Source organism: Dactylosporangium sp. NPDC049140, from assembly GCF_040648435.1.
Genome location: NZ_JBEZDS010000011.1, coordinates 138,352 through 192,765, shown reverse-complemented (window position 1 = coordinate 192,765; position 54,414 = coordinate 138,352). Strand labels below are relative to the sequence as shown.

The following is a 54,414-nucleotide window of genomic DNA, read 5'->3' as shown; positions in this document are numbered from 1 at the left end:
CGTCATGCGATTGACGAAGTACGCCCACGCCTGCGTCGCCCTGCACAAGGACGGGCGCACGATCGTGCTCGACCCGGGAACGTTCACGCCCGAGGCCCGGCCGGTCGTCGCCACCGCGGACGCCGTGCTCATCACCCACGAGCACTTCGACCACGTCGACGAGGAGCTGCTGCGGGCGCACCCCGACCTGCCCGTGTACGGCCCGGCGGCGGTCCGGGCGAAGCTCGGCGAGCGCGTCACGGTCATCGCACCCGGCGACGAGCTGGACGTGGCCGGCTTCACCGTGAGCGGCCACGGCGGCCGGCACGCCCCGATCCACGCCGACATCCCCCGGGTCGACAACGTCGGGCTGCTGGTCGACGGCACGGTCTACCACCCGGGCGACTCGTACCACGCGCCGGCCGCGCCCGTGCGCGTGCTCCTGCTGCCGACGAGCGGCCCGTGGACGAAGCTGGGCGAGGCCGCCGACTTCGTGCGCGCGGTCAAGCCGGAGCGGGTACTGCAGATCCACGAGCTGATGCTGAGCGACCTCGGCCAGGCCTCGACCGCGAACATCCTCGGCGAGCACGGCCTCACCGGCGTGCCGATCGAGCGCCTGAGCCCCGGCGAGAGCACAGCGGTCATCTGAACGTCGTGCGGTAGGCCTGCGGCGTCACACCGGTCGCGCGCTTGAACTGGGCGCGGAAGTTCGTCGGCGACGCGAAGCCGGCCAGGTGGGCGATGCGCTCCACCCCGTGCTCGGTCGTCTCCAGCAGCTCCTGCGCCCGCCGCACGCGCGCCGCGGCCAGCCACTGCATCGGGCTGCGCCCGGTCTCCTCGTGGAAGCGGCGGTTCAGCGTGCGCACGCTCAGCCCGGCGTGCGCGGCAATCCCGGCCAGGCTCAGGTCCCGGTGCGCGTGCTCCTCCAGCCAGGCGAGCACCGGGCCGATCCCGACGCCGTCCGGCGGGGCGGACGGGCGGGCGATGTACTGCGCCTGGCCCCCGTCCCGGTGCAGCGGCGCGACCGCGAGCCGGGACGCGTGCGCGGCGGCCGCGGCGCCGTGATCCCGGCGCACCAGGTGCAGGCACATGTCGACGCCGGCGGTCGCCCCGGCCGAGGTGATGAACTGTCCACTGTCGACGTAGAGCACGTCGGGGTCGAGGTCGACGGCCGGGTACCGGCGGCGGAACTCCCCGGCGGCGGCCCAGTGCGTGGTGGCGCGCCGGCCGTCGAGGAGCCCGGCCTCGGCCAGGGTGAACGCCCCGACGCAGATGGACGCGATCCGGATCCCGGCCGCCGCGGCCGACCGCAGCGCGTCGAGGGTCACGCGGTCGAGCGGCTCGTCGACGTTGCGCCCGGGCACGACGATCGTGCCGGCCCGCGCGAGCGCGTCGAGCCCGTGCGGCACCTCGAGCCGCAGCGGGCCCGCGGCCACCGAGGGGGTGGCCGCGCAGACCTCGACTCGGTACCCGGGCACCCGCCCGAGCGTCTCGATCGGCGTCGCGAGGTCGAACGCGATCGTGTCGGGCAGCGCAAGCACCATCACCGTGTGCACGAGACCCCCTGGCAGGAAACAGCCGGACAACGGCAATCCTGCCACTGGGCGCGCGCGTCGCGCACGGCGAGCATCGTTCGTGTGCTGATGCAGATCGTGTTGTTCGACGGGTTCGACCCGCTCGACGTCGTCGCCCCGTTCGAGGTCCTCGCCGAGGGCGCCGCCCGGGCCGGCCAGCCCGACGAAGTCCGGCTGGTCGCCGTGGGCGGGCCGCGGGAGGTGGTCGGCGGCACCCGGGGGCTGGCCCTGCGCGCGGCGGCCGCCCTCGACCCCGACGCCCCCGGGTACGTCGTCGTCCCCGGCGCCTCCGGCCGGTTGGACGAGATCCCGGCGCTGCTCGCCGGGGTCGCGCGGTCACCGGTGATACCGGCGGTCCGGGCCGCCCTGGCCAACCCGGACGTGACGGTGGCGACCGTGTGCGGCGGCTCCCTCATCCTGGCGATGGCGGGGTTGCTGGACGGCCGGCCCGCGGTCACCAACGCGCAGGGCATGGACGCGCTCGCGGCGACCGGCGCCCGGCCCGTCCGCGCCCGCGTGGTCGACGACGGCGACCTGGTCACCGCGGCCGGGGTCACCTCCGGGCTGGACCTGGGCCTGCACCTCGTCGAGCGCGAGTACGGGCCGCCGGTCGCGCTGGCCGTCGAGGAGATGTTCCAGTACGAGCGCCGAGGGATCGTCTGGCGCTGATCTAACAGATGTTGCGTCGATACTTGCGTCGCTAGCGTTTGAGGGGTATCACTCGGGGAAACCTTTCCATCATCGAAAGATTTTCTCGAGAGGGTACGCGATGCGGATTGCGACGGCGATCACCGGCCGGCTCGGTGCGATCATCGTCCTGCTGGTCGCGGCGGGCCTGACGGCGCTGGCGTTCGTCACCTCGCCCGAGCAGCCGGCCGCCCGGGCCACCGACGGGCTCCCCGCCGGCAAGCAGTCGACGCGCGTCACCGAGCTCGAGGACCGCTTCCCCAGCGGCCGCACCCAGACCGCGCTGGTGGTCTTCGAGCGGGCGGGCGGGCCGCTGACCGAGGACGACCGCAAGGCCGTCGACCGGGCCCGCGAGGCCGTGCACGCCCAGGCGCCCGCGGCACCGTCCGGCGACAAGCAGGCGCTGCTCGTCGCCGTGCCGCTGAAGGCGGGCGGCATCGAGCAGGTCGCCGACGAGGTGGAGCAGCTGCGGGCCACGGTGGCCGCCGTGCAACGACCCGAGGGCCTCACCGTCCTCGTCACCGGCGGCCCCGCGTTCGCCCGGGACATCTCGGCCGCGTTCGAGGGCGCCGACTTCACGCTGCTGGCCGCGACCGCGATCGTCGTGGCGGTGCTGCTGCTCGTGACGTACCGCAGCCCGATCCTCTGGCTCGTCCCCCTGGCGGTGATCGGCACCGCCGACCAGGTCGTCGCGAAGCTGCTGCCCTGGGTCGCGAAGGTCGCCGGCCAGCCCACCGAGGGACAGGTCAGCGGCATCGTGTCCGTGCTGGTCTTCGGGGCCGGCACGGACTACGCGCTGCTGCTGATCGCACGGTACCGCGAGGAGCTGCGCCGCACCGAGAGCCGCCGCGGGGCGATGGCGGCCGCCCTGCGCGGGGCCGCCCCGGCCGTCGTCGGCAGCGCCACCACCGTGGTCCTCGCCCTGCTCACCCTGCTCTTCGCCGTGCTGACCACCAACCGCACCCTCGGCGCGGCCGCCGCGCTCGGCGTCGTCGTCGCGCTCGCCTTCGGCCTCGTGGTGCTCCCGGCCGCCCTGGTCTGCCTGCCTCGCGGCGTGTTCTGGCCGTTCGTGCCGCACGTCGGCTCGGACGAGCCGGCCCACTCGGGGCTGTGGGCCCGGGTCGCGGCCGGGGTCCAGCGCCGCCCGCGCATCGTGCTCGCCGCCGCCGTGCTGCTCCTCGCCGGCCTGGCCGCGGGGCTCGCCGGCACGAAGATCGGGCTGTCGCAGACCGAGCAGTTCCGCACCCAGGTCGAGTCCGTCACGGGCGCCGAGACCCTGGCCCGGCACTACCCGGCCGGCGCCGCCCAGCCGGTCACGGTCATCGTGAACGCTCCCAGCGCCGACCGGGCCGTCGCCGTCGCGCACGGCGTCGCGGGCGTGGCGAAGGTCGGCGAGCCGGAGCGCTCCGACGACGGCACCCTGGTCACCTTCGACGTCGACCTGACCAGCGGCTCCGGCACCGCCGCGGCGGACCGCACGGTCAAGGACCTGCGCACGGGCCTGGCCGGCCTCCCGGGCGCGCTCGTGGGCGGGGACCCCGCGGCGGACCTCGACGAGCGCGACGCCAACCTTCGCGATGATTTCGTGGTGGTACCGCTGGTGCTCGCGGTCGTCCTGCTGGTCCTCGTGCTCCTGCTGCGCTCGCTGGTCGCCCCGCTGCTGCTGCTGTTCACGGTCGTCGTGAGCTTCGCGGCGAGCCTCGGCGCCGCCAGCCTCGTGCTGCGCCATCTCCTGGACATCCCGGCGCTCGGCACCGCCGTGCCGCTGCTGGCGTTCCTGTTCCTGGTCGCGCTGGGCGTCGACTACAACATCTTCCTGGCCACCCGGGCCCGGGAGGAGGCGGCGCACCTCGGCACCCGGGAGGGCATGGTCCGGGCCCTGGCCACGACCGGCGGCGTGATCACGTCGGCGGGCATCCTGCTGGCCGCGGTGTTCGCGGTGCTCGGCGTGCTCCCGGTCATCGTGCTCACCCAGATCGGCGTCATCGTCGGCATCGGCGTGGTCGTCGACACGCTGATCGTGCGCACGATCGTGGTGCCGGCCCTGGCCCTCCTGCTGGGCGACGCGTTCTGGTGGCCGGCCAAGGCCGCGGCACCTCAGTCGGTGGAGAGCCGGGACCAGATCTCGGTGTCATAGCGCACGCCCTGGTACAGGTACGGCTCCCGGATGACGCCGTCGAGGCGCATCCCGAGACGCTTCGCCACCGCGGAGCTGGCGGTGTTGTCGGTGCGACACTTCCACTCGACGCGGTGCAGGCCCCGGGTCTTCAGTGCCCAGTCGATGAGGACCCGGGCCGCCGCGGTGACCAGGCCCCGCCCCTGCCCGGCGGGCTCGAGCCACACGCCGATCTCGCAGTTGCCGGACTCGGCGCTGAAGTTCACGTACATCGTGCCGCCGACCAGGGTCCCGTCGAGCCAGATGCCGAACAGCCGCCCGGCGTCGCGGGCCTGCAGGTCGGCGTACCGCTGGAGGGTGGCCCGGGTCGAGTCGAGGTCGGTGCTGACCGAAGCCCAGGGAATCCACGGGTCGACGACGGCGCGGGCCCGGTCCATGTGCGCGAGGAACTCCGCGGCTTGCCAGGGCTCGAGCGGGCGCAGTTCGGCCCCGCCCTCGATTGAGACGCTGAACATGATCCTCACCGTACGCGGAGCCACTCCCCGAGTCGACGGCGCGCCCGTGCGCGGCACCGCCGCACGCCGGCCTCGACTCACGGCGAGCCGGCCACCGCCATGCCCAGCCACGGCATCGCCGCACAGTTCGCACGGCCGCAACAGTTCGCACGGCCGCACCGCTGCACGGCCGCACAATTCGCACGGTCGCACGGTCGATACGGCTGCACAGGCCGCACGGTCGCACAGCTGCACAGGTCGCTCGGCTGCACAACTGCACGGTTCGCACAGCGCACATCGCACAGCGCACATCGCACAGCGCACATCGCGCAGCGCACATCGCACAGCGCACGGGTCGGACCGGCTCAGGCGTCGACGGTCACCGTTACGGTGTGCCAGCCCGTGGCGCCGTCGGGGAATGGAGTGGCCCGCTGCTCGGGCTGGACCGCTCCGGTACGGTCGGTCGCCCGCACCCGCAGCGTGTGCGACCCCGGGGGCGCCGCCCAGGTCATCCGCCACTGCACCCATGTGTAGTCCGACGGCACCGGCAGCAGCTCCGCCCGGCGCCACGGCTCCTCGTCGACCTGCACCTCGACCTCGGCGATCCCGCGCCCCTGGGCCCAGGCGACCCCGGCCACCGGGTACCGGCCCGGCCCGCAAACGCCCGAACGACTCCGGCCGGTCGATCCGCGAGGCCGTCTTGACCGGCCCGCGGGGCGCCCAGCCGCGCGCGACCCAGTACGCGTCGACGGCCGCGAACGTGGTCAGCTCGATGCTGGTGAGCCACTTGCACGCCCCCGCGTACCCGTAAACGCCCGGGGTCAGCATCCGCACCGGGAAACCGTGCTCCAGCGGCAACGGCTCCCCGTTCATGCCCAGGCACAGGAGCACATCGGGGGTTTCGAGCACCGTGCGTACCGGTGTGCCGATACTCATCCCGTCGACCGACCGTGCAACCACCTGGTCGGCCGCAGGGTCGATCCCGGCCTCGCGCAGCAGCGGCGCGAGCGGCACCCCGAGCCAGCGGGCGGTGCCGATGTACGGGCCGCCGACCTCGTTCGAAACACAGTTGAGCGTGATGTGCCGTTCGACGAGGGCCCGCTGCAACAGTTCCGCAAAGGTGTACGTACGCGGCCGCTCGACCTGGCCATGGATTCGCAGCCGCCAGCCACCGAGGTCGACCCGCGGCACGGTCAGTGCGGTGTCGACCCGATAGAAGTCCCGATTCGCGCTCACAAACCCCGGCTCCGTCCCCATCGGCAATGCCGGCGCCGGGTCAGCCGGCGCGGGCAACCGCACAGCATCCCGATCCCGGGCCGCAGCACCGCCCCGGACCCGCCGCGTGACGACCACTCCCCCACCGGCGACGACGGTTACGGCCGACACCGCCGCGACCGCCTGCAGAAACGCCCGCCGGTCGAACCCCACCGGCGCCACCTCCGACTCCGACTGCGGCCCCAACCCTGGCCCCGGCCCCGGCTCGGGCTCGAGCTCCAACCTTGACGTTGGCGCCGGCTCCGGCCGCGGCCCCGAATCCCGCCCCAACTCCAGCCGCGGCCCCGAATCCCGCCCCGACTCCGGCCGCGGCCCCGAATCTGGCACCAACCCCGTCGGCGGCCCCGAATCCTGCACCCACCTCGCTGGCGTCCCCGAATCTGGCACCAACCCCAACTGCGGCTCTGACGCTGATGTCGGCTGCACCTCTGGCGCCGACGTCGACTGCCGCGCTGGCACCGATTTCGGCTCTGGCGTTGGCTTTCGAATCAGTTTCTGAAGGCCGACAACCTTTCGCGCCGGCTTTCGAAGGAGTTTTTGGGTCAGCGTCCGCGGGCCGAAAGCTTTTCCTATCGTTTTCGGCGTTGGGTTTCGGTGCAGCGACCACAGGGCGATCGCGGTGACGACGCCGCCCACCAAGGACGGCAGCGCCGCCAGCGGGCCGGTGGTCGGGCGGCTCACGGCGGCGGCCGCCCCGGCGATCGCGAACAGCGCCGCGCCGGCCGTTCCGAACCAGCGGCGGCGGGCCGCCAGCACGCCGACCGCCACGGCGACGGCGACGAGCGCCAACGCGATGCCGCTCAACAGGACCGGCTTGTCGGCGGTGCCGAAGGTGCGCACCGCGAACTCCTTGACCGGCGTCGGGGCCGCGTCGACGAGTACGCCGCCGACCGCGACCGCCGGGCCGGTCGCGGGGTCGGTCAGGGAGGCAACCAGCTCGGCGACGGCGATCCCGGCCGCCGCGGCGAGCAGGCCCGAGAGGCCGGCCCGGCGACGAGTGACCACTGTGGACATCAGCTCTTGGGCATGAGGACGGTGTCGATGAGGTACACGGTGGCGTTGGCGGTCTGGACATTGCCGCACACGACCATCGCGTTGCCGTTGACCGTGAAGCTGGTGCCGGAGCCGGACACGGTCAGCTCGCCGCCCTGCAGGGTCTTGTGCGTGCCGGCGAGGTCCGACGGGCTGAGCTTGCCGGGCACGACGTGGTAGGTGAGCACCGACTTCAGCGTGGCCGGGTCCGCGAGGACCTTGTCGAGGTCGGCCTTCGCGATCTTGCCGAACGCGTCGTTGGTCGGGGCGAAGACGGTGACGTCCTTGGCATTGTTGAGCGAGTCCACGAGGCCCGCGAACTTGACCGCGCCGACCAATGTGGACAGCAGCGGGTTGCCGGAGGCGGCCGAGGCGACCGGGACCTTCGCCATCGCGTCGAAGCTGCCCGGGTTGGCGGGGTCGGACGGCACCGCCGCACAGCCCGCACCGAACTGCGCGCCCATCATCGGGGCGGCGCTGGACGGGGCGGCGCCCGTCGTCATCGTTGCACCGGTGGTCATCGTCGAGGCGGGGGCCGCCGTGTCGTCCGAGCTGTCGCCGCACGCGGCGAGCGACAGGACGAGGGCGGAGGCGGCGGCCACGGCGGCGAGCTTGGTACGAAACATCAGTAATCCCCTTGAATCGGTACGTTCATTGATGATTCGCGGCCGAAGTCGTCCCGGACGGGCCGAAGATCCGCCGAAGATTCCACCGCTGCACCGCCCGGGTGAACCGAGAGCGCTCTCACCATGTATCAGCAGCTCAAAGCAACAGCGGAGAGCGCTCTCTGCAAACCGGTCATTGACACTCGTCGCATTTCGCGCGCATGCTTCGCAAGGACCCCATCCGAAGCCGCCACTTCGACACCCCACGGAGTCCACTCCATGCGCCTGAGAAAAGGCCGGCCCATCGCGGTCGGCGCCCTCGCCGTTGCCGTCGTCGCGACCGCACTGACCTTCCTCGCCCTGCCGAACGCCGAGGCCGCCACGCTCGGCTCCGGCAGCTACGCCACCACCAACCCGGCCGGCACCACCGGCCCGACCGGCTGCGGCAGCATCGCCACCAACCCCCGCCAGTACGTCACGGCCAACGCCCCCGCCGGCGCCGTGCCCACCAACGACTGGTGGTCCTCGCTGCTGTTCAAGCGCACGGACTGCAACTACGCCCTGCCGCTGGAGGCCCACCCGATGGCCTTCAAGCCCGCCGCCGACGGACTGGGCGTGTCGTACACCACCGACGCCGCCATCTCCGGGACGGCGACCGGCGTCGGTGAGTACCACTTCCCGTACACCACCGAGTTCACCCTGGGCGTGACCGGCCTCAACGCGCCGAACACCCTGGTGGACGGCTGGACCGACTGGACCGTCACCCCCTCGTGGTCCGACGGCGCCCGCACGCTGAAGACGACTATCGGTCACGGGCTGCCGTTCGTGTACGCCCGGACCTCCGGCGGCAACGCCCAGCTCACCTTCGGCGGCGCGCCCGCCGTGTGGTCCAACAGCGGCGCGCGCGTCGGGTTCACCGTGCGCGGCCACGACTACATGGCGTACGCCCCCACCGGCGCGACGTGGACCGTCAGCGGCTCGGCCATCACCTCGACCCTGGCCGGCAAGGACTACTACTCCGTCGCGCTGCTGCCGACCACCACGTCGACACCGGCGGCGGACCGTACCGCGCTGGCGAACACGTACGGCCAGTACGCGCACAACCACGTCACCGGCACCCGCGTCGCCTGGAGCTACGACCAGGCGGGCAGCGCCGTGAACGCCACGTACACCGTCACCACCACCGCCCGTGAAGGCACGGGCTCCGGCACGGTGCTGGCCCTCTACCCGCACCAGTGGAAGAGCCTCGCCGCGGGCAGCCCCATCGCGCAGACCTATGTCTCCGCGCGCGGGCCGATGAAGGTGCTCACCGGACTGGGAGCGTTCACGACGACGACGCGCTACCAAGGTGTACTGCCGGAGATTCCCGCCGTCGCCGACTCCTCCGGCGCCGATCTGTCCACAGTGGGCGGCTACCTCGACCAGGTGGCCACCGGCGACCCGCTCGCCGGGTTCGGCGACGACACCTACTGGACCGGCAAGGGCCTCGGCCGCGCCGCCCGGGCCGCCGAGCTGGCCGACCAGCTCGGCCGCACGGCCCAGCGCGACGCCCTGCTCGGCGCGATCCGCACGCGCCTGACGGACTGGTTCACCGCGGGCTCGGGCGAGGCCGGGCGGCTGTTCGTGTACAACCAGGCCTGGGGCACGCTGATCGGCTACCCGGCCTCGTACGGCTCGGACCAGGAGCTCAACGACCACCACTTCCACTACGGCTACTACATCGCCGCGGCCGCGACCCTGGCCAAGTTCGACAAGGCGTGGGCGGCGACGAGCGCGTACGGCGGGATGGTGAACCTGCTCATCCGCGACGCCAACAACCCGGACCGGGCCGACACCATGTTCCCGTTCCTGCGCGACTTCGACATCTACGCCGGGCACGACTGGGCCTCCGGGCACGCCTCCTTCGGGGCCGGCAACAACCAGGAGTCGTCCTCGGAGGGCATGAACTTCGCCAACGCGCTCATCCAGTGGGGCATCGCGACCGGGAACACCGCCGTGCGCGACGCCGGGCTGTACATCTACACGACCCAGGCCCAGGCGATCCAGGAGTACTGGTTCGACTCGGCGAACCAGAACTTCCCGGCGACCTTCGCCCACAACACGGTCGGGATGGTCTGGGGCGACGGCGGGGCGTACGCCACCTGGTTCAGCGCCGAGCCGGAGATGATCCAGGGCATCAACATGCTGCCGGTGACCGGCGGCTCCCTGTACCTGGGGTACAAGCCGGCGTACATCGCGACGAACTACAACGAGATGACGACGAACAACGGCGGTCCGCCCACGGTGTGGCAGGACGTGCTGTGGTCGTTCCAGGCGCTGGGCAACGGCGACCAGGCGCTGGCGAACCTGCGGGCGAACTCCGGGTACACCCCGGAAGAAGGCGAGAGCAGGGCCCACACCTTCCACTGGATCCGCAACCTCGCCGCCCTGGGCACGGTAGACACGTCGGTGACCGCGAACACGCCGTTGTACGCGGTGTTCACGAAGAACGGCCAGCGCACGTACGCCGCGACGAACCTGACGACGGGAGCGCTCACGGTCACGTTCTCCGACGGCCACACGCTGACCGTCGGGGCCGGGAAGACGGCGACGAACGGGGCGTACACCTGGAGCGGCGGGAACGGCACCAGCAACCCGCCCTCGTCCCCGCCGCCGACGTCGACCTCCCCGTCGCCGTCGCCGTCGGTCTCCAGCTCGCCGCCGCCGGCGGGCTCGAACAAGTTCTTCCTGCGCTCCGGGCCCGCGCTCAGCACCACCGCCGGCAGTGCCGCCACGACGCAGACGGTCACCGCCGCGAACGGGAACTGGGACGGTAACCCGCACAATCCCGTGACGTACACGGCCTGCGGCATCACCGGAGGAACGAACGGCACGGCGACCCAGTTCACGTTCCACGTCGACGCCGGCGGCACGGTCGGGCAGGGGATCCAGGCCCGCGTCTCGTACGACTTCACCGGCGGCGGCAGCTACGGCCGGGTCGAGACGTACCGGTACTTCGCCACCGACCCGGTCGCGGGCACGGAGCAGTACACCCAGGCCGTGGGCCTCTCCTCGGCGACCGGCACGCTGTCGGCGATGAACCACGGCTGTGTGCGGCTCGAGCTGTGGAACGCCATCGGCAACGCGGACACGACGGTGCGGGTCGACGCCAGCGCCGCCAACGGCAACCAGTCGGCGCTCACCATCCCGTACACGGTGGCCTGACCACGCGCGGCCGGGTCAGTCGTCCAGGGTGACGGTGACGCTGACCCGGCCCCGCTCGTCGCGGCGGGACACGGCGTGGCCCGGCCGGTCCTCGCCGTCCAGGTGCAGGCTGATCGGGCCGCCGGCGCCCAGGAAGTTGCGCCACCACGCCTTGGCGTCCGGGAACTGCACACCGATGAGCACGGTGTCGCCGGTACGCCGGTACGCCACCGGCGTGCTGAAGGTGTTCCCGGAACGGCGACCCGTGTACGTGACGACGGTCAGGCGGCGCCGTACGACACGGCCGAGGCGGGGCGAGTCCCGCAGCCGCAGCACACAGGCGTTGACGCGGCGCACGGCGCCCCGAGGCAGCTCCACGGTGTCGTCCTCTCGGTCGGATTCGCTTGCGCGGCAACGGTACCGCCGAAGTGGAGCCCCCTGTCCAGTTGCCGCTAAAGTGAGCAACATGGGTCACGGGGCTTCTCAGTTGCGGTCCGACGCACGGCAGAACCGGGACCGGATCGTCGAGGTCGCCGGCACCCTCTTCGCCGAGCGCGGGATCGACGTCCCGATGGCGGCCGTCGCACGGCACGCGGGCGTCGGGGTGGCAACCCTCTACCGGCGGTTCCCGACCCGGGAGGCGCTGGTCACCGAGGTGTTCGCCGACCAGTTCGCCGCGTGCGAGGCCGTGCTCGACGACGCGCTCGCCGACCCGGACCCATGGCACGGTTTCCGCACGGTCGTAGAGCGGGTGTGCGCCATGCAGGCCGCCGACCGGGGGTTCGCCGCCGCCGCGCTCGCCGCGTTCCCGGGCGTGTTCGACCTGGAACGCGAGAAGGCCCGGGGCGTGGCGGCGTTCGCCGAGCTGGCCGGCCGGGCCCAGGCCGCCGGGCGGCTGCGTGCGGACTTCGTACCGGATGATCTGCTGCTCATCCTGCAGGCCAACTGCGGGGTCACGGACTCGGGGCGCCTCGTGGCGTACCTGCTGGACGGGTTCGCCGCCCGATGAAAGAGGGTTCCTTGCGCATTCGCGAGTTCGGCTGGGCCGACTACGACGCCGTCGTCTCCGTGTGGCGCACGGCCGGCAGCGACCCACTGCCCCGGGCCGAGCTGGAGGCGAAGCTGGAACGCGACCCGGAACTGTTCCTGGTCGCGTCCGACGGGACGATCGCCGGGGTCATCCTGGGGACGTACGACGGGCGGCGCGGCTTCATCCTGCGCCTGGCGGTCGACCCGGCCCGCCGCCGGGAGGGGATCGCGACCCGGCTCGTCGCCGAGCTCGAGCGCCGGCTGAAGGCGCTCGGCTGCCCGCGGATCAACCTGTTCGTGCTGCCGGACAATGCGGCCGGGCTCGCCTTCTGGCGGTACCACGGATATCTTCCGGCCCCTGACGTGGTGTGCACCAAGCCGCTGTAGCGCAGGAGTGCGGTGACCGCCGCGACCGGCGGTCACCGCACCTTGGGCCCGGGAGGATCAGGCGTAGGTCTCGAACTCGGCGACCTGGGGTGTCCCCGAAGCGCCGGTGATCCTGAACGTGACCTTCTTCAGCGACGTCGACGTGAAGCTGATGACGCCCGCGCCGCTGCCGGACTTCAGCACGGCGCCGTTGTCGGCGTTGATGACCTGCCAGGATCCGATGGTGCCGGCGGCGCCGGACGCCTCACGGATGTTGATCTTGGAAATCGACTTGGCGGAGCTCCACTTGACCGAGATGTCGCCGGTCGAGCCCGACGGCGACCAGTAGGTGCTGAGGCTGCCGTCGATGACGTTGCCGTAGCTTGTCCCGCCGCCCTTGCTGGAGCCGTCCGCGCCGGCCCCGATGCTGAGGTTGGTGCCCGACGGCTGCGACTGCGACGGCGTCGGCGTCGGGGTCGCGCTCCGCGTCGGGCTGGCGGTGACGGTCGGCCCGCCCGTGGTGGCGGTCGGAGTCGTCACCGTGCAGGAGCCGTTGGACACCTGCAGGCCCTTGTTGGCTCCGGCGGTCTGCGTGACGACGGTCGGCACGCAGCTGGCGGCGTCGAGGCTGTACGAGTACGGGATGCTGACGCTCGTGTTGGACTGCACGTTCGGACCGGCCGGGTGGTTCTCGGTGCCCGGGCTGGTCCACGTCACGTTGTCGAAGATGTTGCCGGCGACCTGCCAGCCGCCCATCAGGTCGGTGTAGAACGTGCCCAGGACGTCGGCGGAGTCCTTGAAGTAGTTGTTCTCGACCTTGGCCTTGCCGCCGTCGCGCGGGTTGATGCCCGACTTGTTCAGGCTGACGTAGTAGTTGTTGTAGATGTGCGCGGTGGCGGCGCGCAGCAGCGGCGTGCGGGAGTCGATGTTCTGGTACAGGTTGTGGTGGAACGTCACCGGGCCGTTGCCCGTGTCGCTGTCGCTCGACCCGATGAGGCCGCCCCGGCCGGAGTTGCGCAGCGTGTTGTACGAGACGGTCACGTAGTTCGTGCCGGCCTTCATGTCGATGAGCGAGTCGTAGCCCTGGTCCTCACCGCCCGACGCCAGCAGCGAGTTGTGGTCCACCCAGACGTTGTGGACGCTGCTCTCCATGCCGATGGCGTCGCCGCCGTTCGACGTGGGCGAGCCCGACTTCTTCACGTTCTGCACGGTCACGTTCTGGATGATGATGTTGCTGGACTCGCGGATGTGGATGCCGATCTGGTCGAAGACGGCGCCGCCGCCGACCCCGACGATCGTCACGTTGCTGATCTGCTTGAGCTCGATGACCCCGGCGGCGGTGTTGCAGCTGTCGCCGGAAACCTTGGCGGTGTTTCCGACGGTGATGGTGCCCTCGACCTGGATGGTGATCGGGGTGCTGCTCGACGCCCGGTTGCACAGGGCGGTGTGGATCGCGGTGCCCGTGGTGGCCCGGACCGTCTGCCCGCCGGCGCCGCCCGTGGTGCCGCCGTTCTGGGTCGCGTACCCGGTGACACCGCCGGTCGCCGCCGACGCCTGCGGTACCACGAGTGCCACGCCGATCGCAGTGGCGGCGCCTGCCGCACCGACCGCCAGAAGCCGCAACGCGACTGGTCGTCTCATCCTCGTTCACCTTCGTCTCGCTCGAGAGGGGTGTCGCTGTTTCCCGCGGCCGCTAGGAAAGCGCATTCCTCATCAAACTGACGCTCGGTCGAACGGAAGTCAATGGATCGGCGTTTGCAGGATTGTTGCAGCCGTCGATGCCTCGGGCCCGCATCAGCCGTTGCGGTGGTGCTTCTTCACGAACGTGAAGCCGGGGGCCAGCGGCTCGTCCGGGAACTGCCCGTTGTCGATCGCCTGGCGGTGCAGGGCCAGAGCGCGCGGGGACGGCCGGGTGCCGGGCTGCAACTTTCGGATGAACCCGGCGACCCAGTGCTCGTGCCGGTTGGAGGGGTCGTGCTCGGCGGGCTCGTCGGGCCGCGCCGCGGGCTCGATCAGCGGCGCGTAGAACAGCATCGGTACCGCCTCGGCCCCGTCGCCGGGCGGGAACGACGGCCGCCCGCCGGCGTCGAGGCTGCCGGCGACGCGGGTGACGTACCCCTCGCGGATGAGCTGCTCGACGGCGTTGCGGAGCAGAAACGTCCCGCGGGCGCCCTTGCCGAGCCCGGCGCGCCTGACGAGATCGCCCTCCGGGAACACGGCACTGCCGTCGTCGAACACCCGGCCGTACTTGCGCACCGCGTCGAGCACCTTGCCCCGGTTCGAGTTCGCCGGGCGGAACTCGTGGGTGACGGTCAAGGGGTCGTACTCGTGGAAGTACGCGACGCCGTCGACCTTCAAGGGCTCATCCAGCGGTACCGTGCGCAGCACGATCTGCCGGCGCGCCGGCTGCCACGTGACGGCGACGAGCACGCCCACGTGGACGTCCTCGGGCCACGCGACCCCGACCCGGCCGTCCTCCTCGACCTCGGCGTCGAACACCTGGCGCGTCGGGGTCGTGCCGTGGGCGCGGTGGTCGAGCAGCACGGTCGCGGCGTCGGCGCACTCGGGCGGAACGGGGCAGGCGGCGCCGTCGAGGTCGGCGCGGCGCAGCGCGTACCTGGGGCTGGCCGTCTTCACGCTGCGAATTTACCTGGCCGGGGGGATCGACATGTCGGGCGCTTCGCGCCGCGACATGTCGGATTTATACCCCGTCCGGGGATTTATCGGTGCGGAGGCCGGCATGATCGCACCCCCGACCCGACGGCGGGGCTATTGACGGGCACCGTGGGGCGGAGGCGGCGGGCCCTCGTGGTGCGGAGACGGCGGCGGGCCCCCACGCGGAGGCGGCGGCGGTCCCCCATGGTGCGGAGGCGGCGGAGGCGGCGGTTCGGCACCCGGCGGCGGAGGCGGCGGCGGAGTGGTGATCAGCGGCTGCTCCGGCCAGACGAGCAGGACCGGACACGGCGCATGGTCCACGACGAATCGGGTGTGGCGCCCCAGGCTGCGCGGACCCACCCGGGTACGGTCGCCGTCCCGCGCGACCACCAGCAGATCGGCGCCGAGGTCGTTACAGGCGGCGACAACCTCGTGCTCGGTACGGCCGCGGCGGATCTCGATCTCGACCGGGCGGCCCAGGCGCTCGGCGGCCGCGGCGAGCAGATCCCGTTCGGCGGCCTCGGCGGCGGCCTCCATCGCCGGCCCCGGGTCGCGGTGCCCCCGCCCGAGCAGGCCGCTCCAGGCCCCGCTCACCTCGCCGGCCGCGGCCGGGTCGACGACGTGCAGCAGCGTGATGCGCGCGCCGGTAGGGGCGTGGCGCGCGGCGGCCGTGGCGGCGGCGGCCCAGGTGCCCTCGGCGAGCCAGACGAGCACGTTCATGCCCTGAGGTTCGCAGATGATCCAGTGAGCCCGCCACCGCTGGAGGAATTTACCGAATACCCCGACAGGGTATAAATCGGATATGTCGTGGCGCGAAGCGCCCGACATATCCGCTCAAACGCCCGCGATCCGCAAGCCCGCCCAGAGCGCCGCCACCGCCGCCACCAGCGCCGCCGGCACCGTCAGCAAGCCCAGGCGCAGGAACTGGGACGCCGACGGCGCCGCGTCCCGCGCGTGCAGGATCTGGCGCCAGAGGAGGGTCGCCAGCGAGCCCACGTACGTCAGGTTCGGGCCCACGTCCACCCCGATCAGCACGGCCAGGAGCAGGCCCGGGTTGTGCTGGACGGCCGGCAGCAGCACGAGGGTCGCCGGGAGGTTGTTCAGCACGTTCGCCAGCAGCGCGGCCAGCCCCGCCACGGCCAGCAGGCCCAGGAACGACGCGCCGCCCGGGGTCAGCGTGTCGACCAGCGCCCCCAGGCCGTGCTCGCGCACCGCCAGGACCACGACGCCCAGGCCGAAGACGAACGCGCAGAACGCCGGGTTCGCGGCCCGGATCGCGGCCGGCAGGGCGAGCTTGCGGGCGCGGACGAGCGGGACCGCCAAGGCCGCCGCGCCCGCCACCGCGGCGAAGGCGGGGTGCACGCCCAGCGGCTGGCCCGCGGCGAAGCCGGCCAGGGTCAGCGCCAGGACGACCAGGGCGTACCGCGGGGCCCCGACCGGCTCGGCGGCGGGCGGGTCCGAGGCCACCGCCAGGTCGGCGGCGAAGAAGCGGCGCAGGATGAGGTACTCGACGCCGACCACCGCGAGCCACGGCGCGGCCATGAGCCCGGCGAAGGTGGCGAAGCCCAGGCCGCTCGCGGCGAAGGCGAGCAGGTTCGTGAGGTTCGAGACGGGCAGGAGCAGCGACGCCGAGTTGGCCAGGTGGGTGCAGGCGTAGACGTGCGGCTCGGGGCGGGCCCGGATGCGCAGCGCGGCGGTGAAGACCACCGGGGTCAGCAGGACCACCGTCGCGTCGAGGCTGAGGGCCGCCGTGACCAGGGCGGCCGCGGCGAAGACGGCGCCGAGGAGGCGTTTCGGGCGGCCGCGGGAGTGGCGGGCGGCCCGGTCGCCGATGTACGCGAAGACGCCGTGCGCCTCCGCGAGGTACGACAGCAGCAGAACGGCGGCGAGGAAGCCCACGGTGGGGCCCAGCTCGCGCACCTCGCCCGCGGCGTCACCCCACGGGATGAGGCCGAACAGCACGGCCAGGGCCGCCGCCGGGACCGCCGCCACGGCCTCGGGCAGGCCGAACGGCCGCGCCACCGCGAAGGCGAGGACCGCGACCAGCAGCAGCACCGCGACGACCAGCACGGCGGCAGCTTACGTGCAAGATCGGGCCACCGCAGCGCGGGTCGCGACCGAACAGAAGGCGAGCGACACGAGCAGCCCGGGGTGGTCGGTCGCCTGCTGGAGGTCCAGCGGCGTGGTGGCGGTCAGCACGTGGTCGGCGGTGGCGATCACGTACTGTACCGAGCCGTCGTCGGCGCGGACGTACGCGTCGCCGGGCACGCAGCCCTGGGCGCGGTCCGGCAGGTTGAAGTCGCCGGCGGTCACGGTGGGCTCGTACCCGGCGCTGGTGTGCATCGCCGGGATCGCGCTGCCGAAGAGGTACCGGCACTGCGCGAACGCGACCGCGGGCACGGTGTTGGCCAGGTGCGTCGTGCACGCCTGGTACGCCCCGCGCGCGTGCACGCAGACCCAGGCGCGCTCCTCGGGGTCGTTGGTGTCCTGGTCCGGGTACAGCCCGCCGTCGACCACTGTCGCGCGGCGCGGGCCGGCGATGCGGGCGAGGAGCCCGATGCCGTACTCCTCCCCGTTCACGCACGCGAACGGCCCGCCGGTGCGCCGGTCCCCCGCCGGCTCGAACGCGCGCACGATCGTGTCGCCCGGGAACACCCACGCGAGCACCGCGCCCAGCGCCTCGACGTCCCCGGCGCAGATCTCGTTGAGCGTGACCACGTCGGGGCGGTGGGCGCGCATGACGGCCGCGGCGACGTCGATCGCCCGGCTCGTGTAGCACGACGCGAACCCGCTGTGGCACAGGTTGAGCTGCAGCACCCGCAGCGGCGGCCGGGACGCCTCCCCGGGCGCGGGCGCGGCGCCCAGCACGCCGGCCGCGACGCAGGCGAGCAGGGCCGCCACGCGTCGCAGAACGCGCCCCCTCATGCCGGGCAGCATATCGACCGGGTTACGGTCGCGTCATGCCCTCGCCCGCCGCCACGCTGCTGGTCTTCGGTCGCGGGGTCGTCGCGGCCGGCGGTGGGTGGGCGCTCACCGCCGACAGCCTCGCCCGCGTGGGCGCCGCCGCCGAGCACGTGGCCCGGGCCGGCGCGCCCGCACGGATCGTGTTCACGGGCGGCTGGGCCGGCGTGTCCGAGGGCGCGCCGGAGCCGCCCGCGGGCCGCCGCGAGGGCGACGACGGCAGCGGCCCCGCGGCGGCCGCGGTGCTGGACGCGGCCCGCGCGCTCGGCGCGACCGTGCTGCACCACCCGGCCAACCGCGGCAAGGGCGCCGCGCTCAAGACCGGCCTCGCGCACATCGCGGGGCGTGGCCGGGCCGCGGCGTGGTGTGCGCCGACGCCCCTGGGAGAGTCGGCCCGGGTGTACCGCCCGCTACTGGCCGGCCTGTTCGGCGCCGACGCTCGCGAACGCTAGATCCAGCACGTCGGCGAACCGGCCGGTTCCCCCGTCCGCGATCCACCCCGCGTACGCCACATCCAGGCACGACAGCGCGGCGAACACGAGGGCCTGCGCAGGCACGTCGCCGCCCGGACCGGGGCCGAGCCGCTCCCGCATGATCGGCGTCAGGATCCGCGACCACATCAGGTGCTTCTCCAGGTGCCGGGCACGCAGCGAGGCGGAGCCGTTCACCACCCGCATGACCCGCAGGGTGCGCTCCGCGTTGGTGTCGGACAGCTCCGCGATCGGCTGCAAGGCCGCGCGCATCGCCCGCCACGGCGACTCCCCGGCCGGCCGGGCGGCCAGGGTCGCGGCGACCAGGTGCCCGGCCGCGGTGGCGTCGCCGAGGACGGCGTCCTCCTTCGCCGGGAAGTACCGGTGGAAGCTGCGCCCCGAGATCCCCGCCGCGGCGGCCACGTCCTCCACGCTCGTCGCGTCGAAGCCGCGCTCGTCGAACAGCTCCAGGGCGCGCTCGGCGAGCGCCGCCCGCACCGCTTCCCGCGTCTGTTCCCGCAAACCCACGTGATCAGCGTAACCCGCCAAACTTGTCAGCCACTGACAGATTCGTCGTAGGCTGACAATCGTAGGCAGGAACACGAGAAAGGCACGAACATGCGACAGCGCACCCTAGGGCGGCAGGGGCTGACCGTCTCCGAGATCGGGTACGGCGCGATGGGCATCCACCTCGCCTACGGACCGGGCGACGAGCAGGAGGGCATCGCCACCATCCGGCGCGCCCACGAGCTCGGCGTGACGTTCTTCGACACCGCCGAGCTGTACGGGTGGGGCGAGAACGAGAAGACCGTCGGCCGCGCGGTCAGGGACTTCCGCGACGAGATCGTGATCGCGACCAAGTTCGGCTTCACCCGCGACTTCGGCTACGACAGCCGGCCGGAGCACATCCGCGAGGTGGTCGACAACAGCCTGCGGTACCTCGGCGTGGACCAGATCGACGTCCTGTACCAGCACCGGGTCGACCCGAACGTGCCGATCGAGGACGTGGCCGGGACGGTCAAGGAGTTCGTCGACGCGGGCAAGGTCAAGTACTTCGGGCTGAGCGAGGCCGGCGCGCAGACGATCCGCCGGGCGCACGCGGTGCTGCCGGTGTCGGTACTGCAGACCGAGTACTCCCTCTTCGAGCGCGACGCCGAGCAGCTGTTCCCGACGCTGGACGAGCTCGGCATCGGCTTCGTCGCCTACTCGCCGCTGGGCCGCGGGTTCCTCACCGGCAGCGCGAAGCCGGCGGACGAGTACGACGCGAGCGACATGCGCCGGACGGACCCGCGCTGGCAGCCGGGCAACTACGAGCGCAACCTGGCGGCGGTGCAGCGCCTCACCGAGCTGGCGGAGGGCAAGGGCGCGACGGTCTCCCAGCTGGCCCTGGCCTGGCTGCTGACCCGCGGCGAGCAGGTCGTGCCGATTCCGGGCACCCGCAGCCTGGCCCGGGTCGAGGAGAACACGACCGCCGCCGGCCTGGAGCTGAGCCCGGAGGACCTCGCCGCGATCGACGAGATCCTCCCGACGGGTGGCTTCGGCGCCCGGTACGCGGGCGGCCGCACCCCGACCTGGGTCTAGGGGCTAAATGTCAACGGCCCATGCGCACCCGGATCGCCGTGCCCGCGGGGCCGGTCGACAGCTCCACGAGGTCGCACATCTGGTGGGTCAGCAGCAGTCCCCGGCCGCGCTCGCCCGTCGGATACCGGCCTCAGACCGCCAGGCGGGAACGGGGCATCGACGGCTGCGGTCGCGCCAGCGGTCGAGCGCGGGCAGCAGGCGCCGGCCCGAGCGCGGCGGCGCTCTGGTTTACGCCAGCACGAGCGCGGCCTCGCGCAGCAGGCGCCGGGTCAGCACGATCCGGTCGGCGTCGTCGAGGCCGGGCAGGTCGCCCACGCGGTGCGGGCGGCCGTCCAGGGCGGTGCGAAGAGCGGCGGCGCAGGAGTCGGTGCAGGGACCACTCCCCCTCGGTGGTGGCCGCGTGCACCCAGCCGCGGGGCAGGTAGAGCGCGTCGCCGGGGGTCAGGACCGCGTCGATCGCCGGCCGGGCCCCGGCGGCCGCGGCCACCTCGTCCGCGACGCCGCCCCACGCCTGGCGCGGCACCGGCGCCTCGAGCACGGGTTCGTGCACGAGCCACCGCTTGCGGCCGCTGACCTGCAGCACGAACACGCCGTGGGTGTCGTAGTGCGGGTCGAAGCCGCGGCTCTGCGGCGGCGTGAGGTACGCGTTGATCTGCACCGGCGTGCCGAGCTCCTGGCGCAGGGTGGCCGCGAACGCCACGAGCGGCGGCGACATGCGGTGCAGGCCCTGCAGCACCAGGGTGGCCCCGTCGGCGAGCAGCGCGAGGACCTTCTCGTCGTGCACCTGGTCGCCGATCTCGGCGCCGGCGCCGCCCCCGCCGGTGTAGCGGGCGGCCGGGATGACGTGCCCGTCCTTGGCCATCCGCACGAACGGCGTGCGCAGCGCCCGGCCGCCGAGCAGCTCGTCGACGCCGTCGAGGGTCAGCAGGTCGAGGTAGTCGCTCAGGCCGGGCGAGAGCAGCGGGGCCCGGTCCCAGTACCGCTCGGCGAACTCCTGTCTCGCCACCGAGACGCACCGCGGCAGGCCCTGGCGGCTTTCGTCGATCGCCATCCGCGGCTCTCCTCCTGGGCTCATCCGGACGGGGTGACCTCGGGGGTACCCACGTCCGGACATCCCAACCGGATTCGCGCTCAGCCCTCGATCGACGCGGCCGCCCGGCGCAGGCGGCCCGCGGTGCGCGCGGCGCCGAGCGCGACCATGGTGTCGTCCAGCGGCGGCGAGACCGGCTTGCCGACCAGCGCGAGCCGGGCGGTCATGAACGAGCGGCGGCGGTTGAGGCCGGACTCGGCCACGACCCGGTCGAGGGTGGCGGTGATCTGGTCCTTGTCGAACGGGTCGAGCACCTCGAGGTTCTTCGCGAACGTCTCCAGGATCGCCCGGGCGTCGCCGGCCGGCAGCCCATGCTTGGCCAGGTCGGCGGCCTGGACGGCGACGGTGTCGGCGGCGAGCCAGTCCAGCTGCTCGGGCAGCTCGGCAAGCTTCTTGGTGCGCTCCCGCAGCGGTACCACGAGCGGGCGGATGTCCTCGGGGCCCAGGCCCTCGGGCAGGAACGGCGCGGCGACGCGCAGGTAGGCCTCGTCGTCGAGGGTGCGCAGGTAATGCCCGTTGAGCCAGTTCAGCTTGTCGATGTCGAAGACCGGGCCGACCGGGTTGACGCGGGCGAAGTCGAACGACTCGACCATCTCGTCGAACGTGAAGACCTCCTGCCCGTCGGGCATCGAGTAGCCCATGAGCGCCAGGAAGTTGAGGAGGGCCTCGGGCAGGTACCCCTCCTCCTGGAACCACTTCAGGCGCGCCGCGGGGTTCTTGCGCTTGCTGATCTTCGAGCGGTCGATGTTGCGCAGCAGCGGCATGTGCGCGTAGGTGGGCGGGGTCCAGCCGAGCCAGCCGTACAGCAGCAGGTGCTTGGCGGTCGAGCTGATCCACTCCTCGCCGCGGATCACGTGCGTGACGCCCATCGCGTTGTCGTCCACGACGACGGCGAGGTGGTACGTCGGGAAGCCGTCGGCCTTCAGGATGACCTGGTCGTCCGGGTCGGGCGGAGTGATCTTGCCGCGGATCAGGTCCGCGAACGAGATCTTGGCTTCGCGGGGCACGAGCATGCGGATGACCGGCACCTCGGTGAAGCCGGGCAGCTCGGCGCGCTCCTCGCGGGTCTTGCCGTAGCACATCCGGTCGTACCCGGTGGGGATCTTCAGCTGCTGCTGGCGCGTGCGCATCTGGGTGAGCCGCTCCGAGGAGCACCAGCACAGGTAGGCGTGCCCGTCGGCGAGCAGGCGCTCGGCGACCTCGCGGTAGACGGGCAGCCGCTCACTCTGCCGGTACTGCTTCGCGGGCCCGCCCACGTCCGGCCCCTCGTCCCAGGTGAGCCCGAGCCAGTGCAGGGTGTCGAAGACCTGCTCCTCGCTGCCCTCCACGTAACGCGTGCGGTCGGTGTCCTCGATGCGGAGGATGAACTCACCGCCGTGCTTGCGCGCGAACGCCAGGTTGAACAGGGCGACGTACGCGGTCCCGACGTGCGGGTCGCCGGTCGGCGACGGGGCGATGCGGGTGCGTACGGGGGCCTCGGAAGTGCTCACTTACCGAATTTAGCCTACGCACCGTTCTCGCCGGACTCCAGGAGGTCGTACTCGAACCAGATGCGGTGGGTGCCGTCGTCGTCGACCCCCAGGCCCCCGGTGCCGGTGATGCCGGCCAGCTCGCCGGTGCCGCTCGCGGCGACGATGGTGAAGTACTCCCCGGTGCGGTCGCTGCCACTCGTCGATGCGCTGTGCACGAAGTTGAACGCGCCGCGGCGGCCGCCGACCGAGCCCTCGAAGGACTCCATCGCCACGTACGTCCCGGCGCCGGACGCCTGGTCGAACGCGGCGGTGAACAGCGTGGCCGCGCGGCCCTCGATCTCGCCCGCGAACGCCTTCTCCATCCACGCGATCCCGACCGGCAGTGCCGTCTCGATCTCCGGCTCGGGCGTGACGGACGTGGGGACGAAGCTCTTCACGGTGAAGGTGCCATCGGCTCGCATGCCCGGAGCCTATCGCCGCGCCCTAGGATCGTCCGGGTGAGCGGACGTTCGTACATGCTGGCGGCCCGGATGCCGATGTCACGCGAGGCGTTCGAGACGTGGCTGGACGAGCCGGCCCCGGGCCCCGAGGCGATCGGCGGCGCCACCCCCGACGGCTGGGACCCGCCCGCCGCGCCGGCGACCGCACGGCAACGGCTGACCGCCCGCGCCGCCGACGGTTTCACGCTGGCCCGCCACCGCGAGGGGATGCTGGAGCTGTACCTGTACGACTACCACGAGGACTGGGACGCCACCCAGACCGAGCTGCTGCTGCTCGCCGCGGCCGGCCGGCGCGCCGAGGCCGAGTCGGCGATCCTGTTCTGGGGCGGCAGCCTGTACCCCGATCTCCCCCTCGGCGGCGACGAGCCCATCGCCGGCCTGCTCGCCGGGCCGGACGGGGCGCGCTTCACCGACCGGTACCGGCTCTCCGCCGTGCTGGACCACCTGCGCCCGGTCGAGGCCGCGTTCCTGGCCGCCGCGGGCACCGACGGCGAGGACGCGACGTGGAACCCGGCCGGCGTGCTCGACCCGGCCCTGGAGCCGTCCGGCTGACCGCGCGCACTCGACGGCGAACGCGAGCATCGGTCACGCCGGGGCGTTGCGGGCGGCCAGGGCATGGAACAGGCGCTTGGGCTCCCAGTGCCCGTCGTCGTAGGTGCGCACCACGGCGTACGAGGCCATGTCGAGGTCGCGCACGGGGTCCGCGCGGTGCGGCAGGGCGGGCACGCCGAACGTGAACACGAACGCGCCCGCGGCCCCCTCCGCGTCGAGGATCCGCAGCAGGTCCATGACCTCGGCCGCCTGCAGCTCCTCGTCGCGCACGAACGCCCCGGCGAGCCGGTCGCGGTCGTCGCGGTCGACGATGGCCCAGGCGAGCCCGCCCTTCAGCTCGGCGCCGCGGTACGTGCAGCAGCCCACCTCGGTCGCCACGACCGGCTTCCCGTGCGCCAGATGCCGCCGGAACCGCTCCCCGAAGTCGGTACGGTTCCGCCGCCCCCGATAGGTGTCGACGCACACGACGTCGAACGGCGCCCAGTCGACGCGCTCGATGGGCGCGGAGGCGTACGAGACCCGCCCGCCGAACACGTCGCGAACCTCGCGCGAAAGCCTGCCCAGGAACGCGTTCAGCGGCCGGTTGTGCGCCCCGAGGAGCCGCATGCGCAGCATCTGCTGAGGCCGGAGCCGCTCGAAGAGCGTGTCACCCTTGAGGATGCCGCGCATGAACAGCGTGAGCTCGCACCCCGCGAGGAACACGATCCGCCCGGGGTCGAGCTCCTGCGCGGCGGCCGCGAGGGCCCGGGCGTTGGCGAGCGTGCCGTCACCGTCGGCGTCGTGCAGCTGCGGCGAGAGCCAGACCTCGAGGCCGAGCTCGAGCGCCATCCCGGTGGTGGCCAGGAGCCGGTCGCGATCGGTCCCGGAGACCCGGACCGCGTCGCAGTGCAGCTCATCGCGAATGACCGCGAGGTCGCGCCGCGTCTCCCCGTCGTCGAACACAGGCCGCGAGTGGAACGGCCCGGTCACCGTCCCGACGTCGTAGTTGATACCCCGAATCCCCATACCGTCAACCCTAGTTGACAAGCGGGGGTGCTGTCAACGACGGTTGACACGGCCGCGAGGCGTGTGGGAGAGCGCCGTCTGCGCGATGATCTCGGCCAGGAGGCCCGGTTCGACGCCCTTCCACTCGTCCGGCAGCCGGGTCTCGACCGTGTCCAGGGCGTGCGCCTCCGGCGCGTCATCCTTGGAGGTGCCCCGGCCGGCGAAGTACCGGGCCAGCGCCCAGGCCACGAAATCGTCGGCGTAGATCAGCGGGTCGCGGAGCTGCGGCATGTCGTCGCGAACGACGGAGTTGCGCATCCAGAGCGCGAAAACGGCGAGGTCCTGCGGGTCGGACGAGTGCCGGGCGACCCACTGCACGAGATTCTCGGCGCCCTCGAGCCCAACCGGCAGCTCGGCGATCTCGACGCGGCGGCGGATCACGGAAAGTGCGGTGCGGACGTCCTCGTCCGGCACGTCGCCGACCGGATCGGGCAGCAACCAGTCGGCGCGGTGCGGCCGGCCGGAGTCCCACACGAGGTCCGGCAGCACCGCCGTCACGACCGTGTCGAGCCACGCGTCGCCCGGGTCCGGGTAGTGGATGTCCTCGGTCAGCGCCAGGCCGTACCGCAGCGTCCGCTCCAGCCGGCGATCGCCGAGCAGTCGGGCGTGGGCGACATCGACCGGGAGCTCGGGCTGTTCGAAGAGGGCGCACACCCCGTCGTCGCGGGCGCAGAGGACCGAGATCGTCGCCAGCCAGGCGCCGGCATCGAGCGCCGCCTTCCACAGCGTCACGGTGCTGTTCCAGGACGGGAAGGCGACGGCCGCGCCCGGCGGGTCGGCGAGCGTGGTGCGCAGCAGGACCAGGTTCGCCGAGTAGGCGGCCATCTCCCGGACGTGGTCGACCGCAACGGGCCGGTAGTCGGCGTAGCGTACGCCGGAGCCGCGCCGCCGGTACCGCGCGAACAGCAGGTCCAGCAGCTGCGGCGTCCAGGCGCGCTCCCGGGCCGGCAGGCCCGCGAACAGGTCCCGCACGAAGTGCAGGATCGGCTTGCGTACCGCGAGCGACTCGTGGCTGAGCAGGGCGAACAGCAGGGCGTCGTCGGGCTCCCGGCGGCCGTAGCTGCCGGCGAACGTCTGCTCCGCGGTCTCCGCGAGGAGGTTCACGACCCGCCGGGCCACGAGGTACTCGCCGAAGGTCGCGTGCAGGAACTCGTAGGCGCGCCGCTGCTCGTCCCGCGCCTGCGCCTCGGCCACGTGGACGAAGAAGAACTCGCCGAGCAGGCGCCGGCCCGGCAGCGTGTCGTTGGGGACCTCGCGCTCGGCCAGGCCCAGGCTCACCAGGTCGGCGGCCAGCTCCGCCCCCGTGACGTGCTGCCGCCCGCGGTTGAACATCGCCAGCGCGGCGACGGACAGGCGGTCGAGCTGTGCGCGGACGGCCGCCTCGAGCTCGTGTGGCGCCGGGGGCGCGGCCCGGTTGCCGATCTCGCGGCGGGCGAACACGTCCAGGAGGCGGCGGTACAGCTCGGTCCGGGAGACGCCGGCCTCGAGCTCCGGAGCCTGCGGATCGGCGGCGTAGAGCGCGAGCATGAGCAGCAACAGCGGCTGCCGGGCGAGCTCCGGACGGTCGAGCGCCGACGCGAGGCCGAGCGCCCGCACGCCGCCGGAGGCGACGCCCTCGGCGTTCGCGCGCGCCCACGCGTCGAGCCAGTAGCCGACCTGCTCGTCGTCGAAGTCCTCCAGTTTGATCACCACGGTGTCGGCCGGGATGTCGACGCGGTCGGCCACGACGGTCCGCGAGGTGACCACCACGGCGACCGGGGCGCCCAGGTTGGCCTCGGTCTCCTGGAAGGCGATGACGTCCTCCAGGTATCCGGTCCGGTCGTCCGGCGTGGCCTGCAGCAGCTCGTCCAGCCCGTCGAGCAGCACCACCAGCACGGAGCCCCGGCTCTGCTCGACCAGCGGCCGCCAGTGCACCGCGTCGTTCGTCGCCGCGGCCAGGGCCTCCTGGATCTGCGCGAGGACGCGGCCGTGGGCGTTGACCGACCGCAGCGGCACCCGCACGACCGTGTACGCGTTCGGCGGCAGCCGCGCGGCGAGGACCTTGGTGAGCAGCGACTTGCCCGCGCCCGGGTGCCCGAGCAGCAGCAGCGGCCGCCGGGTGGCCTCGGCGGACACGAAGTAGGAGGCGAGGCAGAGATCCAGCTCCGGCCGCGGCGGCAGGTGCGCCCACCACTGCTCGTCGGCCGGGCGCGACTGTCCGCGGACGAATCGGCAGATCCGGTACCGCGGATTGAGGTGGATGTCGCGGACCAGGGGGAAGCGCACACCCCCGGAGCCGGCGCCGGGCTGGGCCCGGAAGACGGGCTGGTCGAGCACGACCCGGTTGATCCGCCGCAGCCGGGCGACCAGGTCCGGCCACCCCTCGATCGCGGCGCTCATCAGGGTGAGGAGCCGCTCGAAGCGGGCGAACGCCTCGGTCTGGCCGGCGAACGCCTCGTCGGCCGCGGTCCGCAGGTCACGGACGGCCTGCCGGGTGGCGGCGTGTTCGTCGAGGCTGGCCCACACCTGGAACTCAGGAACGCGGGCGGCGAGCTCGAGGTAGCGCGACACGTACCGGGCGCCCGCCGCCGCGGCGATGTCCTTGTCGATCACGGCCGCGGCGGCCGGCCCGCCGGACAGTCCCGTGAGGAAGCTCCGCACCGCCTCGCCCAGCTCGCCGTACCAGGCCGCGACGGCCTGCCGGTTCTCCCAGAACCCGGTGGCGGCGCTCGGCGCGGGCACGGTCATGGCCAGGGTTCGCTCGAGAGTGGCCCCGCCGCCCGCGGCCCGGCCGCCGGACGCGAGGCTCTTCATCTCCGCGTCCAGCACGCGGAAGCCGCCCAGCCCGGCCTCGTCCAGGCGTTCGTGCAGGACCTCGAAGTACGATGCGGCCACGATCGTCGTGTGCGCCGCCGCGATCAGCTCGGCGCGCTCGTAGAGCGCGGTCGCGGCCAGGCGCCCCGCGAGCTTGTCGATGCCGCCCCGCAGCAGGGCCATGACCTCGTTCTTCTGGTCCACCGAGGCCCACAGGCCGCCGAGGACCGCCGCCCCGAACAGCGGCGCTCCCCAGGCCGCGCCGGCCACCCCGGCGGCGACGACCGCGCCGCCGAGCAGCACGTCCAGGCGCTTGAGCCAGGGCGGGTCGTCACGGCCGAGGATCTGCAGGGCTCCACGGAAGGTCATCGGCGGCTCTCGGCGCACGAGCCCAACCTAGCCAACGACGGGCATGGAACGGCTGGGTCGTTCGGGCATGTTTCAGGCGTTGTGGTGCATGGCGTGGGCCACGCTGCGGCGGCGGGTCCGCACCGCCACGTCGATCAGGGTCGCCAGGATGATGAGCGCGACGAAGGACTTCGCGGTCTCGTCCGCCGGGGTCGCGGCGAAGACCGGGCCGGCGCCGATGACCCACGTCAGGACCGCGCACAGCACCAGGTTGTAGGCGAGGTCGGCGGTCGCCAGCGGTGCGCGCCAGCGGCCCAGGAGCGCGAGCACGACCTGGATCGCGATGCCCGCGAGCATCAGGGTCAGGACGATCGGGCCGCGGTACCGCAGAAACGCCCCGTCATAGGCGAGCGCGTCGTACGCCGCCTGGGCCGCACGCCCGCCCGTCGCCAGGCGGAGTGCGGCCGGCGGGTCGAGCAGGATCAGGGTGCCGAGCGCGAAGAAGGCGACGCCGGCCAGGCGGGCCGGGCGGTTCACGCGGTCGGTCGGCAGCGGGCGCGGGCGCCACTGGGCGGGGCGGCGGCGGCGCAACCAGGCCGCGGCCGCGAAGCCCGCGAAGAGCAGGCCCAGCCAGGCGAAGACGACCGGCCAGGCGGCGTCGGACGCGGCGCGGAAGTCGCGCACGGGCTTGATGAGCTCGCCCAGGAACGCGCCGAGCTGGATGACGGCGGCGCCGCCCGCGGCGAGGGTCAGGAACCGGCGGGTGTCCACCGGGTCGATGAGGGCGACCGGCGTACCGTAGCGCGCCGCCACGTCCGCCGGGTGGCCGAAGCGCCGCAGCAGCTCCGTGACGTCGTCCGCGCCGGCGGCCTCCTCGGCCAGCAGGTCGCGCAGCTCGCGGGCGACGTCGTGGCGCTGCCGGCGCGGCAGGAGCACGACCACGTCCGCGACGTAGCGCTCGATCAGGTCTTCGGTGGTCATGGCGCCGCTCCAGTCTCCAGCAGTTGCCCCATCGCTTCGTTGAGCCCGCGCCAGGTCGAGGTGAGCCGCTCGTACAGCGTCAGGCCCTCGGCGCTGAGCCGGTAGTACCGCCGCGGTTTGCCCTCCGCGGTCTGCCACTCGCTGCTCAGCACGCCCTGCGCCTCGAGCCGGCGCAGCAGCGGGTAGAGCGTGCCCTCCTCGATCGGCAGGCCCTGGTCGAGCAGCGACTGCCGCAGCTCGTACCCGTAGCGCAGCGAGCGCAGCTGGGAGAGCACGGCGAGCACGAGGACGCCCCGGCGCAGCTCCTGCTCGAGCTTGTCGTGGACGTCCGGGTTTACCATGTGCCACACAGTACCATGCGCCGCACAGCAAAAACACAATTGTCGGGCCTGCGACGATGACGTTGTGGACGTACAACGACTCGGACCGGACGACTGGGAACTCTGGCGCGACGTCCGGCTCGCCGCCCTCGCCGACTCGCCGGAGGCGTTCTCCTCGACGCTCGAGCGCGAGCAGGCCTACGGCGAGTCGCGCTGGCGCGAGTGGCTGGAGCCGGCCAAGGGGCTGAAGGCCGTGGCCCGCGAGGAGCAGAGCGTCGCCGGGACCGCCGGCGTGTGGGTGCCCGAGGACCGCGACGGCGCCGGTGAGCTCTTCGGCATGTGGGTCCACCCGTCGTGGCGGGGGCGCGGGGTCGGGGACCGGCTCGTGGCCGAGGCGCTCGCGTGGGTACAGCAGCGGGACCTCAAGGCCCTTGACCTCTGGGTCGTCGGCGCGAACGCGGCCGCGGAGCGCCTCTACACGCGCCACGGCTTCCGGCGGACCGGGGAGTCGCAGCCCTACCCGCCCGATCCCTCGATCACCGAGTACGTCATGCGGCGAGAGCCGTAGCCAGCATCAGCCCCACGGCGGCGGCGCCCAGGCCGGCCACGACCGAGGCGAGCACGTTCATCGCCGCGTAGAAGCGGGCCCCGGTCCGGGCCAGCTTCAGCGTCTCGTAGCTGAACGTGGAGTACGTGGTCAGGGCGCCGCAGAAGCCGGTGCCGAGCAGCGCCGTGACGGCCGCGCTCGCGGGCAGGCCCAAGATCAGGCCCAGCAGCATCGACCCGAACACGTTGACGGTGAGCGTGCCCCACGGGAACGCGGAGTCGTGGCGGGACTGGACGAAGCGGTCGGTGAGGTACCGCATCGGCGCCCCGACCGCCGCCCCGAGCGCGATCAGCAGGACGGTCACCGCGCCCGCCGCACGACGGCCTCGGCCAGCGCGCTGCCGGCCCACACCGCCAGGATGGCGCCGACGAGGGTCGCCGCCAGATAGCCCAGCGCCGCCCAGGGCGAGCCGGCCGACGCGGTCTGATGGATGTCCACGGCATAGGTCGAGAAGGTGGTGTACCCCCCGAGCACTCCGACCCCGGCGAACGGGCGCAGCAGGCGGCGCTCGGTGGCCACCTCCGTGACGATGACCATCAGCACGCCGATCAGCAGGCAGCCGGTGACGTTGATGACCAGCGTCGACCACGGGAACCCGCCGCGGGCGTGCGGCCAGGCCTGCGCGACGCCGTAGCGGGCGAGGGCCCCGCACACGCCGCCGGCCGAGATGGCGCCCAGCACCGGCCACGGGCTCGGCCGCAGCTCGGCCCGCTGGGCCGGCACATGGAGATCGACATCGGGGTCCACGGTGTTCCTCCCTACCAGGGCGTGGCGCAGCTCCGCTGGCAGGGACCGTTGGCGTCGTCGCGGTTCATCCCGGGCGTCCCGGGATCGGCGGGCCCCACCGCCGTGGGCTCACTCTAGCGCAGGCCGGCCGAGCGCCGCCCGGGCGTTGAACCGCACGTTCTCGTCGTCGTCCCCCTCGGCCGCGGCGGCGAGGACCGCGCGGACCTCGGCGTCCCCGGCGTACGACTCCAGGGCCATGGCCGCGTGCTGCCGGACGAGCTCGTCCTCGTCGTCGCGCAGGGCCGCGGCGAGCGCCCGCCCGGCCGCGGCGGGGTCGGCGGGCGGCCACAGTCGCAGCACCGTCATCGCCTCGATGCGCGCCAGGTCGTACGCGTCCGGGTCGGCCACCAGCGCGACGAGAAACGGCACCACGCGTGGGTCGCCGAGGTACTCCTCCAGGTAGCTGCCCTCCGGCGCGGTCCGGAACGCCTCGAGCCGCTGTTGCACGTCGTCCATGGCGGCCATCATGCCGCCTGAGCGTCGCGATCACAGCCAGCGGTTCTCGCGCAGATACCAGAACCAAGCGGACACACTCGAAACGTCCCGGGACCGCTCCACAGTGGACGCGGGCGGGGCCTGCGGGGCCGGTCAGCGGCGCACGCGGGACGGGGACGGGCCGCACAGGGCCGCGCGGGTGCCGGTGGCCTCCAGGATGCGGGCGGGCAGGCCGGTCGGGTCGAGGACACGGAAGCCGCAGCCGCGCTCGGCGGCCAGGTCACGGGCGTCGAGCAGGGCGCGCAGGATCGCCGGGTGGATCAGGGTGGCCCGGCCGATGTCGACCTCGACGGCGTCGGGACCGCCCGCGATCGCGGCCTGCAGGGCGGCGGCCAGCTGGGGGCGGTTCAGGCGCTCCAGGCGCCCGCCGGCGACCACGAGCACGGTGCGTGACGCTTGGCGGTTGCGCACCGTGATCCAGCCGGTCCGATCGTCGTCCATGACCATCGTCGCCCCCGTCTCGTCGTTGCGCCGGGTGTGTTCCAGCCTCTCGGGGAACTCCGAAGGGGCACTACCGCGAGAAGCGAACGATCAATGTCACCACTTAGCTCGTGAGCGAATGTGCGTTTTCGAAACAACAGCGCGCTGAGCGGGTAACGTCGCGGGATCGGAGGTGGTCCGTGGCGCCCAACCATGATGAGCCCGGCCTGATGGAGATTCACACCCGCGACCGGGACGTGATCGCTGACGCATTGCACCATATCGTCACCCATCGGGCCCGGATCACGTTCGGTGACCCGGCCGACGTGGACCTGTCGATGCGCGCGCGGGAGCACGGCGAGCTCAGCGGGGTCCGGCTGCGGCTCGGCGGGGTCGGCTACGCGGCGGCGTCGGAGCCGGTCGGGTACCTGCTGGCGGCCGTCGTCGAGGGCGGCGAGATCGCTGTGCGAGTCCGCGGGCGGGACTTCACGCTGGGCCCGGACGACGGCATGCTGTTCCCGATGGGGCACCCGTTTCTCGGCGAATACGGCCGCTCGACGATGGGCGCGGTGGGCCTCCCGCTGGCCTACGTGGCCGGGCTGGCCGAGGCCGAGTCCGGGCCGCCCGCGGCCGACCTGCGGTTCGAGGGGGCGTTGCCGGTGTCGGAGGCGATGCGGCGGCACTGGGCGGCCACCGGCATGTTCCTGTCCCGCCAGCTGACCGCGCCCGGCGTCGACCTGCCGCCGCTGATCGCCGGGCAGCTGCGGCGCCTCGGCGCGCTGAGCCTGCTCAGCGTCTTCCCGAACACGACGATGACCGCCGCGCGCACCCCCGCCGACGGGCGCGTCGCCCCGGCGGTGGTCCGCCGCGCGGTCGAGTTCATGCAGACCAACCCGGACCGGCCGCTCACCGTCGCCGACATCGCCGCCGAGGCGGGGGTCGGGTCGCGGGGGCTGCAGGTCGCGTTGCGGCGGCGCCTCGGCCTCACGCCGATGGAGCACCTGCGCCGCGTCCGCCTCGGGCGCGTACACCGCGACCTGCGGGCGGCCTTCCCCGGCGGCGGCGTCACGGTGCGCGAGACCGCGCGCCGCCGGGGCTTCGCCAACCCGGGGCGCTTCGCCGCGGACTACCGGGCCGTCTACGGCCGGCCCCCCAGCCGGACCCTGCGAGTGTGAGCATGACGACGCTGTTCGAGACGACCGACGTCGAGGCCGCCCACCAGATGCTCGTGGCGACCTACGGCGCGATGCGCGTCACCGTCACCGGTGAGCGGCACCGCGCGCGGGTGGCGCGGCGCACGGTGGGGCCGATCGAGCTGCACCACAACACGTTCACGATGCGCTTCCACGTGGACGCCGACCCGAGCCACCGGGTCACGATGGGCCGCGTGCTCGGCGGCTCGTTCTCGTATCGCGGGGGCGCCGACCAGTCCGACAACGAGACCGGCGACATCTTCCTGATCGCGCACCCGGACTCGCCGTACCAGTCGATGAACGTGGACGTCGACCTGGAGTTCGCGGTCATCGACCCGGCGCTGCTGGCCCTGGTCGCCGACACCGACGCCGGCCGCGGCGCGGAGCCGTTCCGGTTCACCGGCACCCACCCGGTCTCGGCCCAGGCCATGCGGCTGTGGAGCACCACCTACGACTTCGTGCGCGACAACATCGCCGGCACCCCCGCCGCCCACAAGCCGCTGCTGGCCGGCAACGCCACCCGGCTGCTGCTGGCCACCGCGCTGGCCACGTTCCCGAGCAACGTGAGCCACGACCCGACGGTCGGGGACCGTCGCGACGCCCACCCGGCGACCCTGCGCCGCGCGGTCGCGTTCATCGACGACAACGCGCACCGCGACATCAGCCCGGCCGACGTGGCCGGGGCCTCGCACGTCACGATCCGCACGCTGCAGCTCGCGTTCCGCCGGCACCTGGACACGACCCCCGGCGCGTACCTGCGCCGCGCCCGCCTGGAGCGCGCCCACCGCGACCTGCTCGACGGGGACCCGGCGTCGACGACCGTCGGCGCGGTCGCGGCCCGTTGGGGCTTCGCCAGTCACAGCCGGTTCACCGCGCACTACCACGCCGTGTACGGCCAGCTCCCCTCGGACACGCTGCGCGACCTGTGACCGGGACCGTCACTCGTAGATCGCCAGCGTCCAGGTGCACTCGTCGGCGGTGACGACCATGAGGGTGCGCGGCCCCGCGCTGCCGCCCTGCTCGAACACCCCGCGCTCGGCGGTGCCGCTCTTCGACACGATGTCCCGGCCGCCGAGCTGGTCGTCGGCGATCGCGAAGTGCTGCGGCGTGGGACAGGCGAACCCCCACGCGAGGTTCCACGGGGTCTTCAGCGACGGGGTGTCGAGGTTGTCGTTGCCGTGGCCTTCCTTGTGCCACACCGGCGTCGGCGTGCCCGCGCCCGCGCCGGCGCCCTGGGTGACGAAGTCGAGCTGGAACTTGCAGCGGCCCTCGCTGACCACGTCGATCGGGTAGTGGTTGCGGCCCTCGGGCCCGGCGCCCCAGATGTGGATGAGCCCCTGGCCGGTCGGCGTGGTGCCCTCGACCGGGTTGCGGTCGTTCTGGTCGTGCCCGTCGAGGTACCCGTTGTCGCCGTTGGTGCCGACCTCGATGCGGAACACGACGTTGTTGAACACGTCGGCCGGCGACTTCTGGCAGTCCCAGTACTTGAACCGCACCCCGTTGCCGGCGTTGCCGGGCTCGTAGTCGGGCGAGTTGTCGCCGTACCCGAAGCGGCCCGAGACGTCGGGCTCGGTGACCGCCACCGTCTTGAGGATCTGCTCGCCGAGCCCGGACGCGGGCCCGGTGCTCGCCGCGACGGCCGTGGTGGTCGGCGGCGGCCCGGCCGGCACCGTCGTCGGCGGCGTGGCGGCCGGGGGCTCGGACGAGCCGCCGCATCCGCCCGCGAACAGGACTACCGCCAGGAACACCGCGACACTGGGTACACGCACGCCAAGATATTTGCATCAAGGCAAGCAGAAAACCTCGGCGGAACGGCTGCCGTGGTTCGTACGATGCGGCGGTGGTGATTCGCGAGAAGGCCGAGTCCGACGCCGCCGCGTGCCTGGAGCTGCTGCTCGAGGTACACCGGAAGGACCACTATCCGCTGCACATCACGGCCGGGCAGGTCCCCGAGTTCCTCGAGTCCGGGCACGAGGCGGCCGCGTGGGTCGCCGAGGAGGACGGCCGCATCGTCGGGCACGTGGCGCTGCACACCCCGCCGGCGGACCCGACGCTCGAGCTGGCCGGCGCGCGGACGGGCCTCCCGCTGGACGGCCTGGCCCTGCTGGCGCGCCTGTTCGTGGCCCCGTCGGCGCGCCGCACCGGCCTCGGCCGCACGCTGCTGCGCCACGCGGCGGCGCAGGCCCCGGCCCTGGGCCGCCGCGCGGTGCTGGATGTCGGGCAGACGCTGGCCTCGGCGGTCGCCCTCTACGAGGCCGAGGGCTGGTCCCGCGTCGGCGAGCTGCACCTGCCCCTCGACGAGGAGACGATGCTGGATCTTTGGGTGTACGTGAGCCCGCCGGCCGGCGCTCAGTAGCCGATCGCCGCCGCGGTGACTTCAACCCCTCGTCAGCCATTGAACACGCTCAGCCACAGTCCGGTCACACCGGTGAGGCGCCCGGTGTCCAGGGTGTAGTGCCGCTCGCGGCCGACGGCGGTGACCACGACCAGGCCGGCCGCCTCCAGCTCGCGCAGGTGGCGGGTCACGGTCGGCCAGGCGTGCGAGAAGCGCCCGGCGAGCTGCCCGGAGGTCATCGCACCGCCGCGGGCGTGCAGGACCTGCAGCACGTGCCGCCGCGTCGGGTGGGCGAGCGCATGGAACACCGCGTCGATGTCGGCCAGCTCGCGCTCGCCCCGGCTGAGGCCGCCAGCGCTCAGTGCGCGACCTCCAGCGGGTGTACCGCGAGATGGGTGCGCACCGGGGCCGCGCCGCCGGGCGCCCACATGGTGGCCATCCGCTCCCAGATCTCGCTGATGGCCGGGTGGGTGTGCGCCTGCTGGGCCGCGCTCTCGCTCGACCACTCGAAGATCTCGACGACCGGCACGCCACCGTCGTCACCGGCCGCCCCGGCGTAGTACTGCGGCGGGGTGGCGGTCACGAGCTCCAGCTCGCGCAGGATCGGCCAGTGCCGGCCGAGCAGGTCGCGGAAGTCGCCGAGGGCGTCGGAGCGCACCCGGTACGTGCTGATGACGGTGAGGTCCATCGCCGAAGCTTAGCAGAATTGCTAAGTAGTGCGGACCTCCGACAGGTCGGTGCTGCGGCGCAGGAAGAGCAGGCCGACACCGGTCGTGGCCAGCACCGACAGCAGCGCCACGCCGCCGTCACGGCCGAGCTCGCGCCACGGGATCGCGACGGCGCGCACGACCTCCGGGCGGCGGGTCTCCGTCCAGTGCTGCGGGTCGGTCGCGGGGTTGCCGCCCAGGCACACGTCCTCGGCCGCGCTGCAGCTCAGCACCGCGTCACCGCCGGCGCGCGCCTCGGTGCCGAACGAGCGCGCCAGGCTCAGCCCCACCACGAGCGCGAGGAGCACGGCCGGGATCGCGGGGAGCAGCGTCTGCCACAGGATCGCCCGGCCGAGGGTGCCGCGGGGCACGCCGGTGGCGACGAGCGAGGCGTACTCCCGGCGCCGCGAGACGATGCCCTCGGCGACGATCACGAGCAGCGCGGCCGCGGTCAGCGCGATGCCGGTGAGCACGGCCGCGTCCACGAGGTCCATGGTGCGCAGGTAGAACGGGTCGGGCGGGCCGAAGTCGTCGCCCGGGTACGCGAGCCGGAAGGCGGCGAGCTGCGCGTCCTGCTGCGCCGCGAACTGGGCCCGGATCCCGGCGGCGCCCGCGCCGAAGAGCACGCAGATCAGCAGGACCGCGAGGGTACGGCTGCCGCTCCACGGGTCGGCGACCAGGCGGGCGGATGCGAGTACCGTCGACGGACGCCGGGCCCAGCGGGCCATCAGCCGGCCGCTCCACCAGGTCAGCCACCCGGTGCCGAGCACGACCCCGAGCCCGGCCGAGCCGACGCCGGCGATCAGCAGCAGCGCGACGAGCCAGCCCGGCGGGTACGGGATGTGCAGGTGCCGGTGCAGCTTCGCCCACGACGCGACAAGCCCGAGCAGCAGCACGCCGGCCAGGATGAACCCGCCCGCCCAGGGCCGCGGCCCGCGCGTGCGGCGTACACGGCGCACGACCCCGAACGGGCTCACCGTCACCCGGCGCATGACCACCGCGGCGGCCAGCGCGGCGAGCACCGGGATCCCGGCGACGGCGACGACCACGAACCAGGCGGCCGGCCACACGTCGGTCGGCAGCGGCAGCCGCCCGTCGGGCCCGGGCCGGTGCAGCAGGCGGTGCCCGGCCGCGAACACGCCGAGCCCGGCGAGCGACCCGAGCAGCGCCGCGAACCCGGTCTCGGCACTGGAGATCGCGACGGTCTGCGCGGGCGTGGCGCCGGCCATCCGGAACGCGGCGAGGCGGCGGTCGCGCGCGGGCGCGCCGAGCCGCGTGCACTGCCCGGCGAGCGCGAACACCGGGATCGTCATGAGCAGCAGGGTCAGCGTGGTCCCGGGGCGCAGGCCGGGCTCGCGCAGCAGGGCGTTGCTGTACTGGTTCGCCCACTCGTCGGAGCCGGTGCCGCGGAACGAGAACCGGCCGATGGCCACGACGTTGGCCGCGGTGAGCACGGCGAGCGTGGCGAGGGCGGAGGTGAGCGCGGTGAGCACGACGCGCACGGTGTCGGTGCGCGACCCGGCCAGCCCGAGGCGCAGCAGCGTGCCCGGCCTCATCTTCCTGCCCACTGCGTTGATCGCGGCCGGTTCGCGTCCCGACTGCGTGCCGTTCCCCGGCCGTGCCGTCCCAGCCTCACCGTTCGCCGCGGCCGGTTCGCGGCCCGGCTCTGGGCCGGTCACCGGCCGTGCCGTCCGGTCGGCACCGCGATACCCAGGCCGCTCGCGTCGAGCTCACCGTCGCGCAGGACGATCTCGCGGTCGGCGTACCCGGCGACCCGCGCCTCGTGCGTGACCAGCACGACGGTGGTGTGCTGCTCGTGCGCGACCCGGACGAGCTGACCCAGCACCTGCTCACCGGTGAGCGTGTCGAGCGCCCCGTCGGCTCGTCGGCGAAGACCACCCGCGGCTCCGTGACGAGCGCCCGTGCCATCGCACACCGCTGCTGCTGCCCGCCGGACATCTCCCCCGGCCGGCTGTCGGCCACCTCGGCCACCCCGACCCGCTCGAGCCACCCGAGCGCCGCGGTCCGCGCCTCCCGTCGCCCGGCCCCGGCGAGCAGCAGCGGCAGGGCGACGTTCTGCGCCGCGGTCAGGTCGGCGACGAGCTGCCCGAACTGGAACAACACCCCGAACTCGGTGCGCCGCAGCCGCGAACGGGCCGCCTCGCTCATCGTGTCGATGCGGTGGCCGCGGTACGTCACCTCGCCCGAGTCGGGCCGCATGATCCCGGCGAGACAGTGCAGCAGCGTGGACTTCCCACAGCCGCTGGCCCCGGTCACGGCCAGGATCTCCCCCTCGGCGACCCCGAGCGTGACGCCGCGCAGGGCGGGCGTCGCCCCGTACGAGCGCACCACCGCCCGCGCCTGCAGGATGTCGGTCATGTGGGTACCCCCGGGTGCAGTTCGGCGACCCGGGCCAGCGTGGTGCGCAGCCAGACCAGGTCCGCATCGAGATGAGCGATGGCGTAGTCGGCCGCGATGACGTCCCCGAAGCCGGCGCCGGGATCGGTCTTCACGGCCGTGAGCTCGCGCAGGCGATCGGCGTGGGCCTTGCGCTGCGCGGCGAGGTAGGCGACGGCCCGCTGCGTGTCGGGCCACATGAGCGCGACCATCACCTTCGTGAGCAGCGCGGCCCCGACGTGCGGCGCGGGCGGCTCGACGGTGGCGACCCAGCGCTCCAGTTCGTCCCGGCCGGCGTCGGTGATGACGAACGCGGTCCGATCGGGCCCACCGGCACGGTCCTGCCCGGCCTGGGTGACGAGCCCGTCGCGCTCGAGCCGCCCGAGCGTGGCGTACACCTGCCCGAAGCCGAGCGGCTTGGCCTTGGGCAGCGTGCGGTCATAGGCGTGCTTGAGGTCGTACCCGTGCCGCGCCCCACCACCGAGCAGCCCCAGCAACACGTAAGACGCGGACACGCCCTAACTATTCATTGAATGAATAGTGGTGTCAACACGCCCTGGAGCCGGTCGGGTTTCCTCAGGCGGACGCCTTCCTCTTGGCCACGTCGTACGCCAGGTGCAAGAAGTCCGACCCGGCAACCGCGGCCGCGATCCCCATCCCGAACCGGGTCAGCCGGGGCGCGAACACCAGCCCCGTCGCCAGCCCTCCGGCAACCCAGACGCCGGCACAGAATGGACAGGTCACCAGTTCACCGACGGCATGCCGGGCCCCGTGCCCGCGCGGGCTCTCGTTGAGCTCGGCCTCCCCCGCCGCCTCCTGGAACTCGGTGAACGGCGCCCGGATAGGGCTCGTTATCGCATCCTTGGTGAGCAGCCGCGAGATCTTGTGCGTAGCCACGGCGAGCAACGCCACGTCGCCGACGGCGGGCCGCTCGGGCAGCTCCCGCCCGGTGAGCCGCGCCACCCCGGCCACGGCCCCGGCGACGGTCGCGAAGACCCCGAGCACCGTCGCGTACCCCTTGAGCGGCCGCTCATCGCCCGCCTTGCGCATATAGCGCCGAGCCGTCCGGGAATCGATGTCCACCATGCCCTGTCCGCTACCCGGTAGGCCGATCGGGAAACACCGCGCGCGCGAGAGCCCTCAGCGCCCGGCGAGATAGCCCTCGACGAGCCGCCGCGGCGCACAGGACAGCCAACCGTCCACAAGGGATTCCTCAAGACGCCGCAGTTGTACCTCGGGCAGGGCAACGAGCACCGCCGCGTACCCGTTGAAGTGCGGAATCGTGAAGAACCCGGGACGCTCCTCGGCGAGCACCGCTTCCTTCTCCCCGAGATCAGCGACCCTGATCGCAACGATCGGCCCCACCGGTGGCCGCTCGTCACCGAAGCGCTTGATGTCGGCCTTGCTGAACGACCGCTCCCAAGCGAACACCTTCCCGCCAACCGCCCACCGCCGGTTGCCGTCGCGCTCTTCCTCGACCACCTCGGGCAGCCGCCCCGCGAGCACCGATACCTCGTCAAGGGTCACCATGCAGTCCAACGTACCGGCCAAGAGGCCTGACCACTGGAGCGCGCGGCCCATTCGGTCGTCCAGGTGTCCCCGACGGAGCCGGTCGCCGGTTTCGTCTTTCGTCTTTCGTCTGGAGAACGGCGGCCCGCTCTGCAAGGCTCGCGGAGTGACCCGTTCCCGGAAGCGACAGCTCGAACTGGACTGGCCGGCCGGCCCGGTGCGCGGCCTCGATCACGCCGACGCGCGGTTCGAGGGTGCCGACCTGACGGAATCGGACATCGCCGACTGCACGTTTCGTCACTGCGAGTTCGTCAACGTTCGTTTCAACTGCGCAGTTCTGCACGAAGTTGCACTCCTCGACTGCACGTTCACCGGCTGCAACTTCTTCGACGCGCAACTGAGCGAGTGCCGCCTGGCCGGCAGCGCATTCGACCGGTGCTCCTTCAGCGGCACCGTCGTCACCGGCGGCGACTGGACCGAGGTCAACCTGGCCCGGGCGGACCTGTCGCTGGCCGAGTTCACCGGCGTGCGCCTGCACCGGGCCGACCTGAGCGCCGCCCGCGGCCGGGGCGCGGTCCTAACCACCGTCGACTTCGCGGGCGCGACGGTCGCGCAGGCGGACTTCACCGGCGCCGACCTGCGCGGCAGCGTACTGACCGCGTTCGACCCGCGCGTGGCCGAACTGCGCGATGCCGTCATCACCGCCGAACAGGCCGTCGACATCGCAATCGCCGCAGGCGTCCAGATTCGTCTGTAAAAGAGCCTGCGCAAACGAACAGAACCTGCGCAAACGAACACTGCCGGCGAACGAACAGAGCAGGCGGCAAACGAACAGTGCCAGCGCAACGAACTGAACGAGCGCAAACGAACAGTGCCAGCGCAACGAACTGAACGAGCGCAAACGAACAGTGCCAGCGCAACGAACTGAACGAGCGCAAACGAACAGTACGACCGCAGACGAACAGAGCGAGCGCCACGAACTGAACGAGCACAAACGAACAAGGCCAGCGCGAAGAACAGAGCACGCGCAAACGAACAAGACGAGCACGACGAACAGGGCGTCCGCCAACGAACGGTGCAGCGCGACCCAACAGAGCACGCGCAAACGAACAAGACCTGCGCAGACGAACACTGCAGCGCGACCCAACAGAGCATCTGCAAACGAACAAGGTCGGCGCAACGAACGGTGCCCGCGCGACAGAAACGGCCAGCACGACGCACACGCCGGCCGCCTGCGCTCACCGAGCGCGGTCGCCCAGGCCCGCCTCGGTCAGAATTTTGCGACGGCGGCGACCGGACAGCAGATCGACGTACACGACGCCGTCCAAATGGTCGCATTCATGCTGCAAGCACCGCGCCAGGTAGCCGGAGCCCGTCACCGACACCGACCGCCCCTCCACGTCCACGCCCGTCACGGTGGCGACCGACGCGCGCCGCAGCTCGGTGTGCGGTCCCGGCACCGACAGGCAGCCCTCCGTGTCCTTCGTCGTGGCGCCGCGGCGCGAGAAGGGCTCCAGCACGGGGTTCACGATGTGCCCGGCGTGGCGCTCGCCGTCCGCATCCGGGCAGTCGTACACGAACACGCGCAGCGACACGCCGATCTGATTCGCGGCCAGGCCCACCCCGTCGGCCACCTTCATCGAGGCGCGCATGTCGTCGACGAGCCGAGCCAGGTCCGGGCCGAAGTCGGTCACCTCGACGCAGGGCCGGTGCAGCACCGGCTCGCCGTACAGCGTGATCGACCGCGCCCTGCCCTTCGCCATCGGACCAAGCTACAGCAGCTCAGGACCCGAACGTGCGGCGCAACTCGCGCTTGAGGACCTTGTGGCTCGGGCCCAGCGGGAGGGTCTCGACGAAGCGGATCTGGCGCGGGTACTTGTGCCGGCCCAAACGCTCCTTCGACCACTCCACGAGCTCGTCCTCGGTCAGCGGTACCGCCGGATCCCGGACGACCACCGCGCAGATCTCCTCGCCGTGCACCGGGTGCGCCACCCCGATCACCGCGACCTGCATGATCCCCGGGTGCCGGGCCAGCGCCTCCTCGACCTCCCGCGGGTACACGTTGAAGCCACCCCGGATCACGAGGTCCTTCTTGCGGTCGACGATCGTGATGAAGCCTTCGGCGTCCTTCGTGCCCAGGTCGCCGGAGCGGAACCAGCCGTCCACGATCGCGGCGGCGGTCTCGGCGGGGCGGTCGAGGTACCCGGCGAAGACGTTGTGCCCGCGAATGACGATCTCGCCCAGCTCCCCGGCCGGCAGGAGCTCGATGCGCTCCTCGATCTCGGGCCGGGCGACCTCCACCTCGACGCCCCAGATCGCGTGCCCCACGGTGCCGGCGCGCGTGCCGAAGTGGGGCTGGTTCGTGGTGGCGGTGGGCGAGGTCTCCGACAGGCCGTACCCCTCGAAAATGTTCGTGCCGAAGGCCGCGTTGAACTTCTCCAGCACCGCCAGCGGCAGGGCGGCCCCGCCGGAGATGCACAGGCGCAGCTGCGGCAGGCCGGCCGCGGCGCGGCCCTCGGCGGCGGCCAGCAGCGCGACGTACATGGTCGGCACGCCGTGGAAGACGGTGACGTTCTCGCGGACCATGAGGTCGAGGGCGGCCTCGCCGGTGAACCGGGCCAGCATCACCAGGGTCGCGCCCAGGCGGAAGGTGCCGTTCATGCCGACGGTCTGGCCGAACGTGTGGAACAGCGGCAGGCAGCCGAGCACCACGTCGGACGAGCGGGCGTCGTTGGCGTCGAACACGTTGACGATCGTGTTCATGACCAGGTTGAGGTGGGTGAGCACCGCGCCCTTCGGCTCGCCGGTGGTGCCGCTGGTGTACAGCACGACCGGCGGGTCCTCGGGCGCCCGCGAGACGTAGGTGCGCAGCGGCGGGGCGCCGAGCAGGTCCGCGGGGGCGACGACGCCGACGCCGGCCATCCCGGCCGCGGCCACGCCCATCGCCGCCTGGCTCGGGTGGCAGACGAGCAGGCGGGCGCCGCTGTCCTTGAGGGTGTACGCGGCCTCCTCGGCCGTGAGCAGCAGGTGCACGGGGACGACGACTGCGCCCAGGGCGAGCGCCCCGAAGTACACCCGCGGAAAATCCACGACGTTGGGGATCTGCAGGGCCACCCGGTCGCCGGGGCCCACGCCCTGGTCGCGCAGGGCGGCGGCGCAGGCCAGAGCCTCGAGCCAAAGGGTTTCGTACGTCACCCGCTGCTCCCCGTCCACGACGGCGACCTTGTGCGGGTACTTGCGGGCCGACTCGGCCAGCACGGCGGCGAGGGACAGGGTCGCGCTCATGCGCTCTAAACTAACGCTGGAAGTTTTTCCCCGCCAGCTTCAATTTGCATCGATACTGCACTAACCTCCACCGGCATGGAGCGGTTCCGCACGACCGATGGGATCAGCATCGCGTACCGCCGCTGGGGCGACCCGTCCGCGCGCCCGCCGGTGGTGCTGCACCACGGTTTCATCGTCGACGCGGTCACCAACTTCGAGGCCCCGGGCGTGGTCGCGGCCCTGGTCGGCGCGGGCCGGTACGTGATCGCCCCGGACGCCCGCGGCCACGGCGCGTCGGGCAAGCCGCACGACACCGCCGCGTACGGCGAGGAGCGCATGGCCCGCGACCTCATCCAGCTCCTGGACCACCTCGGCATGCGCGAGATCGACCTGGTCGGCTACTCGATGGGCGCCGTGGTGTCGGCGATCTTCGCGGCGAACCACGACCGCGTGCGCCGCCTCGTACTCTCCGGTGTAGGCGCGGCCGTCGCCGAACTCGGCGGCCTGGACGTCCGCGCGTTGCCGCCGTCGGAGGTGGCGGCGGTACTGCTGACCGAGTCCCGCAGCGCCATCGAGTCCGCGCCGGCGGTGGGCTTCCGCACGCTGGCCGACGCCCTGGGCGCGGACCGGGTGGCCCTCGCGGCCCAGGTCAACGCCGCGAACCGCGCGCCGATCCCGCTGGAGCGCATCACCGCCCCGACCCTGGTCCTGGCCGGCGCCGACGATCCCCTGGCCGTCCGCCCGCAGGACCTGGCCGCCGCGATCCCGGGCGCCCGGTGGCGGGTGGTGAGCGGCGACCACACGACCACGCTGGGCTCCCCCGCGTACCTTCCGGCCCTGCTGGACTTCCTGAACTCCTAGCCGCCCACTCCCGCATGAGATTCCGCATGTCCACGGGCGGCAAGATCGGCGTAACGGCCATCGAGCGGGTCACCGTCACCGATCGCCCCGGGCAACTACCGTAGGCCGAGCCTCGCAGCCGGAGGCCCTGTTCCGGACTGGCCGAGCGCCACGTCTTCGTACAGTGCTGCGACCGCCGCCAACCGGTCCGTGACATCCAACTGCCTCTGCCTCCGCAGCCAACCGGGCAACGGGACGCCGACACGGGCCGTCCGGAGGCCCATCAAGGAACGACGATACGAAAATCCCAACCCATGCCTCAGATGATCTCAAGGTTGGCCATCATCCCCATGTCTTCGTGTTCGGCGTTGTGGCAGTGGAAGAGGAACCGGCCGCGGTACCCGTCGAAGCGGGTGATGATCTCGGCCGACTCGCCGGGGCGCAGGGAGATGGTGTCCTTCAGGCCCGCGTCGTGGGGCAGGGGCGGGCCGCCGCCGCGCGAGAGGACGCGGAAGCCGGTCAGATGCAGATGGACCGGGTGGTGGACGTCGGCGACGAGGCGCCACACCTCGACGTCGCCGAGGCTGGTGGTGACGTCGGCACGGGCGGGATCGAAGGGCAGGCCGCCGATCAGCCATCCGCGCTCGCCGTCCATCCGTCCGGCGCGGAAGGAGAAGTCGCGCACGGTGGCGGCGTCCGGGCGCTGCCAGGCCGGCAGATCGGTGCCGAGCGTCGGCGGGACACGGCTGTCGTCGGTGGTGGCGCGGGCGATGCGGAAGGCCATCACGTCGCGGGTCCGGCCGGTGCCCAGCCGGTTGCGGAGCCTGACGCGGCCGCCGGTCGGGACGCCGGCGAAGTCGATGATCACGTCGAAGCGTTCGGCGGGGGCCAGCGGCAGGAGTCGATGGGTGACCGGCGCCGTGAGCAGGCCCTGGTCGGCGCCGATCTGGACGAGGTCGAGCCGGCGTCCGTCGTCGGTGACCGCCTCGAGTTCGTAGTGGCGGGCGTTGGAGGCGTTGAGGATGCGCAGCCGGTACCGGGCCGCGTCGGCCTCGTGCACGGGCCACGGGGCGCCGTTGACGAGGATCACGTCGCCGAGGACGCCGGCCGCGTACGCCTCAGTCACCCCCGGGCGGTCCCGCAGGGTGGGGTCCACGGACGGGTAGGCGAGACTGCCGTCGGCGGCGAACGCCCGGTCGGCGATCATGAGGGGCAGTTCGCGCGCCCCGGCGGGCAGGCCGAGATCGTCCTCGGCGTCGTCGCGGACGATCTGCATCCCGGCCAGGCCCCGCCAGATCGCGGGCGCGGTGAAGTCCATCCGGTGGTCGTGGTACCACAGCAACGCCGGCCGCTGGTCCAGCGAATAGGTGTAGTCCCGCGTCAGCTCGGTCACCACCGCCCGCGGATCGTGCCCGCCGTGCCCCATGTGCATGGCGCCGCCGGGCCAGCCGTTCGGCAGGACGAGGTCGGTCGGGTACCCGTCCGAGCCGGCCGGGGTATGTCCGCCGTGCAGGTGCACGACGGTCGGCACGGGCAGCTCGTTGCGGTGCGTCACGGTGACGGGCCGGCCGCGGCGCGTCTCGATCGTCGGACCCGGGAACGTGCCGTCGTACGTCCACAGCCGCGTCGGGACGCCGGGGAGGATCTCGGCGATCGTCTCCCGCTGGGTGATCGCGTAGCGGCCGGGGCCGACCGGCCGCAGCACGGCGGGAACCGGCAACGGCACCTGGAACGGCGGCGGCAGCGGTACGGCGCTGTGCAGCTCGGCGCCGGTGGTCGACGGCCGCCGGGCCAGCGCGGCCGAGACCGACAGGCCGGTGGCCGCGACCACCCCGAGCGCCCCGCCGATGCCCAGGATCCGTCGCCGGGACATGCCGCGGCCCTCGTCGCGTTCAGGCATCGCGGGCCTCCCGGCGCCCGAGGGGCCCGCGCCAGACGGCGATGAACTGCACGACGATCGCGGCGACGGTCATCACGCCCAGCGGGATGTGCAGCCACAGCGCACCGTCCCGGCCGGCGAAGTACTGCACCGTCTCGGCCGCCACCAGCCCGATCGTGGCCGGCAGCGGCCAGATCTGACGCAGCCGTACCCAGACCACGATCGCGGCGATCAGCTGCAGGTAGCCGATGGAGGTGACCACGTCGGCGCCGGCCGCGTGCCAGCGCAGGCCGTCGAAGTCACCGGTGAGGTACAGCCCGGCGGACACCGGCTGGCCGACGAGCGCCACCACGTGCGCGCTGACGACCGCCCGCAGCGTCCACCCCGCGGGGCTCGTGCGGGGCACGGCCACGATGAGCATGCGTTTCCTTCCGGTTCAGGCCGCGGCCGGGCGGAAGGCCGCCACGCGGTGGGCGGCCCATTGGGCGTAGGTGAAGGGCGGCCGGCCGGTGACGTCCTCGACCACCGGCAGGACCTCCGCGGTCGTACCGTCCCGGGCGGCCAACCCTTCGAAGAGCTGGTCGACCACGGGCCCCGGCATGCCGCGGAGCAGCATCTGCTCCCGGAACCGGGTCCGGGACACCTCCTCGAAGCGCAGCGGCCGCCCGATCGTCTCGGCGATGATCCGCACGCGCTCGACCTGGGTCAGCGACTGCGGCCCGGTGAGCGTGTACGCCTCGCCGGTGCGCCCGTCGAGCAGGGCGCGGACGGCGACCGCGGCGATGTCCCGCGGATCGACCGGGGCCATCGCGGCATTGCCGTACACCCCGCGGACGACCCCGCCCTCGATGATCTGCGGCGCCCAGGCCAGATCGTTTGTCATGAACGCGCCGGGGCGCACGAACGTCCACGGCAGCCCCGAGGCGGCGACGGCCCGTTCGAGGTTCAGGTGCCGTTCGCCGACGTACCCGGGCGAGGGCGCCGTGACGCTCGCCGACGACAGCAGCACGACGTGCCGCAGGCCGGCCGGCCGGGCCGCTTCGAGGAATGCGTCGACCCCGGTGGAGGCGGGGAACAGCAGCGCCCGCTCGATGCCGGACAGCGCCGCGGGCAGGGTTTCCGGGCGGCTCAGGTCGCCGGGCACGACCTCGACGCCGGCCGGAAAGGTACGGCCGCCGGGGTTGCGGGTCATGACGCGGACGTCCTCGCCCGCATCGAGCAGCCGGCGGACGACGTCGGCGCCGACGTTGCCGGTGCCGCCGGTCACCAGGATCCGGTCAGGGCTCAAGGTCGACCACTCCCTGGCCGCCGGGCATGTCGAGGGGCACCGAGACATGGTCGTGCGCGATCAGCCAGGCGTCGCCGATCTTCCGGAAGCAGTACGTGACCCGGACCCACATGCCGCTGGTCGCCGGTCCGTGCTTCGGTGTGCCGCCGAGCCGCGCGAAGGCGTGCCCGAACGCGATGTCATCGGCGACGGTGAGCGTCAGGTCGCGAACCTCGTACCGGAGGCTCTCGAAGAACGCGAATGCCCTCTCCCAGTTCCTGAGTTTCGCCTGTACCCCCACATGCTGCAGGGGCGGCTCGACATCGAAGGACACGACGTCCGGCGCGTACACCCGCCGCAGTTCCTCGAGATCCTTGGCGGCCAGTCCTTCGATGATCCGGTCGATCTGACGGCGAATCTCTGCTTCAGCCATGCCAACCACGCTATGCCTGTGAAGCTATCCTGTCTAAGATCAGTATCGTCATGGCGTTATATCCGGGGAGGCATGAGTGGAGCTGAACGCACTCCGGCAGTTCCTCGTGGTGGCCCGGCTGGAGCATCTGAGCCGGGCGGCCGACGAGCTGCGCATCGCCCAGCCGTCGCTGAGCCGCACCATCGCCCGCCTTGAGGGCGAGCTGGGCGCGCCGCTGTTCGACCGCAGCGGCCGGCTCCGGCTGAACGACACCGGCATGCTCTTCCGCGATCATGTCGAGCGCGCCCTCGGCGAGCTCGACGCCGGACGGCGCGCCGTCGCCGAGGCCGCCAGCCACGGCGTCGGCACCGTACGCCTCGCGTCCGAGACGTTCCTGACCCTCACCGGACCGCTGGCCGCCTTCAAGCGCGCCCATCCCGCCACCGAGATCGAGCTGCACTGGTCGCCGGCCGAGGACATGAACCGCCGCCTGCGGGCCCAGGACGTCGACCTGTGCGTCGCCTCCCAGCCGATCCACGCCGAGGGCCTGGAGTCGGTGCGGCTGTTCGACGAGGCGGTCGGGGTGGGCGTGCCGCTCGGTCATCCGCTGGCGGGCCGCGCGTCAGTGACCATCGACGAGCTCGCCGACCAACCCTTCGTCACCGCCCGCAAGGGGCACTGGCTGCGCCGGCTGCTCGACCGGCTCTTCGCCGCCCGCGGCCTCACCCCGAAGGTCGTCTGCGAGAGCGACGAACACGGCGCCATCGCGGAACTGATCAGCGCGGGACTCGGCATCGGCCTCGTCCCGGACTTCGCCGGCCGCCTCGCCGCACGGACCGCCGGCGTCTGGATCCCCGTCGACAGCGCCGACTGCCGCCGCACGGTGAGCCTCTACTGGGCCACCGACAGCCACCCGTCGACGGCCGCCCGGCTGATGCGTACCACGATCACCGGCTGGAACTGGCTAGACTTCCGATCCAGCGGTAGTGACGAAGCCAGCGGGGGCGGCGAATGAGTACCGACGAGCGGATCGAACGGGCCCGAGAGGTCTACCGGCAGGCCGTGTACGGCGGCGACACCAGCGCGCTGGCCGACGCCCGGCGTGGCCTGGACGCGCTCGAGGCCGACACTGCGCTGGCGCGCGGGATGATCCTGCACGCGCGGTTCCAGAACGCCGAGGACCCCGTCGAGGACCCGGACGAACTGCCGTTGTTCGAGCGGGCGCTCGCGCTGTACCAGGCCCTGGGCGACCCACGCGGCGAGGGCGAGGCGCTGTTCTGGATCGGGTGCCTGCACCAGTACGTCCGGCGCGACGACGGGACCGCGGTCCCATACCTCGAGCGGTCCCTCGACCTGGCCGCGCGGGCCGGTGACAAGGCGACCTGGTCGGAGGCGCTGCGGCACCTGGGCATCTCGGCGCACCGGGCCGGCCGGCTGGAAGAGGCGCGCGAGCGGCTGGAGGAGTCGTCGCGGCTGCGGCGGGAGGTCGGGGCCCTGCCGGGCGTCGCCTCGAACATGATCGGGCTGGCGTACATCGCCGCCGCCCAGGACCGCCGCGCGGACGCGGTCGCGACCCTCGACGAGGCGCACGCCATCGCCGGCGCGCACGGTGCGCACGCCATCGTGCGGCACATCGAGGAGGCCCGGACGCAGATCTGAGCGTGCGCGAGGATCGGGGTCATGGCGAACGTCTGGTCCGCAGTCACGATCGACTGTCTCGATCCCGCGCGGGTGGCGCGCTTCTGGAGTGCGCTGCTCGGCCGGGAGCCCGGCCCCGCCCAGGACGGCTGGGTGTACCTCGGCGAGCGCGGCGACCCCCAGCCGCGCCTGGTGTTCCAGCCGGTGCCCGAGCCGCCGGCCGGGAAGGTGCGCATCCACCTCGACGTCGCCGTCGACGACATCGAGGACGGCATGCGGCAGGTCGTGGCGCTCGGGGGCCGGGCCACCGGCGAGCGGCACGACTACGACGCGGGCGTGGTCGTCGTGATGGCCGACCCCGAGGGGCACGAGTTCTGCCTGGTGCAGTACTACATCAGCCCTTGACCCCCGATGCTGCCACGCCGCTGACGAAGAAGCGCTGGAAGACGATGAACACCACGGCGACCGGGATGATGGTGAGGATCGAGCCGGCCATCATCACCGGGTAGTCGTAGCTCTGCCCGCCCGCCCCGCCGCGGCCCAGCGTCGACAGGCCGAACGGCAGCGTCCACAGCGACGGGCTCGCCCGCACCACGATGAGCGGCAGCAGGAACTCGTTCCACACGCCCTGGAACGACAGGATGGTCAGGGTCAGCAGCGCCGGCCGGGCCAGCGGCAGCACGATGTGCCAGTAGGCCCCGAAGATCGAGGCGCCGTCGATGCGGGCCGCCTCCTCCAGCTCACGGGGCAGCTCCACGAAGAACTGGCGCATGAGGAAGATGCCCATCGCGTCAACGGCCAAGGGCAAAATCATTCCGGTGTACGAGTTGAGCAGCGTCAGCTCCTTGAGCACCAGGAACCGGGGCACCGTGAGCACGATCGGCGGCACCGCGAGGACCGACACGACGCCGGCGAAGACGATCCCCCGGCCGCGCCACTGCAGCCGGGCGAGCGCGTAGCCGGCGAGGGAGTCCAGGAACACGCGCAGCAGCGTGGCCACGACGGTGATGAACAGCGAGTTGAACGTCCACAGTGGAAAGTCGCTGTGCAGCAGCACGTCGGACCAGGCCCGCAGGTCGGGCGAGGCCGGCCACGGGGTGACCGGGTGGGCCGCGACCTCGGGCCGGGACTTGAACGAGGTGGCCAGGGACAGGATGAACGGGTAGATGAAGATGACGGCGAACAGCGTCAGGAGGGCCCGGCGGATCATCAGCGCTCCCTGCGCAGGACCAGCCGCTGCAGGCCGGTGAAGACGAGGATGATGACGAACACGATGAAGGCGATCGCGGCCGCGCGGCCCATCGCGGAGTTCTGGAAGCCCTCGCGGTAGACGAGGTACGCCGGCGTCAGGGTGCTCTTCTGGGGTCCGCCGGAGGTCATGGCGTACACCTGGTCGAACACCTGCCAGGTGCCGATCAGCCCCAGCGTGATCACGAGGAAGAGGGTGGGCTTGAGCATCGGCAGCGTCACGCGCCAGAACAGCTGCACGCGGCTGGCCCCGTCGACGTGCGCGGCCTCCTCGACCTCGGTCGGGATGTTCTGCAGCCCGGCCAGGAACATGAGCATGAAGGTGCCGGTCGTGGTCCAGGTGGCCAGGATCATCACGGAGCTCAGCGCGACGCTCGGGCCGGAGAGCCAGTCCCACCACGACAGGTCGAGGAACTCGTGGCGCAGCGGGCCGGGCGGCGCGTCGACGCCGACGGCGCGCAGCAGCAGGTGGATGAGCCCGTCGGAGTCGTCGAGCCAGACCAGCCCGACCTTGCCCGGCAGCAGCGCGGACAGCACGGTGTTGACCACGCCGGTCGGGCTGAACAGGAACACGAAGATGAACGCGACCGCGATCGAGCTGGTGACCGACGGGAAGTAGAACGCGGCCCGGAAGAACGTGCGGCCCTTGAGCAGCTTGGTGTTGACGATGACGGCGAGCACCAGGGCCAGGAACGTCTGCGCGGGCACCACGCCGATCACGTAGTACAGGTTGTTGCGCAGGCTCTTGGCGAAGTCCCCGCGCACCACGCCGGAGTGGGCGAGCAGGTCCTGGTAGTTGTCCGTGCCGGCCGGGGTCGAGGCGGACAGCGGGGCGAGGCCCGACCAGTCGCGGAAGCTCACCCACAGCGCGAGCAGGATCGGCGCGACCATGAACACGCCGAGCAGGATGAGCGCGGGCGACACGAACAGCCATCCGGCCAGTCCCTGCCGCCCGCGGATGTCGCTCCCGCGCATCAGCTCAGCACCGAGGAGCCGGCCTTCTGCGTGCCGGTCACCACGTCGTCGACGGTCTTGTTGCCCTTCGCCAGGCCCTGGATGCCGTCGTTGAACGTGTCGATGACGGTGCTGAAGCCCGGCACGAACACCGACTTCTTCGCGTAGTCGGCGCCGGACACGAATGCCTTGAGCTCCGGCTTGTCCGCCAGCCACTTGCCGGCCAGGGACTTGCGCGACGGCATGACCGGGAACTCCTTGGTGATGGTGAGCTGCTCGTCCGGCGAGGTCAGGAACTTGACCAGGTCGACGGCGGCGGCCTTGCTCTTGGAGGCCTTCGCCACGCCGTAGCAGACGGAGAACGACATGGTGCCCTTGCCGGCCGGGCCCGCGGGGAGCTCGGCGACGGCGTACTTGGTGTTCGGGAAGTCGTTCTTCATCGCGCCGACGATCCAGTTGCCCTCGACCGTCATCGAGGTCAGGCCCTTGCCGAAGGCCTCGCCGCCCCAGCCGGCGCCGACCGCCGCCGGGGTGCCGAACCAGCCGGCCTTGTGGTTGTCGGTGAGGTACTGCAGCGCCTGCCGCATTTGCGAGGTGTCCATCGTCATCTTCGTGATGCCGTCGTCGGTCGGCCACGCGCCGGCCTGGGCGAAGAACGCGCCCCAGCGGTAGAACTCCGGGGCCAGGACCAGGCCCGGGTGGCCCGGCTTGGTGAGCGTCTTCGCGGTCGTGGCGAGCTCGTCCCACGTCGTCGGCGGCTTGAGGCCCGCGGCCTGGAAGTCGGCGGTGTTGTAGACCAGCTGCAGGGTGGAGAAGTCCTTGGGCGCGCAGTAGTACGTGCCCTGGTACGTGAACGACTGCTTCAGCGTGTCGTAGAAGTCGCCGGGGTTGTCGGCCTGGTCGCCGATCGCCTCGAGGGCGCCACTCTTGCCCAGGTCGGGCAGCTTGTTGTCGTTGACGTAGAACACGTCCGGCGGCTGCCCGCCGGCCAGCGCGGTGGTGAGCGCGGTGTCGTACTCGGGCAGCACCTTCAGCTCGACGGTGTTGCGCCCCTGCTTGTTGTAGTCGTCGATGGCCTTGCGCAGCACGGCGTCCTCGGCCGGGGAGGACGAGAACGCGAACATGGTGAGCTTCGCGCCGGTGGCGTCGCCCTGCTTGCCGCTGCCGTCGTCACCGCAGGCGGTGGTGGCCGACAGCAGGCCGGCGAGTATCAGGGCGAGGACTGGTCTGGTCTTCCGCATGGTGGGCGCTCCTCGGGGTGTCAGGGCGTAGAGCTGGACCCCCGCACGATCAGCTCGGGGGGCAGGAGGCGGGTGGCATCGGGGGGTGGGGGGTTGAGCAGGGCGGCGATCATCGCGTGCCCGGCCGCCTCGATCGGCTGCCGGACGCTGGACAGGTCGAGGGCGGCGGCGGTCGGGGTGTCGTCGAAGCCGACGACGGCGAGCCGGGCGCCGCGGCCGCGCACGGTGCGCAGCAGCCCGGCGGCGAGGGTGTCGGTGGCGACGACGACGGCGGTGGGCGGGTCGGGGTCGTCGAGCAGCCGGGCGCCGAGCGCCGCGCCGACGGTGAGCGAGTCCTCGCCGCGCAGGTCGGGCCCGAGTCGCAGGCCGAGCGCGGCGCACGTCGAGCGCCAGCCCTCGGCGCGGCGGTCGCCGACGGCGGAGCCGGGCGGGTACCCGACGAAGGCGATCCGCCGGTGCCCGGCCTCGGCGAGGTGCCGGGTCGCGGCCGCGGTGCCGGCGGTGTTGTCGACGTCGACCCAGGGGTGCCCGTCGTCGTCGCCGGTGCGGCCGAACGCCGCGAACGGCACCCGGTGCGCGCGCAGCGCCGGCGGCCGCGGATCGCCGGAGTGCAGCCCGTAGAGCACGAGGGCGTCGATGGCGCCGGCCTTGTGCAGCGCGACGGCGCCGGCGACCTCGCCCTCGGCGTCGTCGGCGGTGTAGAGCAGCAGGTGGTGGTCCTCGGCGCGGCCGGCGTCGGCGAGGGCGTGCAGGAAGCGGTCGTGGATGCTGCCGAGGGCGTGCGGGTGCACGGGCTCGAGGCGGTAGCCGATCATGCGCGACGACGAGGCGCGCAGCCCTTGGGCGAGGCGGTTGGGCCGGTACCCGAGCCGGTCGATGGCCGCCTCCACCCGCTCGCGGGTCTCCGGCCGGACCCGCTCGGGCGCGTTGAGCACATTGGACACGGTCTGCCGGGACACCCCGGCGGCCCTGGCCACGTCCTCGACGGTGGGCTGCACAATCGCTCCCGAATGTCGTAAGGTGCGTCGTGTTGAACGTTCAAATCGGCAATCGCGAGCAGTTTGAACGTTCAACACCGGATGTCGGGACAGTCTCATCCGCTCGTCGGCTTGTCAAGAGGTACCGATATGCGCCAGCCCTACCTGCACGAGCACGTCACGTGCGTGGCCGCCCCGGCGACGTGGCTCTCCGGCCCGTCCGGCGAGCTCGGCGCCGATCCGGACGGCTTGTACGTGGCGGACCGCCGCGTACTGGCCCGGCTCGCCGTCACCGTGGCCGGGCACGCCCCCGTGCCCATCGGCGTCCGCCGCACCGGCGCGTCCACGGCCGAGTTCACCGCCGTCGTGCGCGAGCTCGGCGACGACGGCCCCGACCCGACGGTGACCCTGACCCGCCGCCGAGCGGCCGACCCGAGCGGCGGCACCGAGACCTTGGTGCTCACCAACGCGTCCCACACCACGCTGCGGGTGGCGGTCGAGGTGCGCGCCGCGACGGACTTCGCGCGCATGGGCGCGGTCAAGGACGGCCGGACAGGTGGCCTGACCACTACGGAGCTGACCTCGTCGACGACGTCGGCCGACGGGATGACGGCGACGGTCGTGACCGACCCGGCGCCGACGGGCCCCGGGCTGCGCTGGGAGGTAACGCTTGCACCGCACCAGTCATGGACCGCGAGCCTGACCTTCACGCGCGGCCTCGCCACGGAGCGCCCGGACGGCCTCGCCACGGAGCGCCCGGACGGCCTCGCCACGGAGCGGCCGGACGGCCTCGCCACGGACCGGCCAGGTGGCCAAGCCACCACTCAGCGCCCGGACGGCCTCGTCACACCGCGTCCCGAAAGCCCCGCCACCGAGGGTCCAGGCGGCCAAGCCACCACTGGGCGTCAGCACGGCCTTACGAGCGCGCTGCACGACAGCGACCCCGAGGTCACTCCGCGTCCCGGGGGCCCTGCCCCCGAGGGACCAAGTGGCCAAGCCACTCAGCCTCCCGACCGCCTCGCCACCAACCAGCCCGACAGCCTCGCCGCGGACCAGCCCGACAGCCTCGCCGCGGACCGGCCCGACAGCCTCGACGCGGACCGACCGGGCGGCCTCGCCACCAGCCGGCCAGGTGGCC

58 protein-coding genes and 2 pseudogenes are annotated in these 54,414 nt (G+C 72.7%); 20 read left to right on the top strand and 40 right to left on the bottom strand.

Annotated features, from left to right (window positions below):
• Positions 1-4: 4 nt before the first annotated feature.
• Positions 5-628 (top strand): MBL fold metallo-hydrolase, encoded by a 624-nt coding sequence (locus AB0B76_RS20590; protein WP_360377274.1) that lies wholly within the window; start codon positions 5-7, stop codon positions 626-628.
• On the opposite strand, the gene AB0B76_RS20585 is transcribed toward AB0B76_RS20590, so the two are convergent.
• Entirely contained in the window at positions 621-1,523 is a 903-nt protein-coding gene (locus tag AB0B76_RS20585; protein ID WP_360377438.1) for a helix-turn-helix domain-containing protein, read from the bottom strand. The genes AB0B76_RS20590 and AB0B76_RS20585 overlap by 8 nt on opposite strands.
• Positions 1,524-1,622: 99 nt before the next feature.
• Here AB0B76_RS20585 and AB0B76_RS20580 point away from each other — a divergent pair, with 99 nt between their 5' ends.
• On the top strand, positions 1,623-2,222 hold the full coding sequence (locus AB0B76_RS20580; protein ID WP_360377271.1) for a DJ-1/PfpI family protein: 600 nt from the start codon (positions 1,623-1,625) through the stop codon (positions 2,220-2,222).
• Between the two features lie 100 nt (positions 2,223-2,322).
• Positions 2,323-4,377: an MMPL family transporter gene (locus tag AB0B76_RS20575; RefSeq protein ID WP_360377269.1), complete on the top strand. Its 2,055-nt coding sequence runs from the start codon at positions 2,323-2,325 to the stop codon at positions 4,375-4,377.
• Here the strand turns inward: AB0B76_RS20575 and AB0B76_RS20570 are convergent.
• Together AB0B76_RS20570 and AB0B76_RS20565 are read right to left on the bottom strand one after the other, a co-directional pair.
• A complete protein-coding gene (locus AB0B76_RS20570; protein WP_360377266.1) occupies positions 4,338-4,871 on the bottom strand; it encodes a GNAT family protein in 534 nt (177 codons plus the stop codon). The two genes, AB0B76_RS20575 and AB0B76_RS20570, sit on opposite strands and share 40 nt — an antisense overlap.
• A 344-nt stretch (positions 4,872-5,215) precedes the next feature.
• Positions 5,216-6,215: pseudogene (locus AB0B76_RS20565) on the bottom strand (molybdopterin-dependent oxidoreductase); the annotation flags it as partial.
• Positions 6,216-6,744: 529 nt separating this feature from the next.
• Here AB0B76_RS20565 and AB0B76_RS20560 point away from each other — a divergent pair.
• Positions 6,745-7,155: a hypothetical protein gene (locus AB0B76_RS20560; RefSeq protein WP_360377440.1), complete on the top strand. Its 411-nt coding sequence runs from the start codon at positions 6,745-6,747 to the stop codon at positions 7,153-7,155.
• On the opposite strand, the gene AB0B76_RS20555 is transcribed toward AB0B76_RS20560, so the two are convergent.
• Positions 7,139-7,783, bottom strand: coding sequence for a fasciclin domain-containing protein (locus AB0B76_RS20555; protein WP_360377263.1), 645 nt, complete (start codon positions 7,781-7,783; stop codon positions 7,139-7,141). The two genes, AB0B76_RS20560 and AB0B76_RS20555, sit on opposite strands and share 17 nt — an antisense overlap.
• 258 nt (positions 7,784-8,041) lie before the next feature.
• On the opposite strand from AB0B76_RS20555, the gene AB0B76_RS20550 reads away from it, so the two are divergent.
• Positions 8,042-10,966, top strand: a complete 2,925-nt coding sequence (locus AB0B76_RS20550) for a glycosyl hydrolase (RefSeq protein ID WP_360377261.1) — start codon at positions 8,042-8,044, stop codon at positions 10,964-10,966.
• Between the two features lie 15 nt (positions 10,967-10,981).
• Here the strand turns inward: AB0B76_RS20550 and AB0B76_RS20545 are convergent, their stop codons facing one another.
• Positions 10,982-11,323 carry a nitroreductase/quinone reductase family protein gene (locus AB0B76_RS20545; RefSeq protein WP_360377258.1) on the bottom strand — a complete coding sequence of 114 codons (342 nt, stop codon included), beginning with the start codon at positions 11,321-11,323 and terminating at the stop codon, positions 10,982-10,984.
• 88 nt (positions 11,324-11,411) lie between these two features.
• Between AB0B76_RS20545 and AB0B76_RS20540 the strand changes: the two genes are divergently transcribed.
• Both AB0B76_RS20540 and AB0B76_RS20535 read left to right on the top strand, forming a co-directional pair.
• Entirely contained in the window at positions 11,412-11,954 is a 543-nt protein-coding gene (locus AB0B76_RS20540; RefSeq protein WP_360377256.1) for a helix-turn-helix domain-containing protein, read from the top strand.
• 11 nt (positions 11,955-11,965) lie between these two features.
• Positions 11,966-12,361: a GNAT family N-acetyltransferase gene (locus AB0B76_RS20535; RefSeq protein ID WP_360377253.1), complete on the top strand. Its 396-nt coding sequence runs from the start codon at positions 11,966-11,968 to the stop codon at positions 12,359-12,361.
• A 57-nt stretch (positions 12,362-12,418) separates the two neighbouring features.
• Here AB0B76_RS20535 and AB0B76_RS20530 read toward each other — a convergent pair whose 3' ends face one another.
• From AB0B76_RS20530 to AB0B76_RS20510, 5 genes are all read right to left on the bottom strand, one after another.
• On the bottom strand, positions 12,419-13,981 hold the full coding sequence (locus AB0B76_RS20530; RefSeq protein ID WP_360377250.1) for a polysaccharide lyase family 1 protein: 1,563 nt from the start codon (positions 13,979-13,981) through the stop codon (positions 12,419-12,421).
• A gap of 153 nt (positions 13,982-14,134) precedes the next feature.
• Complete coding sequence (locus AB0B76_RS20525) at positions 14,135-14,977, bottom strand: hypothetical protein (protein ID WP_360377247.1); 843 nt, start codon at positions 14,975-14,977, stop codon at positions 14,135-14,137.
• 132 nt (positions 14,978-15,109) lie between these two features.
• Entirely contained in the window at positions 15,110-15,715 is a 606-nt protein-coding gene (locus AB0B76_RS20520; protein ID WP_360377244.1) for a universal stress protein, read from the bottom strand.
• Between the two features lie 114 nt (positions 15,716-15,829).
• Positions 15,830-17,062, bottom strand: a complete 1,233-nt coding sequence (locus AB0B76_RS20515; RefSeq protein WP_360377436.1) for an SLC13 family permease — start codon at positions 17,060-17,062, stop codon at positions 15,830-15,832.
• Between the two features lie 12 nt (positions 17,063-17,074).
• Positions 17,075-17,920: an endonuclease/exonuclease/phosphatase family protein gene (locus tag AB0B76_RS20510; protein ID WP_360377241.1), complete on the bottom strand. Its 846-nt coding sequence runs from the start codon at positions 17,918-17,920 to the stop codon at positions 17,075-17,077.
• A gap of 35 nt (positions 17,921-17,955) precedes the next feature.
• Here AB0B76_RS20510 and AB0B76_RS20505 point away from each other — a divergent pair, with 35 nt between their 5' ends.
• Positions 17,956-18,408: a hypothetical protein gene (locus tag AB0B76_RS20505; protein ID WP_360377238.1), complete on the top strand. Its 453-nt coding sequence runs from the start codon at positions 17,956-17,958 to the stop codon at positions 18,406-18,408.
• Here AB0B76_RS20505 and AB0B76_RS20500 read toward each other — a convergent pair.
• Complete coding sequence (locus AB0B76_RS20500; RefSeq protein WP_360377235.1) at positions 18,367-18,954, bottom strand: TetR family transcriptional regulator; 588 nt, start codon at positions 18,952-18,954, stop codon at positions 18,367-18,369. The genes AB0B76_RS20505 and AB0B76_RS20500 overlap by 42 nt on opposite strands.
• Positions 18,955-19,044: 90 nt before the next feature.
• On the opposite strand from AB0B76_RS20500, the gene AB0B76_RS20495 reads away from it, so the two are divergent.
• Positions 19,045-20,007 carry an aldo/keto reductase gene (locus tag AB0B76_RS20495; RefSeq protein ID WP_360377232.1) on the top strand — a complete coding sequence of 321 codons (963 nt, stop codon included), beginning with the start codon at positions 19,045-19,047 and terminating at the stop codon, positions 20,005-20,007.
• A 130-nt stretch (positions 20,008-20,137) separates the two neighbouring features.
• On the opposite strand, the gene AB0B76_RS20490 is transcribed toward AB0B76_RS20495, so the two are convergent.
• From AB0B76_RS20490 to AB0B76_RS20480, 3 genes are all read right to left on the bottom strand, one after another.
• Positions 20,138-21,058, bottom strand: coding sequence for a cupin domain-containing protein (locus tag AB0B76_RS20490; protein ID WP_360377229.1), 921 nt, complete (start codon positions 21,056-21,058; stop codon positions 20,138-20,140).
• Positions 21,059-21,138: 80 nt separating this feature from the next.
• Positions 21,139-22,587, bottom strand: coding sequence for a glutamate--tRNA ligase (gene gltX / locus AB0B76_RS20485; protein WP_360377226.1), 1,449 nt, complete (start codon positions 22,585-22,587; stop codon positions 21,139-21,141).
• 14 nt (positions 22,588-22,601) lie between these two features.
• Positions 22,602-23,030: a DUF3224 domain-containing protein gene (locus tag AB0B76_RS20480; RefSeq protein WP_360377223.1), complete on the bottom strand. Its 429-nt coding sequence runs from the start codon at positions 23,028-23,030 to the stop codon at positions 22,602-22,604.
• Positions 23,031-23,066: 36 nt separating this feature from the next.
• Here AB0B76_RS20480 and AB0B76_RS20475 point away from each other — a divergent pair, with 36 nt between their 5' ends.
• Complete coding sequence (locus AB0B76_RS20475) at positions 23,067-23,621, top strand: hypothetical protein (RefSeq protein WP_360377220.1); 555 nt, start codon at positions 23,067-23,069, stop codon at positions 23,619-23,621.
• Positions 23,622-23,654: 33 nt separating this feature from the next.
• Here AB0B76_RS20475 and AB0B76_RS20470 read toward each other — a convergent pair whose 3' ends face one another.
• The 4 genes from AB0B76_RS20470 to AB0B76_RS20455 form a co-directional block, all read right to left on the bottom strand.
• Positions 23,655-24,626 (bottom strand): hypothetical protein, encoded by a 972-nt coding sequence (locus AB0B76_RS20470; protein ID WP_360377217.1) that lies wholly within the window; start codon positions 24,624-24,626, stop codon positions 23,655-23,657.
• A 33-nt stretch (positions 24,627-24,659) separates the two neighbouring features.
• A complete protein-coding gene (locus AB0B76_RS20465; RefSeq protein WP_360377214.1) occupies positions 24,660-27,827 on the bottom strand; it encodes an AAA family ATPase in 3,168 nt (1,055 codons plus the stop codon).
• A 72-nt stretch (positions 27,828-27,899) separates the two neighbouring features.
• On the bottom strand, positions 27,900-28,787 hold the full coding sequence (locus tag AB0B76_RS20460; RefSeq protein ID WP_360377211.1) for a hypothetical protein: 888 nt from the start codon (positions 28,785-28,787) through the stop codon (positions 27,900-27,902).
• Entirely contained in the window at positions 28,784-29,128 is a 345-nt protein-coding gene (locus AB0B76_RS20455; protein ID WP_360377208.1) for a helix-turn-helix transcriptional regulator, read from the bottom strand. The genes AB0B76_RS20460 and AB0B76_RS20455 overlap by 4 nt, the downstream gene beginning before the upstream one ends.
• Before the next feature lie 64 nt (positions 29,129-29,192).
• On the opposite strand from AB0B76_RS20455, the gene AB0B76_RS20450 reads away from it, so the two are divergent.
• Positions 29,193-29,675, top strand: a complete 483-nt coding sequence (locus AB0B76_RS20450; protein WP_360377205.1) for a GNAT family N-acetyltransferase — start codon at positions 29,193-29,195, stop codon at positions 29,673-29,675.
• On the opposite strand, the gene crcB is transcribed toward AB0B76_RS20450, so the two are convergent.
• From crcB to AB0B76_RS20430, 4 genes are all read right to left on the bottom strand, one after another.
• Positions 29,656-30,018 (bottom strand): fluoride efflux transporter CrcB, encoded by a 363-nt coding sequence (crcB, locus tag AB0B76_RS20445; RefSeq protein WP_360377202.1) that lies wholly within the window; start codon positions 30,016-30,018, stop codon positions 29,656-29,658. The genes AB0B76_RS20450 and crcB overlap by 20 nt on opposite strands.
• Positions 30,015-30,461 (bottom strand): CrcB family protein, encoded by a 447-nt coding sequence (locus AB0B76_RS20440; RefSeq protein WP_360377199.1) that lies wholly within the window; start codon positions 30,459-30,461, stop codon positions 30,015-30,017. The genes crcB and AB0B76_RS20440 overlap by 4 nt, the downstream gene beginning before the upstream one ends.
• A 108-nt stretch (positions 30,462-30,569) precedes the next feature.
• Positions 30,570-30,956: a HEAT repeat domain-containing protein gene (locus AB0B76_RS20435; RefSeq protein ID WP_360377196.1), complete on the bottom strand. Its 387-nt coding sequence runs from the start codon at positions 30,954-30,956 to the stop codon at positions 30,570-30,572.
• A gap of 132 nt (positions 30,957-31,088) precedes the next feature.
• Entirely contained in the window at positions 31,089-31,436 is a 348-nt protein-coding gene (locus AB0B76_RS20430; protein WP_360377194.1) for an STAS domain-containing protein, read from the bottom strand.
• A 209-nt stretch (positions 31,437-31,645) separates the two neighbouring features.
• On the opposite strand from AB0B76_RS20430, the gene AB0B76_RS20425 reads away from it, so the two are divergent.
• Together AB0B76_RS20425 and AB0B76_RS20420 are read left to right on the top strand one after the other, a co-directional pair.
• Positions 31,646-32,590 carry a helix-turn-helix transcriptional regulator gene (locus AB0B76_RS20425; RefSeq protein WP_360377192.1) on the top strand — a complete coding sequence of 315 codons (945 nt, stop codon included), beginning with the start codon at positions 31,646-31,648 and terminating at the stop codon, positions 32,588-32,590.
• A 2-nt stretch (positions 32,591-32,592) separates the two neighbouring features.
• Positions 32,593-33,537, top strand: a complete 945-nt coding sequence (locus AB0B76_RS20420; RefSeq protein ID WP_360377433.1) for a helix-turn-helix transcriptional regulator — start codon at positions 32,593-32,595, stop codon at positions 33,535-33,537.
• 9 nt (positions 33,538-33,546) lie between these two features.
• On the opposite strand, the gene AB0B76_RS20415 is transcribed toward AB0B76_RS20420, so the two are convergent.
• Positions 33,547-34,377: a hypothetical protein gene (locus AB0B76_RS20415; protein WP_360377189.1), complete on the bottom strand. Its 831-nt coding sequence runs from the start codon at positions 34,375-34,377 to the stop codon at positions 33,547-33,549.
• A gap of 71 nt (positions 34,378-34,448) precedes the next feature.
• Between AB0B76_RS20415 and AB0B76_RS20410 the strand changes: the two genes are divergently transcribed.
• On the top strand, positions 34,449-34,964 hold the full coding sequence (locus AB0B76_RS20410) for a GNAT family N-acetyltransferase (RefSeq protein ID WP_360377186.1): 516 nt from the start codon (positions 34,449-34,451) through the stop codon (positions 34,962-34,964).
• Between the two features lie 32 nt (positions 34,965-34,996).
• Here AB0B76_RS20410 and AB0B76_RS20405 read toward each other — a convergent pair whose 3' ends face one another.
• The 7 genes and pseudogenes from AB0B76_RS20405 to AB0B76_RS20375 all read right to left on the bottom strand — a co-directional run bounded on the left by AB0B76_RS20405 (position 34,997) and on the right by AB0B76_RS20375 (position 39,577).
• Positions 34,997-35,251 carry a metalloregulator ArsR/SmtB family transcription factor gene (locus tag AB0B76_RS20405; protein ID WP_360377183.1) on the bottom strand — a complete coding sequence of 85 codons (255 nt, stop codon included), beginning with the start codon at positions 35,249-35,251 and terminating at the stop codon, positions 34,997-34,999.
• Between the two features lie 50 nt (positions 35,252-35,301).
• Complete coding sequence (locus AB0B76_RS20400; protein ID WP_360377180.1) at positions 35,302-35,631, bottom strand: hypothetical protein; 330 nt, start codon at positions 35,629-35,631, stop codon at positions 35,302-35,304.
• 21 nt (positions 35,632-35,652) lie between these two features.
• Positions 35,653-37,206, bottom strand: a complete 1,554-nt coding sequence (locus tag AB0B76_RS20395) for an FtsX-like permease family protein (RefSeq protein ID WP_360377177.1) — start codon at positions 37,204-37,206, stop codon at positions 35,653-35,655.
• A gap of 119 nt (positions 37,207-37,325) precedes the next feature.
• Positions 37,326-38,029 (bottom strand): annotated as a pseudogene (locus AB0B76_RS20390) (ABC transporter ATP-binding protein).
• A complete protein-coding gene (locus tag AB0B76_RS20385; RefSeq protein WP_360377174.1) occupies positions 38,026-38,562 on the bottom strand; it encodes a helix-turn-helix transcriptional regulator in 537 nt (178 codons plus the stop codon). Before AB0B76_RS20385 ends, AB0B76_RS20390 begins: the two are co-directional and overlap by 4 nt.
• Positions 38,563-38,623: 61 nt before the next feature.
• Positions 38,624-39,133 (bottom strand): DUF1360 domain-containing protein, encoded by a 510-nt coding sequence (locus tag AB0B76_RS20380; protein WP_360377171.1) that lies wholly within the window; start codon positions 39,131-39,133, stop codon positions 38,624-38,626.
• Positions 39,134-39,187: 54 nt separating this feature from the next.
• Positions 39,188-39,577, bottom strand: a complete 390-nt coding sequence (locus AB0B76_RS20375; RefSeq protein WP_360377168.1) for an MmcQ/YjbR family DNA-binding protein — start codon at positions 39,575-39,577, stop codon at positions 39,188-39,190.
• On the opposite strand from AB0B76_RS20375, the gene AB0B76_RS20370 reads away from it, so the two are divergent.
• On the top strand, positions 39,576-40,313 hold the full coding sequence (locus AB0B76_RS20370; protein ID WP_360377165.1) for a pentapeptide repeat-containing protein: 738 nt from the start codon (positions 39,576-39,578) through the stop codon (positions 40,311-40,313). The genes AB0B76_RS20375 and AB0B76_RS20370 overlap by 2 nt on opposite strands.
• Positions 40,314-40,794: 481 nt before the next feature.
• On the opposite strand, the gene def is transcribed toward AB0B76_RS20370, so the two are convergent.
• Together def and AB0B76_RS20360 are read right to left on the bottom strand one after the other, a co-directional pair.
• Positions 40,795-41,319, bottom strand: coding sequence for a peptide deformylase (gene def, locus AB0B76_RS20365; protein WP_360377162.1), 525 nt, complete (start codon positions 41,317-41,319; stop codon positions 40,795-40,797).
• Between the two features lie 19 nt (positions 41,320-41,338).
• Positions 41,339-42,841, bottom strand: coding sequence for a long-chain fatty acid--CoA ligase (locus AB0B76_RS20360; protein WP_360377159.1), 1,503 nt, complete (start codon positions 42,839-42,841; stop codon positions 41,339-41,341).
• A gap of 75 nt (positions 42,842-42,916) precedes the next feature.
• Between AB0B76_RS20360 and AB0B76_RS20355 the strand changes: the two genes are divergently transcribed.
• Positions 42,917-43,681, top strand: a complete 765-nt coding sequence (locus AB0B76_RS20355) for an alpha/beta hydrolase (protein ID WP_360377156.1) — start codon at positions 42,917-42,919, stop codon at positions 43,679-43,681.
• A 298-nt stretch (positions 43,682-43,979) separates the two neighbouring features.
• On the opposite strand, the gene AB0B76_RS20350 is transcribed toward AB0B76_RS20355, so the two are convergent.
• Genes AB0B76_RS20350 through AB0B76_RS20335 form a run of 4 tightly spaced genes read right to left on the bottom strand, consistent with a single transcriptional unit; the run spans position 43,980 to position 47,239 of the window.
• Entirely contained in the window at positions 43,980-45,560 is a 1,581-nt protein-coding gene (locus AB0B76_RS20350) for a multicopper oxidase domain-containing protein (RefSeq protein WP_360377153.1), read from the bottom strand.
• On the bottom strand, positions 45,553-45,960 hold the full coding sequence (locus AB0B76_RS20345; RefSeq protein ID WP_360377150.1) for a hypothetical protein: 408 nt from the start codon (positions 45,958-45,960) through the stop codon (positions 45,553-45,555). Before AB0B76_RS20345 ends, AB0B76_RS20350 begins: the two co-directional genes overlap by 8 nt.
• A 15-nt stretch (positions 45,961-45,975) precedes the next feature.
• A complete protein-coding gene (locus AB0B76_RS20340; protein ID WP_360377147.1) occupies positions 45,976-46,827 on the bottom strand; it encodes an NAD(P)H-binding protein in 852 nt (283 codons plus the stop codon).
• Entirely contained in the window at positions 46,817-47,239 is a 423-nt protein-coding gene (locus AB0B76_RS20335) for a nuclear transport factor 2 family protein (protein ID WP_360377144.1), read from the bottom strand. The genes AB0B76_RS20340 and AB0B76_RS20335 overlap by 11 nt, the downstream gene beginning before the upstream one ends.
• 76 nt (positions 47,240-47,315) lie before the next feature.
• On the opposite strand from AB0B76_RS20335, the gene AB0B76_RS20330 reads away from it, so the two are divergent.
• From AB0B76_RS20330 to AB0B76_RS20320, 3 genes are read left to right on the top strand one after another with little or no spacing between them, the layout of a single operon-like run.
• On the top strand, positions 47,316-48,233 hold the full coding sequence (locus AB0B76_RS20330) for a LysR substrate-binding domain-containing protein (protein WP_360377141.1): 918 nt from the start codon (positions 47,316-47,318) through the stop codon (positions 48,231-48,233).
• On the top strand, positions 48,230-48,877 hold the full coding sequence (locus AB0B76_RS20325) for a tetratricopeptide repeat protein (protein ID WP_360377138.1): 648 nt from the start codon (positions 48,230-48,232) through the stop codon (positions 48,875-48,877). The genes AB0B76_RS20330 and AB0B76_RS20325 overlap by 4 nt, the downstream gene beginning before the upstream one ends.
• Before the next feature lie 21 nt (positions 48,878-48,898).
• Positions 48,899-49,261, top strand: coding sequence for a VOC family protein (locus AB0B76_RS20320; protein ID WP_360377135.1), 363 nt, complete (start codon positions 48,899-48,901; stop codon positions 49,259-49,261).
• Here AB0B76_RS20320 and AB0B76_RS20315 read toward each other — a convergent pair.
• The 4 genes from AB0B76_RS20315 to AB0B76_RS20300 are packed head-to-tail and all read right to left on the bottom strand — an operon-like array spanning position 49,251 to position 53,297.
• Positions 49,251-50,066, bottom strand: coding sequence for a carbohydrate ABC transporter permease (locus AB0B76_RS20315; RefSeq protein WP_360377132.1), 816 nt, complete (start codon positions 50,064-50,066; stop codon positions 49,251-49,253). The genes AB0B76_RS20320 and AB0B76_RS20315 overlap by 11 nt on opposite strands.
• Positions 50,066-51,079 carry a sugar ABC transporter permease gene (locus tag AB0B76_RS20310; RefSeq protein WP_360377129.1) on the bottom strand — a complete coding sequence of 338 codons (1,014 nt, stop codon included), beginning with the start codon at positions 51,077-51,079 and terminating at the stop codon, positions 50,066-50,068. The genes AB0B76_RS20315 and AB0B76_RS20310 overlap by 1 nt, the downstream gene beginning before the upstream one ends.
• Positions 51,079-52,299 (bottom strand): extracellular solute-binding protein, encoded by a 1,221-nt coding sequence (locus AB0B76_RS20305; RefSeq protein ID WP_360377126.1) that lies wholly within the window; start codon positions 52,297-52,299, stop codon positions 51,079-51,081. Before AB0B76_RS20305 ends, AB0B76_RS20310 begins: the two co-directional genes overlap by 1 nt.
• A gap of 20 nt (positions 52,300-52,319) precedes the next feature.
• The gene (locus AB0B76_RS20300; RefSeq protein WP_360377123.1) at positions 52,320-53,297 is read right to left on the bottom strand and encodes a LacI family DNA-binding transcriptional regulator; all 978 of its coding nucleotides are present in this window, start codon (positions 53,295-53,297) and stop codon (positions 52,320-52,322) included.
• A 129-nt stretch (positions 53,298-53,426) separates the two neighbouring features.
• Between AB0B76_RS20300 and AB0B76_RS20295 the strand changes: the two genes are divergently transcribed.
• Positions 53,427-54,414 (top strand): glycogen debranching N-terminal domain-containing protein (locus tag AB0B76_RS20295; protein WP_360377120.1); only part of this gene is annotated, 988 nt, incomplete at its 3' end.

Excerpts from the sequence above, each read along its gene's own strand:
- AB0B76_RS20520 (WP_360377244.1), bottom strand. The coding sequence starts at position 15,715 with ATGAACGTGCTCGTCTGGCTCGCCGAGGGCACCTGGGCCGCCGCCGCC.
- AB0B76_RS20310 (WP_360377129.1), bottom strand. The coding sequence starts at position 51,079 with ATGCGCGGGAGCGACATCCGCGGGCGGCAGGGACTGGCCGGATGGCTG.
- AB0B76_RS20375 (WP_360377168.1), bottom strand. The coding sequence starts at position 39,577 with ATGGTGACCCTTGACGAGGTATCGGTGCTCGCGGGGCGGCTGCCCGAG.
- AB0B76_RS20510 (WP_360377241.1), bottom strand. The coding sequence starts at position 17,920 with ATGAGGGGGCGCGTTCTGCGACGCGTGGCGGCCCTGCTCGCCTGCGTC.
- AB0B76_RS20570 (WP_360377266.1), bottom strand. The coding sequence starts at position 4,871 with ATGTTCAGCGTCTCAATCGAGGGCGGGGCCGAACTGCGCCCGCTCGAG.
- AB0B76_RS20320 (WP_360377135.1), top strand. The coding sequence starts at position 48,899 with ATGGCGAACGTCTGGTCCGCAGTCACGATCGACTGTCTCGATCCCGCG.
- AB0B76_RS20585 (WP_360377438.1), bottom strand. The coding sequence starts at position 1,523 with ATGGTGCTTGCGCTGCCCGACACGATCGCGTTCGACCTCGCGACGCCG.
- AB0B76_RS20360 (WP_360377159.1), bottom strand. The coding sequence starts at position 42,841 with ATGAGCGCGACCCTGTCCCTCGCCGCCGTGCTGGCCGAGTCGGCCCGC.
- AB0B76_RS20465 (WP_360377214.1), bottom strand. The coding sequence starts at position 27,827 with ATGACCTTCCGTGGAGCCCTGCAGATCCTCGGCCGTGACGACCCGCCC.
- AB0B76_RS20435 (WP_360377196.1), bottom strand. The coding sequence starts at position 30,956 with ATGGACGACGTGCAACAGCGGCTCGAGGCGTTCCGGACCGCGCCGGAG.
- AB0B76_RS20380 (WP_360377171.1), bottom strand. The coding sequence starts at position 39,133 with ATGGTGGACATCGATTCCCGGACGGCTCGGCGCTATATGCGCAAGGCG.
- AB0B76_RS20490 (WP_360377229.1), bottom strand. The coding sequence starts at position 21,058 with ATGGCGATCGACGAAAGCCGCCAGGGCCTGCCGCGGTGCGTCTCGGTG.
- AB0B76_RS20590 (WP_360377274.1), top strand. The coding sequence starts at position 5 with ATGCGATTGACGAAGTACGCCCACGCCTGCGTCGCCCTGCACAAGGAC.
- AB0B76_RS20495 (WP_360377232.1), top strand. The coding sequence starts at position 19,045 with ATGCGACAGCGCACCCTAGGGCGGCAGGGGCTGACCGTCTCCGAGATC.
- AB0B76_RS20305 (WP_360377126.1), bottom strand. The coding sequence starts at position 52,299 with ATGCGGAAGACCAGACCAGTCCTCGCCCTGATACTCGCCGGCCTGCTG.
- AB0B76_RS20420 (WP_360377433.1), top strand. The coding sequence starts at position 32,593 with ATGACGACGCTGTTCGAGACGACCGACGTCGAGGCCGCCCACCAGATG.
- AB0B76_RS20575 (WP_360377269.1), top strand. The coding sequence starts at position 2,323 with ATGCGGATTGCGACGGCGATCACCGGCCGGCTCGGTGCGATCATCGTC.
- AB0B76_RS20325 (WP_360377138.1), top strand. The coding sequence starts at position 48,230 with ATGAGTACCGACGAGCGGATCGAACGGGCCCGAGAGGTCTACCGGCAG.
- AB0B76_RS20555 (WP_360377263.1), bottom strand. The coding sequence starts at position 7,783 with ATGTTTCGTACCAAGCTCGCCGCCGTGGCCGCCGCCTCCGCCCTCGTC.
- AB0B76_RS20370 (WP_360377165.1), top strand. The coding sequence starts at position 39,576 with ATGCAGTCCAACGTACCGGCCAAGAGGCCTGACCACTGGAGCGCGCGG.
- def (WP_360377162.1), bottom strand. The coding sequence starts at position 41,319 with ATGGCGAAGGGCAGGGCGCGGTCGATCACGCTGTACGGCGAGCCGGTG.
- AB0B76_RS20355 (WP_360377156.1), top strand. The coding sequence starts at position 42,917 with ATGGAGCGGTTCCGCACGACCGATGGGATCAGCATCGCGTACCGCCGC.
- AB0B76_RS20540 (WP_360377256.1), top strand. The coding sequence starts at position 11,412 with ATGGGTCACGGGGCTTCTCAGTTGCGGTCCGACGCACGGCAGAACCGG.
- AB0B76_RS20430 (WP_360377194.1), bottom strand. The coding sequence starts at position 31,436 with ATGGACGACGATCGGACCGGCTGGATCACGGTGCGCAACCGCCAAGCG.
- AB0B76_RS20400 (WP_360377180.1), bottom strand. The coding sequence starts at position 35,631 with ATGGACCTCACCGTCATCAGCACGTACCGGGTGCGCTCCGACGCCCTC.
- AB0B76_RS20345 (WP_360377150.1), bottom strand. The coding sequence starts at position 45,960 with ATGCTCATCGTGGCCGTGCCCCGCACGAGCCCCGCGGGGTGGACGCTG.
- AB0B76_RS20470 (WP_360377217.1), bottom strand. The coding sequence starts at position 24,626 with ATGGGGATTCGGGGTATCAACTACGACGTCGGGACGGTGACCGGGCCG.
- AB0B76_RS20460 (WP_360377211.1), bottom strand. The coding sequence starts at position 28,787 with ATGACCACCGAAGACCTGATCGAGCGCTACGTCGCGGACGTGGTCGTG.
- AB0B76_RS20480 (WP_360377223.1), bottom strand. The coding sequence starts at position 23,030 with ATGCGAGCCGATGGCACCTTCACCGTGAAGAGCTTCGTCCCCACGTCC.
- AB0B76_RS20580 (WP_360377271.1), top strand. The coding sequence starts at position 1,623 with ATGCAGATCGTGTTGTTCGACGGGTTCGACCCGCTCGACGTCGTCGCC.
- AB0B76_RS20550 (WP_360377261.1), top strand. The coding sequence starts at position 8,042 with ATGCGCCTGAGAAAAGGCCGGCCCATCGCGGTCGGCGCCCTCGCCGTT.
- AB0B76_RS20350 (WP_360377153.1), bottom strand. The coding sequence starts at position 45,560 with ATGCCTGAACGCGACGAGGGCCGCGGCATGTCCCGGCGACGGATCCTG.
- AB0B76_RS20455 (WP_360377208.1), bottom strand. The coding sequence starts at position 29,128 with ATGGTAAACCCGGACGTCCACGACAAGCTCGAGCAGGAGCTGCGCCGG.
- AB0B76_RS20530 (WP_360377250.1), bottom strand. The coding sequence starts at position 13,981 with ATGAGACGACCAGTCGCGTTGCGGCTTCTGGCGGTCGGTGCGGCAGGC.
- AB0B76_RS20505 (WP_360377238.1), top strand. The coding sequence starts at position 17,956 with ATGCCCTCGCCCGCCGCCACGCTGCTGGTCTTCGGTCGCGGGGTCGTC.
- AB0B76_RS20315 (WP_360377132.1), bottom strand. The coding sequence starts at position 50,066 with ATGATCCGCCGGGCCCTCCTGACGCTGTTCGCCGTCATCTTCATCTAC.
- AB0B76_RS20335 (WP_360377144.1), bottom strand. The coding sequence starts at position 47,239 with ATGGCTGAAGCAGAGATTCGCCGTCAGATCGACCGGATCATCGAAGGA.
- AB0B76_RS20395 (WP_360377177.1), bottom strand. The coding sequence starts at position 37,206 with ATGAGGCCGGGCACGCTGCTGCGCCTCGGGCTGGCCGGGTCGCGCACC.
- AB0B76_RS20425 (WP_360377192.1), top strand. The coding sequence starts at position 31,646 with ATGGAGATTCACACCCGCGACCGGGACGTGATCGCTGACGCATTGCAC.